Origin of the sequence: Mesorhizobium sp. LSJC285A00 (assembly GCF_000503155.1) — a bacterium.
In the GTDB taxonomy this organism is placed as follows: Bacteria; Pseudomonadota; Alphaproteobacteria; order Rhizobiales; family Rhizobiaceae; genus Mesorhizobium.
On sequence record NZ_AYVK01000043.1, the window covers coordinates 1 to 51,394 of the forward strand.

The following is a 51,394-nucleotide window of genomic DNA, read 5'->3' on the forward strand; positions in this document are numbered from 1 at the left end:
CATCTGCAAAATCTGGACAAAAGAGCCCGAACGATTCAGGCTCGATCCAACCCATCAAACCTTGGGACTAAACAATTAGGTTCCGCTACTTGACCCCTGAGACGGCCGCACCAAACTCCAGTGCATGGCTAGTGGTCTCAAGATCGGCGATGAGGTGGCGATCGACGCCACCATTATTCGACGCGTCACTGACGACAGGATCAGCGTGTCAATACCGACTTACGGATTTCCGCATTCCGTTCGGGATAGCACCACGAAGGTGGTCAAAGGTCAGACCATCGAACTGATCGGCAGCGTCACACGGGTCGAGAAGGACGCCGTAACGGTCAGCCTGGGTGGCCCGGTGGTGACGGTCGCGCTTGATGTTGTGCGGCTGGTAAAGCTCTAGCTTTCCCGACCTTACCGCCCTAACGGCTGCTTCGAAAGCGAGAGAAGTTCGGCCTCATCTTTTATCCCGGCCATGTAGTTGGCAATGATCCGAGAGGCCAACCGGCCCTGCGCATCGGGTGATTGGTCGTCGACGAGTTTAAGCTGCTCGAAAACGCGCCCTAGCAAGGCCAATTCGGCAGGCTTAAGGATCCCGGCATCCACGGCTTTTCGTCTGATGGGCATGACTAGTGTTCTTCCCTCACCGTCTCAAGCCGCGAGCCCGAAATCGGTTCCGGAACATTTTAGCTCAAACGCATGTTTCAATGGTTATGAAGATCGAAGCCGACGAATGCCGGGCAGCGTTGACGCTCATCCGGCGCACAATCGAGGACCACTGCCCGCCCGGCGTGCTGCCTAGCGAGGAAGCGGTGAACGGTCTCTATGGGCCGGGGCTCATGGATGAGGCGGAAGCGCTGGCGGCTGCCATCGTCGCAACGATCGACCAGATGCAATTGCGCGTGATGACGAAACCGCCTGACCGCGCTGTCCCATTATAGGACGGCGCGGTCAAACCCCAACCTTGGCTGCGCAGGCGGCTTCGGCATTGAGTTCTACCCCGAACTCCGGCCGGCGCTGATCAGGCAATCTCCCACTGCGGCCCCGGCCATTTTTGTTGCACCCCGCGCGGGAGCCGCCTTGGCTGACGTCCACTAGCTCCCGCTCATCTTGACCCCGGGCGCAATGTATTGTCCGTATATGAACTCGACGAGTGAGGGCACTGCATCGCCATGTAGGCGGTCGGCCCCCGCGGCTGTCGAGCGATGTTTGAGGGAGCAGCGCATTGTTCGTCGATTACTACGAACTCTTGGAGATCAGCCCAAACGCCAACTCGGAGACACTTGAGCGAATATTCCGCTACTTTGCGATGCGCTATCATCCCGACAATCAGCAAACTGGAAACGAAGCCCGCTTCAGCGAAATAGTAGAAGCACACAACGTCTTGAGGGATCCCGTTAAGCGCGCCCAGTACGATATCTCCTATCGAGAGCATGCCGGTGAGCGGCTTAAATTGGTCGAGGAGGCAAGCGACCCCAAAGGGGTCGAGAAAGATGCTTTGGTCCAGGCCAAACTGCTTTCGCTGCTCTATGTGAAGCGCCGCCAGGATGTCGGCAATCCGGGCATTGGCGACGTCGAGATCGAACGGTTGTTAGGCTGTCCACCAGAGCATCTGGAGTTTCATCTCTGGTACATGAAGGCAAAGGGATGGATTGCAAGAATTGAGAACGGGACAATCGCGATCACGGTTGAAGGCGTCGATCGCGCCGATTCCGAACTGCGTCGCGATACCAGCATTCGGCTCCTGAGTAGAGACTAGAGAGGGTATCTGCCCAAGTTCCGCAAGGCTCCAGGGGAGCTTCGCGCGTCATTTTGCCGAGACCAGATAGGCTGAGGAATAGGGTCTTCGGTGGCCGCTTGCGGACGGGGGCAATGAGGATCATGCTGACGCTGGTCCTATCGCTTCCCTCGAGTAGGCCAGCGAGCCCTATTGTGAGGCAGTCCGGCATGTAGGATTGTAGTCCTCGTTGCGGCGACCCCCTCAAGCGGAGATCGCCAATGGCCAGAACCAAACCTTCCGAACAGCTTTCCCGGGCTGAAATCGAGCGCTTCATCGCGGCAGCCGAAGCGCTGCATAAGAGCATCGTCGGGCCGCTCCTGGCGTATCACAGCGAGCACTACCAAGCTCTACGTGAGGTCCATCGACCGCTGTTGAAGTCGATTGAGACCATTACCGGCAAGAGGGCGCCATTCATCCAGCCGAACATGACAGGACCGGCACAGCCGCGGGAGAAGCCTCCGGGCTAGTTCTCCTCGCGGAAGTCCTGCAGTGAGGCGTGGCGGAGGTCCTCCTCGCCGCGCAGGTGCTTCACAGCTCAAACTCATACGGGCACTCGGGACGGGACCGAGTTTAAATCGGGTTATGGTTGCAGCGCGGATTAGACCATCAGGCTTAATTGCTGCGCTGTCATTCTGCGGGTAGGATCGGGGTGTGGTTAATGCCACTCTCCAGTGTGGTCGGCACCGTCACGTCACCCAACTGTAACGTTGCCCCCCGACAGCGCCGACCACGCTCAATGTTGGCTGATTAGGCCGGGGCCTCCCCTGTACGAAACCGTACCTGTGAACCTCCTTCGCTAAAAAGAGAGTAAATAACTCCCTTCGCCGGAAGGGAGGCCGCGATGGATCTAATAAAGCATTTAGAAACCGCACGTGCGGTGATGGAAACCAGCTTTCAGTTGCAGAGCCGGTCGATGACCGGAACAGCTGCGTTCCGCAGCCACATGGACCACACCCGGCAAGCCATCCAAGAGTCGCGCGAACTGCTCAAGCGCCTTCGCCAACGCTACCGCGAAGATATGGCCCAGGTGCTCGAAGACGAGGACGATCTCGCGCCGATGCGCATATCGGGGTTCGATGCCGACGTTCACCGCTCCGCATTTCAAAACCTAGTCAGGGATGCAGACGTGCCCGAGTGTCAGTGGCGCGTTGTTGCTGAATGTTTGGTATGCGAATATGTCGGGTGTGAGCAGATCGAAGCCGGCTTGCTGGATTGGATCACGAAGAAGTAGCGCCCGTTTTTGTTGCGAGAAACCCGCCGCACATATTCGCGATTTGGATCTAGAATCTGGTCATGGAAGCGATCTTCGATGATATCGCCAGCGCCCTCAGAGAGCTTAGCCAGGACGTGTGGCGGCCTGCTCGCGCCTTCGCCATCGATGCGGCAGGTAAGCTGTTCCTCGGCCTCGGTATCGGCCTAGGCGTGGCAATTTGCAAATCCGGCTCCCCTGTCTTGGCAAGCGCGACGTGAGCCGCCTGCAAGGCAAGGCAGCACTCGTCACGGTCGCGCTTGATCAATTCCGGCAGGATAACGGTCCTTCCGGCCAGCCGCCCAGCAGCAACCAGCCGTTTTACTCAGCGCTAGCACCCTTTGGCTCCGGCGTGATCTCCTCGACCTGCACGTTTTCGCCGATCTCTCTCGCCCAGGCCAAGGCTTTAGCCTTGTCGTTGGTCGTAAGCACCGTGCGCCAGTTCGGCGCTTCAAACACGCTCACAACGTAGGTTGTCACCGACTCGTTGACCATGCTCCACCTTTGCCTACTTCATAAAGGTGTGGTGCCCTCATATTAGCATGAGCGTATATAACTTGGTAGTCAGCCTACGCAGGCCTGGCCGGCTGGGAAATAGGCAGATTCGGCCGTGGCGCCCGTCAGTCCGCCAAGGGCTGCGCCGTATATTAGCTACATCTCGACTAAAAAGCTGTCCGCTCCAGAATCCTGTCATGGCTCGGGGAATAGGCATCGGCGACGAGGTGGCGATAACGGCCACAGCGCGCAGGCGGGTCGACGAGGACCACGTCAGCGTCAGCATACCCAGCTACAACTTCCCCCATTCGATCCTCGATCGCACGACGAAGGTGAAGCGCGGGCAGCAGATCGAACTCGTCGGCAACGTCACCTATGTCGACGAGGAAGGCGGCAAGGTGACAATTATACTGGACCGCCGGTCACGGTCGACATCGACAAGGTCAGGCTGGTGCAGGCCTATGTGCCGCCGAAGCGCAAGAAGCCTCTGCGCGATATGGCCCACTAGGTGCCCTTAGCTTGGCCTTGGAATGGCGAATCGCCGGCTGATCCTTACTGGAACGAGATGCCCACGGCCTAGATGATAGAGCCGGACAGGGTGACTGTGAAATCTCTGGTCGCATTGTTCTCTGTTGTGGGTATCGACCATGCGTCGGTCGCAACAGGCCGATCGTTGGTCAAAGCAATCTCGTCATGAANGTTCTCTGTTGTGGGTATCGACCATGCGTCGGTCGCAACAGGCCGATCGTTGGTCAAAGCAATCTCGTCATGAATTGGGCTGTCGCCCCCGCTCCATGAGCCGACTGCGCCACTACCGGCGATCGACCCCGACAAGAAGAAGGCCGCCCCGGACGTTTTGACTTCAACGTCGGCCAGGGTTTGTGGTGTGCCTCCACTGATGCTTATTCGCATTGGAGCGGATAGTATCGTCGGCAAAAGAGGGTCCGAAAAGGCCTTTCGGCGGCTCCCTCGTAGGAACGAAAAAAGAAGAGAAGCGGAACTTGCGTGTGCAGTATTTGCACACGAACCCTCATAAATATTTGATTTTATTGATCTATCTATGCCATCCATCATAGGGGCCACGGCCAATCTATGCTCTTGATTTTACAGCATCTGTTTAACATCAGAACCTTAGAACCTACCGCACACGCTGCGTCAGCGAGACCTTCCTGCAACGCGAGGATGCGCGGCGCCGGGGCACTGACACCAAGTCGATCGCAGTGAGACGCCGACAAAGCCCTGTTAGCGCGCCTGAAGCCTTCGGCGAACTCATCGACCTCCATATCGACGACATGTGCGATGTAGGCAAGTCCCCTCGCCGCTCCAAGGCCGCAGCCCTCGCTATGCTCCGAACATCTGGGGAAGTGCAGCATCGCCACCCCCGATCGCGAACGGCTCGTTCGCTTCGGTCGTGATCGAGCCGCCCAGGGTGCCGGACGATGAGTCTCGGTATCGACATCACCTAGGGAAAGTCGTTGAGCGTCGTTCCTGGATGATCTGCCTGGTCGTGATCGCGACAGCCGCTGGCGAGAGCCGCCAAACTCGCATGAGATTGTCTGAAGCGGAGGACCATCCATGGAAGGACCCATTTCGACCTATTTTGCATCGATTGAACTCGTGGCCCCCCAACGTTTTCTGGACCGCTTGCTGCATCCGGCGCGGCATTTCAAACATCCCCACGACGTTTTGGCCGATGTTGCCCTGGACGCTCAGGAGAAGCGCGCCATTCTTTCGTCATGGGCATCGGATGCCTGCGCCGTAGAATCCGTGCCAGCGCTTCGCATGCTGCCGGGAGCGGGTGAACCGGTCAGCTTCGACACGATCATGGATGCGTTGCAACAGTTGGATCAATCGGATGAGCGTGCCGGTCCTGACTGCAGTGACAGCGCGGCAGTGGCCGCGTTCGTACCATTCGTCGATCGGATTTAAGGGCGACGTAGTTGTTCTTGCACCATGGACCCGTCGGCGAGTGACCCCGCCGGCGGAAGGGGTGGCATTGGTGCGTTCGCCCAGATTGCCGATGAATATTTTCCTATTCTTGCTCTTGAAGGTGCAAGTCGCGATTCTAAATTGATGGTCGCCGGCCGCCCAATGGGGCCGGCAACACCAGGAGGCGGCAAGGCTCTTGGGCGCCTTCTGTTGTCCATGTTGCTCAAAGGAGGATGTGGCTATGAAGACAAACCTCGATTTTACCCCTCTATACCGGTCCAGCATCGGCTTCGACCGCATGGTCGACATGCTTGAAAGTGCGAGCCGTGTGGCCTCGTTCGACAACTGGCCGCCCTACGATATCGCCAAGGTTGATGATGATCAGTATCGCATAACGATGGCGGTCGCCGGTTTCCCGCAGGACCAGTTGACCGTCACCCACCAGCCCAACATGCTGGTTCTGAGCGGGTCGCAATCCGGCGATGAGAACGGCCAGTATCTCTACCGCGGCATCAACGGGCGCGCTTTCGAGCGTCGGTTCGAACTGGCCGATCATGTCAAAGTCGAGGGCGCCAGCCTTGAGAACGGGCTGCTGAGCATCGATCTCAAGCGCGAGGTTCCCGAGGAGATGAAACCGCGCAAGATCGAAATCTCCAGCGGGGCTCCCATGCCGAAGATCGAGGCTCCCAAGATCGAGACCGACAAGCTGGCCGCCTGAGCAATCCACTATGAAGGCTTTCGCTTGAGCCGGGCGTCCCGTCCGGCTCAGAGACCTACGAAAGGAGAAAGACAATGAGCGTACGTGACTTGATCCCCTGGGGCCGGGGCAACGGAAACTCGGCGCCCAGTCTCTTCCCCGACGGAGATCGAGACCCCTTCGTCTCCCTCCACCGGGAGGTAAACCGGCTGTTCGATGACGCCTTCCGCAGCTTTGGCGCCAGACTGCCGGCCTTCGGTCCCTCTTTCGCCGCCAGTTGGCCGAGTGTCGAAATCTCCGACACGGACAAGGAAGTCCGCGTCACGGCGGAAATACCTGGCCTGGACGAGAGCGACATAGAAGTCCTGCTGGAAAATGGGGCGCTCAAGCTTAAAGGCGAGAAGCGTTCCGAGACCGAGGACAAGGACCGGCAGTTCTCCGAGCGCTTCTACGGTCGCTTCGAGCGCCTCATTCCGCTCGGCTACGAGGTTGAAGAAGACAAGGTCAACGCCGCCTTCAACAACGGGGTGCTGACCGTGACGTTGCCCAAGACCGAGCGGGCGCAGGCGAAGGCCAAGCGGATCGCAATCAACGGGAAGAACTGACGGATGCAGTATGGGTGGCGGCCCTTACGGCCGCTGCCCGTGCGACCCTTCATAACGGGAGGGACAGGCAATGGAGACAGTTCAAAGCAGCGACAACAGAAACCTAACCAAGACGTCCGTCCGGCCGGACAATGACAATCGGCCTCGTCTAGACGGGCCGGCTTTGTCAATGGGACGGTCAGTGTTTCCGGACGGCGCAACGGCGCGGATCTACCAGCCCTGCCGCTCGGCCATGACCTCGGCAAAGCCCCGCAAGGACTGGCGATTGGTCTTCGAACGCCGCACAGCCCCGTTCATCGAGCCGCTGATGGGCTATACCGGTGGCCGAGACACCCTGACCCAGGTTGAACTGAACTTTCCGACGCTGGAAGCGGCGATCCGTTATGCCGAGCGTCAAGGCCTCAACTATGTCGTGCAGGCTGCACCTCCTGCTTCCCAGGCCAAGGTCACGCGCCAGCATGCATCGGAGGAGAAACAGGCCTTTTCCGACCTGGTTTGGCAGCGGCTGCAGTTGGCTTGGCTCCAGGCAAGCCACGGCTATGGCGCCGGCGCACAGGCAGCGCACATACAGACGGCGCTTTCCGAGCCGGAGACATTCTACGCCTCTCCGATGGAGGTTGTGGATGACCCGGTGCTCGCACCCGACGAGAAACGCGCTGTGCTCAAGAACTGGGCCTGGAACGAGTACCTGATCGACCTGGCCACCGCCGAAGGCATGCCGGAAAATGCACGCCCGTCGCGATTGGACGAGGTCGAACTCGCCTTGCTGGCCTTGGAAGTCCGAAACCGGGGCTTCCAGACCAGGACCAGCCCGGTGCACTCCCGGATAGCCGCATGATAAGGCAAGAAGGAACCCACGGATCGTCTTCGACGCCCAACGGACCATCCCGAAACCCTTCCCGCTTGCGGTCGCGGCAGCGGGCGGGCGCGCGCCGACAACTTTCCCAATGCGTGGGCGCCCGATTGCGCCTCGGCAGAACTCGGCCCAGTTGTTAGGATCGCGCTGATATGGACTCCAATGAATTGGCGACAGAGGTTCCTATGTATCAATCCTTCAACGGCTCCGCCCATCCCCTGGCACCGAAAGAGATCGCGATCGCTGCCGTCCCCGAAGACGAGCGTGTCTGGGTCCCACAGGCGGAGGGCGTGTGGTTCCGACCACTTATGCTCAACACAATGCAAGGGCAGTGGTGCAATCTGCTCCGCGTACGCCGGGCCGGGATATTAAGCCGTCATCTGCATCCGGCCCCCGTGCATGGCTATGTGATCAAGGGGCGTTGGCACTATCTTGAACACGACTGGGTGGCAGAGACGGGATCTTACGTTTTCGAGCCGCCCGGTGAAATCCACACGCTCACGGTTCCAAGCGACGTGCCCGAGATGATCACCTTCTTCAACATTTCCGGCTGCATGGTTTACCTGGACAAGGATAACAAGCAGATTGGTTTCGAGGACGTTTTCACCAAGATCGACATGTGCAGAAGCCACTATGCGAGCGTGGGTCTCGGTGACGATTTCGTCGATCAATTCGTGCGGTAGGCATCCGCCCGTTTGTCTTCCGCTGCGATGAGTTCGCGCTCCGCCACAGAGGCGAAACGAGGAGATTTTGGTGACCGATTCCATATGGGCCATGCCCTTCTTCGCGAGCAAGATCGTCGTCATTACCGGAGGCACGACAGGCATCGGAAACGGCATCGCCATGGCGTTCGCCCGGGCCGGGGCAATCGTCCACGCGACGGGGGCCACGGCCGCCGAGGTGGCGGCCGCTCGTGCATACGGCACCGCCGTCTCGTATTCAGTACTCGACGTCCGGGACATGACTGCGGTCGAAGGATATTCCAGTCAGTTCACATCCGTTGCAGCGCTCGTAAATTGCGCAGGGGTAAACCTGCGCGCCGCCGAATTCACTGTCCAGGGTTTCGAAACGGTGGTCGATATCAATCTCACCGGCTCCATGCGGAGTGCGAGCGCGTTCCGAGGGGCACTCTCGAACGGGGGCGCCATCGTCAACATCGCCTCGATGTTCGCGTTTTTCGGCGCAGCTCATGCGCCGGCTTACGCCGCATCCAAGGGCGCCATCGTGCAACTTACCAAGTCGCTCGCCATCGCCTATGCCGGGGATGGCATTCGCGTAAACGCATTGGCGCCTGGCTGGATCGAGACCGCCATGACCGCCGCGCCACGGGCCGATCCAGCTCGCAACGCGGAATTGATGAAACGCACTCCGATGGGTCGCTGGGGTACGCCGGGCGACCTGACCGGCCCCGCCTTGTTCTTGTGTTCGCCGCTCGCGGGCTTCATCACTGGGGCAATTCTGCCGGTTGACGGTGGCTATCTCATTGCGTGAGGCGTTGGCTATGCTGCGCGACCGATCTCCAACCCTGTGTCGTCGAGATCAAGATCGAAGGCGACCAACCGACCATGCCTGACCGCAATTGCCGCCACCAACTCCGCAAGCTCGCCATCCGTATGCTCGCAAAAAGCTGCCTGTTTCCTGACAATCGTGACCGCATCCCGGGTCGATACGACAGAGAACGGCCTCCGGGATCTCACGAATGATTCCGCAACCTCCGCGACGGATGAAGCTCGGTCAAAATTATCTTGCATACTTGCACCTCTGTACCACGCTAGCCCAAGCTCGGCCCGCGCAAATTGTTCCCATTGGCCTAATGCAGCCTGGTTAGCATCCGGCTTGGGCTCCTTTGTGAGCGAAGGCCGGGAGCAACGCGACATGGCCGTCGCCCTGCCTTGGACAGTCGGCTGGACGCATTCGTCTCCGAATGCGAACACGGGGCCGGACGCCTAAAAGCGAGGAGGATCAGATGTGTCCAAGCCGCTCGCCAAAGTTTCCGATCCTCGGACCACCGCAGTTCCGCGCAACAAGTCGCCGGGAGACCTGTTTGCTCGCGTTGATTGCGGTCGACTGACTCCTGGCTCATTCGCCGCCTCGCCAGTTGGCTCCGGTCAGCCGGCCTCGTCCGTCTTCGTCATCGCTGGCCGGCGGACGATCCAATCCACCAAACCGGCTTCGGTCTGCTCGCAGGCCACGAATTCGCGCACCAGACTTCGCGCCAGCTCGCGCCATTGACACTCGGGCACGTTCATCTCCGCGATCAGATCTCGGCATGCAGCGCGTATGATGTCGGCATCGAAGGCTGACACGGCGACAGGACCACGGTCTGTATTCTTTGCTCGAGGAGTGTCGTCGCCCTGACGTTCGCGAAAGCGCCTCAGCACCTCGCGCGATGTGGCGATCGCTTGTCGGGTTTGACTCATAGCCTCGTAAAATCCAACTTCGCGGACCAGTGAGCGGTGCCGCGATAGAATGAAGTCCTCCATAACCGCATGCGCAGTGTCCGTACGCGTTGCAACCATCGCCGCCTCCCTGCAGGCGCACCCAATGCTTGCAGCTTCTGCCGGTGTTCGGGCGGCCGCCTGCATTTGTCGTGTCGCTGCTATGATCGCGTGAGTTAAAGCCGGTGAAGCGTCGCTGCAATTACAAATGTAAGTGTGGCATCCGATAAGCGGTATGCCCGCTGGCTGCGGCGGCGGCGAATTCGTTCTTCAGACGGTCGAAGTCTTCCTGTCGAAGGGCTCTCCGCGTTGCCGGAACGAGGAATCAGGATCCGGACAAAATGCATGCGGCCGTGCCGCCGTTCAGGGGGCGCTATTGGCGAAAATCCGCCAATTTGCGCCAGTCGAAGACAACGCCCACTCCAGGCTCGTCGGGTGCTATCGCCAAACCATCCTGAAGCCTAAGCGGCTCGGTGGTGTAAAGGTCAATATCGAAACTATGCGCCTCCACCCAGCCGGCATTTGTCTGACCTGCAACGAGACTGACATGAAGTTCCTGCATCCCGTGACTGCAGACCGGAATGCCAGCCTTGCGTGAGAGCGCCGCCACGCGCAGCCAGCCTGTGACCCCGCCGCAGTTGGAGGCGTCGGGTTGGATGTAGCTGAGATTCGACCAAGCGAAGGCATGCTCGAACTCCTCGATGACATGCAGGTTTTCTCCCATTGCCAGGGGCATTCCGGTCGCCTTGGCAATGCTGGCGTAACCCTCATAGTCGTCGGGTATGATGGGCTCCTCGAACCACAGCAGATCGTAGGCGGCGAATGCTCTCGCTGCCTCGATCGCTCGCGGGACGTCGAGCGCGTAGTTAGCGTCAACCATAAAGGTGACATGAGGTCCTATGCGCTCGCGAACTGCCTTCACCCGGGCCACATCCTCGGCCAGGTCGTCCTTGCCGACCTTGATCTTCACCCCGGTGAAGCCGCCATTGAGATAGGAATCGATGCTGGCCAAAAGCTGATCGAGGGTAAAGTTTAGGTCGATGCCGCCGCGATAGGCCTTGGCGCTCTTCCCGGCCCCGCCCGCCATCTGCCAAAGCGGCAGGCCGCTACGCCGGCCCTTGAGGTCCCACAACGCGATGTCGATCGCCGAAATCGCGAAAGAAGCGATGCCGCCGCGCCCGACATAGTGGATGTGCCAGAGCATGCCGTCGTAAATCGTGTCGATCTGCGTCGTGTCGCGAGCCTTGAGGAACGGCGCGAGGTCGTGATCGATCATTGCCTTGATCGCATAGCCGCCCCTGCCGCCGGTGTAGGTGTAGCCTGTGCCCTCGGTGCCGTCGGCAAGCCTCAGCGTGACGGTGACCAGCTCGAAATGCGTGTGCGCGCCGTGCTTGGCATCGGTCATCACCTCACGCAGTGGGACCCGGAACAGCCGGGTCTCGACTTCCTTGATTTCGGTGCGGCTCATGCTGCGCTCCATTCAGGTTTTTTCATCGGACCATAATTGCACCGGCAGCGCTGACTAGCAACAATGTGGTTGATCTTTCAGCGATTCTGAAGCCAGTCTGTCATTTTTGGTCCTACAAAAGCATCAAACCGCTTGTGCTTTGGTCCGATTTACCTTCTAATAACAGGACCATCTGGGAGGAAAAGGCTTGCTGGATACGGAAGAGCGTCCTGAGATGCCCGCGGCTATTCTCGCCGCCCGCGCGGCCGACGCGATGGTGGCCGGCATAGAGGCCGACATCACGTCCGGAAGGCTTGGCGACGGCAGCTACCTGCCGGCCGAGCGCGAACTGATGATCGAGTATGGTGTCGGCCGGGGCGTTGTGCGTGAGGCGATTGCGCGCCTGGCCAGCCGCGGCCTGGTGGAAGCGCGTCCGCGGTTCCGGCCCGTGGCGCGCCGGCCTGGCCTGGATGCCGCGCTCGGCGCCCTCGACGGCATTGTAGGACATCTGCTGAGCGACCAGGCGGGCGTGAAGAACCTCTACGACATGCGCGTCTTCCTCGAGGCGTCGCTGGCGCGCAACGCCGCCATCCATGCCCGCAAGGATGACGTCACAGCCCTGAGGGCGGCGCTGGCGATGAACGAGGCGGCCATCCCGGATTCCGAGAAATTCTATGCGACGGACGTGGCGTTCCACGCAGCGCTCTATGACATCGCGCGCAACCCGGTGCTGCCTGTCGTGCACAAGGCATTTACCGCATGGCTGTCGCCGCATTGGATGCGCATGCCACGGTCGCCCGAGCGCAACCGCGTGAATTTCCTCAGCCATCGTGAAATCTGCACGGCCATCATTGAGCGAGATCCTGACGGCGCCGAGCGGGCGCTGCTCAACCACCTCTCGGCGGCCTGGGAGTATGTCCGCGGTACATTCGAAAGCCGTGAGGCGCCGGAAGCATGACGCAGTCCTACGACCATATCGTGGTGGGCGGCGGAGCAGCCGGCTGCGTCGCGGCGGCAAGGCTTGTCAAAGCGGGACGGCGAACCCTGCTGCTGGAGGCCGGCCATTCCCATCATCATCCCTTGCTCGACATGCCGCCCGGCATCTTCAAGATGATCAACGGCTCGAAATTCATGCGCTATCACCGCACCGAGCCGCAGGCCCATCTCGACGGCCGCGTCCATGAAATCTCGCAAGGCAACGTGCTGGGCGGCGGCACCTCGGTCAACGCCCAGGTCTACATGCGAGGCCGCTCGGCCGATTATGAGGAGTGGGACGAACTGCTGCGCGGCAACAATGCCGGCGTGCGCTGGAACTGGCAGGCGGTGCTGCCGCATTTCACCGGCATGGAGGGAAACAACCGCCTCGGCGGCGAACTGCATGGCAGCGAAGGTCCGCTGCTGGTCTCGGATCCAGGCCACATCGATGATGTTTCCCGTTGGTTCGTCCAGGCCGTCCAAGGCCTTGGATTGCCGTACAACCATGACTTCAACGGACCGTCGCAGCGCGGGGTCGGCTTCTACCAGTTCATGAACCGGCGGGGAAAGCGCAGCAGCGCCGCCTATGCCTTCATCGAGCCGCTGACGAATGATCCCAAGCTGACGCTGAAACTCAATTGCACAGTCAGCCGGCTGCTGATCGAAAACGGTCGGGTCACCGGCGTCGTCTATTCGGATGCGTCGGGCGCCGAGCATACCGTCCATGCAGATGCCGACGTGATCGTCTCGTCCGGTGCCCTCGTCTCGCCGAAACTGCTCATGCTGTCCGGCATCGGCCCCGCCGAGGCGCTTGCCGGGCACGGCATTTCCTGCGTCGCCGACCTGCCCGGGGTCGGCGAAAACCTGATCGACCATCCGGAGGTGCCGATCATCGCCACCGCAAACGGCCCATACGGCTATTTCAGGCAGGGCCAAGGCTGGAGGATGATCAGGAACGGCCTGCATTTCAAGCTCTTCGGCACCGGCACGATCCTGTCAGCGGGGGTGGAGGCCGGAGCCTTCGTCAATCCGGCCGATCCCGAGGGCGAACCGACGATCCAGGCCTTCTGCGTACCGCACGTCTATCTGGACCGCGATATCCTGACCTTGGTCGAGAACACCTATGGGCTTACCGTGACGACAGTGGTGGTGAAGCCAAAGTCGCGCGGTTTCGTGAGGCTGCGTTCGGCGGATCCGAAGGACATGCCGATCGTTTCGCCGAACCTCCTTAAACATCCCGACGACATGAGGGAAATGATCTCCGGCCAGCGTTATTTCCTGCAGGTTTTTCAGACCAAGCCGCTCGCCGATCGGGTCAAGGCCATTGCCGTGCCAAGCCAGGATGATCTCAGCGACGAAGCCATGACAAAGCATTGCAAGCGCTTTGTGAAGACCAACTACCATCCGGCCGGGACATGCCGGATGGGCTCGGACAGCGACCGGATGGCGGTGCTGGACGCGGCGCTGCGCGTGCGCGGAATAGACAATCTGCGGGTTGCCGACATGTCGGCCTGCCCCAACATCAATGCCGGCAATACGGCGGCGCCCGCCATGATGCTGGGCGACCGCTGCGCCGACTTTATTTTGGAGGCGGCATAGCGCCGGATCCAGCTTGCCGACGGCGTCATCGCCGAAGCCGTCTGGGCCGATATCGTGAGGAAATTACACAGTCGCTGAAAGCGACAATAAAGGAGGAAAGAGCATGATCATTACCCGTCGAAAACTACTGGTTGGCTCCGCCGCCGGCGCGGTCGCGCTGACACTCGGCTCACGCGCCTTCGCGGCGCTCCCGCCACTCGCCAAGAAGGACAAGTACAAGGTCGGTTTCGCCCAGACGGAAAGCAACAATCCGTGGCGCCTTGCCGAGACCAAGAGCATGCAGGACGAAGCCGCCAAGCTCGGCCATCAGCTGGTCTACACGGATGCCGCCGGTTCGTCGGCCAAGCAGGCCTCCGACGTGAACTCGATGATCGCGCAGGGCGTCGACGCAATCTTCCTGCCGCCCCGCGAAGACAAGCCCCTGGTGCCGGTCATTCTTGCCGCGCGCGATGCCGGCATACCGGTGTTTCTGGTCGACCGCGACGTTGATCACACCATGGCCAAGCCGGGCGAGGATTATGTCTGCTTCATCGGTTCGGATTTCATCGAGGAGGCGACCCGCGTCGGCGAATGGCTGGTCAAGAACGCCAATGGCAAGTCGAAAATCATCGAGCTGGAAGGCACGACCGGAGCCTCGGCCGCTACCGACCGCAAGAAAGGCTTCGACGATTTCATCGCCAAGCACTCGCAGTTCACCATCCTGGCATCGCAGTCCGGCGACTTCGCCCGTGACAAGGGCCGGCAGGTCGCCGAGACGCTGCTTCAGGCGCACCCTGATGCGGATATCATCTACGCGCATAATGATGAGATGGCGCTAGGCGCCATCGCCGCTTTGGAAGCAGCCGGCAAGACCCCGGGCAAGGATGTGCTGATCTTGTCGATCGACGGCGAGAAGGAAGGCGTCCAGGCGATCATTGACGGCAAGATCGGCGCTATCTGCGCTTGCAGCCCGCTGTTCGGGCCGAAGGCCTTCGCAACGATGGCCGACTATGCGGCCGGCAAGAAGATCCCGCCGTTCATCAAGAACGAGGATGCCTTCTTCGACGCCACGAACGCGAAGAAAGACTTCGATATTGCGTTCTGATATCCACTTTCTTTCCAGTTGCCCTACCCGCTTCGGCGGGTAGGGTTTGGGAGTTTGACGATGACCGCTCAGCCGGACCAAGCCGCGCTGCTCCTGGACATGCGTGACATCCAGAAGCGTTTTGCCGGCATCCCTGCCCTGGCCGATGCCTCGCTCCAGGTGCTTCCGGGCGAGATCCACGCACTCATCGGCCAGAACGGTGCGGGCAAATCGACACTTATCAAGGTGCTCACCGGCTATTACCGCCGGGATGCGGGGCAGGTGCTGTTCGAACGGAAGCCGTTCGAAGTTGGGTCTCCGCATCAGGCGCAGGTCAGCGGCATCAGCACCATCTACCAGGAGATCAATCTCGTACCGCTGCGCTCGGTGACCGAGAACATCTGCCTTGGACGCGAGAAGCGCCGCCGCGGCCTGCTCGACTGGAGCGCGATGCATGCGGAAGCCGAGCGCCTGCTCAGCCGCTTCTCGATCGGCATCGACGTGCGCCGCCCGCTCAGCGATTTCAACACCGCCACGCAGCAGATGGTGGCGATCGCCCGCGCCATCGGCTTTTCCGCCCGCCTCGTGATCATGGATGAGCCGACCTCCTCGCTGGACGAGCGTGAAGTCTCGGTCTTGTTCAGCGTTATCCGTCAGCTCAAGGCCGACGGCGTCTCCGTTCTGTTCGTCAGCCACAAGCTCGACGAGTTGTATGAGGTCTGCGACCGGGTCACGATCATGCGTGACGGCCGCACGGTGCGAAGCGCGGCGATGAGCGACATCGGCAAGCTGGAGCTGGTCGCGGCCATGCTCGGCCGCGACGTCGCAGCCGTCGAAGGCCATGCGACCGCGTTCGGTGAACGCGATCGGTCGAGGATCGGTGATGTGCTGTTTACCGCGCAAGGGCTGGCGGCCGGCCAGTTAGTGCGTGACGTGAGCTTCGACCTGCGCCGCGGCGAGATCGCCGGCTTTGCCGGCTTGCTCGGCGCCGGCCGCACCGAAACAGCCCGCCTCGTATTCGGCGCCGACCGCCGGAGCGCAGGCGAGATGACGATGGAGGGCGCGTCCTACCATCCCGCACGTGCCGCTGACGCCATCGCCACAGGGATGGGCTTCTGCACTGAGGACCGCAAGGCCGAGGGCATCGTGCCGGAAATGACCGTCGCGGAGAACATAACACTGGCACTGCTGCCGAAAATCAGCCGCAATGGCATCCTGAACGAGGCCCGGCAGAAGGAGATCGTCGAGCGCTTCATTCGTGAACTCGACATCAAATGCTCGGGGCCTAACCAGAAGGTCCGCGAGTTGTCGGGCGGCAACCAGCAAAAGGTGCTGCTTGCCCGCTGGCTGGCAATGAACCCGAAGCTGCTCATTCTCGATGAGCCGACGCGCGGCATCGATGTCGGGGCCAAGGCCGAGATCCAGCGCCTCATCCGCAAGCTTGCCGATGACGGGCTCGGCGTGCTGATGATCTCCTCGGAACTCGAGGAAGTGATGGAAGGAGCCGACCGCATATTCGTGCTGCGCGAAGGAGTGAGGGTGGCCGAACTGGAAGGCCAGGCAGCCAACGAGGAGGACGTGCTCGCGGCGATGGCGCATGGCGGCGCGGCGAAGGAGGCAGCGTGAGCGATCTGGCCACACCATCCGCAGCCAACGACGCTGGAAACCGCCGCTTTGATGTGTTCGGTTTCCTGGCGCGCTACGGCACGGTGATCGCGCTTGTGCTGCTGGTGGTCTTCAACCTTGCCTATACGCGCAATTTCGCGACGCTGCAGACACTCAACGTCAACCTAACCCAGGTCTGCACGATTGTGATCGTCGCGGTGGGGATGACCCTGGTGATCGCCACCGGCGGCATCGACCTGTCGGTTGGTTCGCTGATGGCGATCTCCGGCGCATTGGCGCCGATGATCTTCATGGGCACGATCTTCCCGGTCGGAAACATCTGTCTGGCGGTAGCCGTCGCGATGGTTGCCTCGATCTTCGTCGCCGGCCTGTTCGGGTTGTTCAACGGCTGGTTGGTCTCGCGCTTCCGCATCCAACCGATCGTCGCAACGCTCGTGCTGTTCATCGCCGGGCGCGGGATCGCGCAGGTCATGACCAACGGCAATCTGCAGACCTTCCGCGTGCCGCAATTCCAGTGGATCGGACTTGCCCGCCCGCTCGGCATTCCCGCGCAGGTCATCATCATGGCCGTGCTGGTTGCGGCGGCCGCTTGGGCCCTTCACCGCACAGTGTTCGGGCGAAGCATCCTGGCGGTCGGCGGCAATGAAAAGGCCTCTGAACTCGCCGGCATCGCCGTATCGAGGATCAAGCTCGCCGTCTATGCGATCAGCGGCCTGTGCGCGGGGCTAGCCGGTCTCGTCGTCATTGCGATCAACTCCTCCAGCGACGCCAATCTCGTCGGGCTGGGCATGGAACTCGACGCCATCGCGGCGGTCGCGGTGGGCGGCACGCTGTTGAGTGGTGGAAAGGCCACAATCATCGGCACCCTGCTGGGCGCTCTGACCATCCAGTTGGTGCGCTACACGCTGCTTGCAAATGGCGTGCCCGACGCCGCTGCGCTCGTCGTCAAGGCCGGCATCATCGCATTCGCCGTCTGGCTGCAGCAGCAACACCGGGGGTAATTCATGAACAGCGCCAGACTGGTTCGCATCATCGGCACCTATGGTGTCGTCATCGCGCTTGCAGCCCTCGTCCTGTTCGGATTCCTGCGTTACGACCGCTTCCTCGGCCTCTTCAACGTGATGAGTGTTCTGCGCTACAACTCGATGTTCGCGCTCGTCGCGCTCGGCATGTGCTTCGTGATCATGACCGGCGGCATAGACCTGTCCGTCGGCTCCGTCGCCGCCTTGGGCAGCGTCGCGTCGGCCCTGGCGAGCCCGCACGGCATCGTGGCAGGCCTTGCAGCGGGCGTTGGCGCCGGCCTAGCAGCCGGGCTGATCAACGCGCTCCTGGTTACGCGCGGCAACCTGATGCCTTTCATCGCCACGCTTGCCACCATGCTGGCCGCAAGCGGCTCGGCGCTGCTTCTGGCCGGCAACCAGACCGTTTCGGTGTCTTACGATTCGGGTTTCACCGCCATCGGCCAAGGGAATTTCTGGATTTTCCCGATTCCGGCAGTCATCGCCCTGGTTGCCTATGCCGTCGGCTCAGTGGTCCTGAACTACACCAGCACGGGACGGACGGTGCTGGCCATCGGCGGCGGCGAGGATGCCTCGCGGCTGATGGGGCTGCGCACGGACCGCGTCAAATTTCTCGTCTATGTCGCAAGCGGGTGCCTGGCCGGGCTCGCCGGCGTCGTCCTCGCTTCTCAGTTCGGCGCAGGCCAGCCGATCGAGGGCGTCGGCTGGGAACTGTTTGCCATCGCAGCGGTCGTCGTGGGCGGGACGCTGCTGACCGGCGGCTCTGGCTCGGTGTTGACCACGCTGGCCGGCGTGCTGTTGCTCGGGATCCTTTTCAACGTCCTGAACTTCGAAAACGGCATGGGCTGGATTTCGCTGTCAGCCTACTGGCAGTCGGTGATCCGCGGGCTGTTTTTGCTCGTCGTCGTCCTTCTCCAGGCACGGCTTACGGCAAGGCGCGAAACTGCCTGAGGATGGCGAGCGCCTTCGAGCACGATGGCGCTGCAGAATCAGTGCGCGTGCGCACCCGGCCGATGAGCGCATCCCGCAGACTTTCTGCGGCGATGCTTCCCCGGTGCACCTGGGGTCCGACACCCTTGAAGCGGGATCCGCAAGCGGATCCTGGTGCAGTCACATGGCCGTCCTGGAGACGGTCATTTCCCGGCGACCGCCACGAACACGGACTGCCCCTGCCTTTCCAGCCGAAACAGGATGGGCTTGCTCTGCCGGCGAGAGTTCGCCCACTCCTCGACGATATCCGAAGGCTCCGTCACGCGGCGATTGTTGGCCGATATGATGACATCGCCGGGCTGCAATCCGCTCCGGGCGGCAAGGCCATCGGGAACCACTTCCACGACGAAGACGCCGGTTGTTCCTGATTTGATGCCTAGCTGCTGACGCGCCTGATCCGGAATCGGGCTGAGGGATAGGCCGAGGCCTTCGGCCGCCGACTTCTTGTCGGGAACAGCGCCGGTCTTCACCTCCGCATCCTTGCGCTCACCGATGACAAGCGCGATCTCCTGGTCCTTGCCGCCGTTACTCCGTGTCAGAGTGGCCTTGCTGCCAGGCTTCTGGCTAGCCGTCGCAAGCGTGAGGTCATGGACACCCTCAATGCCCTTGCCGTTGAACCGGGTGATCACGTCACCCGGCTTCAAGCCGGCTTTCTCCGCCGGGCTGCCGGGCTCGACCGAAGCAACCAGCGCGCCCTTGTCATCCTTCATCTCGAGGGCCTCAGCCAGCGACGGCGTGATGTCCTGCAGGCGGACCCCGATGAAGCCACGCTCGATCCGGCCGGTTCTGATCAACTGGTCGGCGATGCTTTGGGCGGTGCGCGATGGCACCGCAAACCCGATCCCGATGCTGCCGCCGGACGGCGAGACGATGGCGGTGTTGACGCCGATCACCTCGCCACGTGCGTTGAACAGCGGACCGCCCGAGTTGCCTCGGTTGATCGACGCGTCCGTCTGGAGAAAATCGTCGTACGGCCCGGCTTGAATGTCTCGCGAGCGGGCCGAAAGAACGCCGACAGTGACAGTCCCTCCGAGCCCGAAGGGACTGCCGATCGCGATTGTCCATGCGCCCGGCTGCATTGCATCCGAGTCACCCCATTTGGTCGTGGTCATGTTGGGCCGCGGGTCGACCTTCAGCACCGCTATATCGGTGGCGGGGTCACGGCCGACCAATTGCGCCGGCGCCGTTTCCTTGTCGGAAAATACGACATGGATCTCTGTCGCATCGGCAACGACATGGTTGTTGGTGACGATGTAGCCGTCGGCACTGATCACAAATCCGGAGCCAAGCGCCTCCCTCACCTGCGGCTGAACGGGTCCGAGGCCCTGGCCGTCGAACGGACTTGTAAAGTCGCCCGCCGTCGTCTGGTCCTGGACAACCTCCCGGGTCGTGATCGCGACCACGGCCGGCAATTTCTGCTGGATGATCGCTGTGAAGTCGGTCGGGGTATCCTGGGCCAGGACAGGCGCCACGCCACTGGCCGAGAGCATCAGCGCAACCGCGATCAAGCGCGTTGCAAATCGTCTTTGCATATCGTGAGACATTGCTGGACCTCCTGCCGGACAGCCCCGGCCGCTCGGCCGCGCCGCGCGGAGCCGGTGCTCCGGACGCTAGAACTGCCAACAAAGCTGTTTGTTTCAGCCCCCCGGAAAAATGGCACGGCCAGGAAAAATAGCCCGACCGCGGGGGGTCCGGAAGGCAGCAGCCGGGAACCATTGAGGCCGTCGAGTTCAACCGTCCACAGGACTGGTCCCGGACGTAGCAGAAATCAGCAAAGCGACTGCGTCAGCTCCGGCAAATGCCCGATATGCCCATGGAGCCAACCTAGCGGCTGAGGTGCCTCTACCGGGCCTGGTGCGAAAAGGATCTGCAATGAAAGAGGGAGCTCCACAGCCGCTGAGAGACGCGGCTGTGATCACCACCGCTCGAACTCCCTCAAGGGAACAAAAGGGTACCAACTAAGTTCGGCCCCATAATGAGGATGCCTATATGGACCTGTTGCCCCAGTCAGCCGAACACACCGTCTCCCCGCCGCCCGCTCCAGACCTTCACCGGCTTTTGTTCGATCCAAACTTGCGTATACACGGCTTGATTGATGACACTGTCGTCACCAAAGCCTTGGACGATTTGAAAGCCGTGCGTTCCGGGGAAGACGATCTCTACGTTGAAATCGACACGCCCGGAGGCGACGCCGACGGCGCGCGACGTCTAGCTCTAGAGTTCAAACTTTTTCTGAAACACTCGGGCCGCAACGGCTACATCATTGGCAAGAATACGGTTTACTCTGCCGGGGTAACGGTCCTTGCCGCTTTCCCGAAAGCCTGCAGGTTCCTTTGCCCGCAAGCAGTCCTGCTGATTCATGAAAGAAGGCTTGAGAAAGACTTGGTTCTGAATGGACCAATTCGAAGCTGTCTTCAGATCGTTCGCGAACAACTTGCGCTGTTGGAAACGGCAGAGCGACTCGAGAATGAAGGGTTCGCCGATCTCGTCCAAGGTTCTCGAACATCGCTGGAAGAGCTGCGCGACCATGCCCTGAACAGCTGCTACCTGATGGCAGCAAGAGCTTTGGAGCTAGGCCTTGTTGAAGACATTGCCCATTAACTTGATGCCTCGATGGAAACGGCAGAGCGGAGTCCAACACGTTTCCCCTCACTCATGTCGGCGGCGACCATGAACGACGAGGTTGACAAGATAGAGCGGACCGGCGGCTGTCTTTGCGGGTCTGTGAGGTATGTTGTTGCCGGCGCGCCGTTGCGCGTTGGCTTGTGTCATTGCCAGGATTGCAAGCGAACCAGCGGCAGCACCTACAGTGCCTTTGCCGTGTGGCCACGGTCGGCTTACCAGTGCAAGGGCGAGCTTGCGGCGTTCAACGGCAGAGGTTTTTGTCCGGCATGCGGGTCGCGCGTGGTGAATCTCCGCGACGACGAAGCCGAGATCATGATCGGCACTCTCGACGATGCGCCAAACGACCTTCTCCCGACATACGAGCTTTGGACCCCCCGGCGCGAAGCCTGGCTCCACAACCTGCCTTGGGCTGACCAATTCGCGGGCGATCGCACCGAAGAAGGCCAAAATTGGCGCGAAGCCCGACGAGTATGACCATGCTCGAATGGCCCTCCACCCCTTGAACCGTGAAAGTCAGCTTGATGCGCGATGAATCACTCAAGTTCTTGAAGGAAATTGTGGCGACCCCGTCGCCGAGCGGCTTTGAGCAACCCGTAGCGGAGCTTTTCCGCGAGTATGTTCGTCCGTATGCCCACAGGTTGACGACGGACGTCATGGGCAATGTCACGGCGATCATCAATCCTGAGGCGTCTATGCGCTTCATGTATGCCGGGCACATGGATGAGGTCGGCTTCATCGTCCATTACATCGACGATGACGGCTTTCTTTTCTTCAGCACCATAGGTGGAACGGACGTTGCCACTGAAATCGGCCAGCGTGTCTGGGTGCACGGCAAGGAGCCGATCCTGGGCGTCGTAGGTCGCAAAGCAATCCAGACCTTCAAAGCCTCTGACACGTCTCAAACTCCCTCGCTGATGGAACTATGGATCGATATCGGCGCGAGTTCGCGAGAGGAAGCGTTGAAGGTCGTAGAGGTCGGCAGCGCGGTCACTATCCACGGCGAGTTTGCGGCGCTACAGGGCAACCTTGCTGTCGGACGAGCGTTCGACAACAAGGTTGGCCTCCTCATCGGCGCCGAGGTCCTGCGCTGCCTCTCCGAGGAGGGAGGCGTTCACCCCGGCGTGGGCCTCTATATCCTGGGTACGGTTCAAGAGGAAATTGGGTCCCGAGGCGCGATGACCTCAGCGTTCAACATCGCACCTCGAACCGGCCTCGCAATCGATATGGGCGTGGCGATGGACTATCCGCGCGCTCGCGCCGAGGATCAGGGCAAACTGGACCTTGGGAAAGGGCCGGCAATCACTCAAGGCGCGAACACCAACCCGGTGGTGTTCAATCTGCTGAAGTCGGTGGCCGAGAAAGAGGGCCTACCTTATCAGCTTCAGGCGGTGGGCAGCTCAAGCCCTACCGACGCGCGTGTCATGCAGCAGAACCGAGGCGGCGTCGCAAGTGGGGTGCTCTCCGTGCCTTTGCGTTACATGCATACCCCGTCGGAAGTTGTTTGCCTGGATGATGTGCAAACGACGATTGACCTGGTTTGTGCATATTGCCGGCAATTGACGCCGGAGATCGACTTCACGCCAAGATGAGGCGGCGGGATTGATTGTGGAAGTCGTGGCTCCAACAGTCGCCGATCTGGCGCCTGTCGGCCACCGCCTGGTGCGTCGGTCACCGCGCACCTGAGAAACCCGACTGCAGTCCACTAGGGAGCGCGCCTCAGGTCACCGCCACCGCTTCCACCAAACGCCTGAGGAAGTCCGTCAGACCGGCTTCAGGATCATCACCTGCGCCAACGAGCACCGAAATACCCCAGCGCCCAAGCACGGCCTCCTCCACAGGGTTGCGGCTGGGCATGAAGATGAACGAAGGGGGACGATCTTTCTCATATCCAGACCGGTGCCAGGTTTGCCAAAGCCGGTGCAACAGCAGCCGAATGTTTGGATCGGAGAGGCTATAGCCAATGAACAGGATCGTGCTGCCGAGAGCATCCGAGCGAAAGCGGACATCAAGGGGAGAATTGAAGGACAGGCGGTCAAGATAGTCAGTTTCGGTGAGGACAAGGGAAGAGTCCTCGTCAAAGTCGCCGTGAAATTTCACGATGTGGGTTACGCCTCGACGGGCCTGCGCAACGTGCCGTGCGTTGGCCACTTTCACGTACTCTCGACCGTGGATTTCAAAAGCGAGTTCCAGGTTCCGGTCATAGTTCGTCGTATAGATGACGGGAAAATCGAGCGTCACGATGAGACGGTGCAATTCCGATTTCTCGATCCGTTCCTTGGCGACAGACCAGTTTCTGTCCATCCAACTGCGAAGTGGTCCGATGCTGCCATGCTTGATCCGATAGTATTCGGCCAAGGTCTGAAAACGATCGCGTCGCGTGGAAAATTCATCGTCGACGCCGAGCTCCTTTGCCATTCGCTCGATGAGTTTCTCCCAAGACGGAAGTCCGACGCTGATCGATACCCCCGCCCCCACAAACAAAATTGCGCTGCGATGACGAATTGCATTGGCGAGCGAATCTATAGGATCATCATCGTTCATGGATAGGTCCTCCGAAGCCACTCGCGTGGGCCGGACCTAAGGTGCGTGCCCCGGTGCGGGGATCGTGGACGCGGCTCCCCAATTCGAGCCAGCGTGCTCCGCCCTCATCGACGAAATCGGATCGACCACGCACCAGCCAGCCCAGAGGGGGTGGCCCTTGCAGTCCTGCCGAGCCGCTTGCCACGCGAACCGAGGTAGCGGCCGCGAGGACACTGGCTGTGAACTGGAACCGGCGCTGTTGCGGTTTACTGGCCACGTTGATTCAGTTCTGCGCCAGCCATATTGCGCAAAACTCTATCGAGTTTCGCATTCACCAAGAGGTTGCGCCGCTTCGCGCCGATAAAGATGGCGAGAGAGTAAATCATTGTAAGAACAGAGATCATCGTCATTCCGGCCTAAACATCAGCGGCCGGAGATGTTCCATGCGCCCGGAAATATTCCAGTGCAGGTGTTTTTAAATCGCCGAAGCTACGCGCTCAATGCGCGGTTGGTTTCGTGTCCAGGGCGGACGAATTAGCGCAAGGCGGTATTCATCCTCCCACATCGGCGGCGGACTGAAGCGAAATGCTGGTTGTGTCCCCCAGGATGCAAATGAAACGCCGATGCTTTGCATGCGGCCCGGAACAAATGCTCGCTTGCACAGTTCGAGCCATGCAGCGGTCGACCCCCGCGCTGCAAGATCGGTAGCCCGATCGCCCGCGCCGGCCCCTCCCACGGCGCGGGCTTTCGTTTGAATTCACGCTGTCGGGGTTGGAGTCGCTCCACCGTTGTCGCGAGCCGGCTGATATACGCGCTGTCCGGGGGGCTCGCGCGGTGTCGGCGACATCGGCATTCGCGCAGTCCGGCAGGTCAGCCCATGCACGGGAACAACGCGGCACTGTGATGGTTTGGTGGCCTCGGAAGGTGGCAGAGAACGATGGGCAAAAAGCCCAAACAGCACGCAAAATCTACGGCGGATCGCGAAAAGGCGATCGAGGCGCTCTACTTCGCGCGCAAGTGCGGCCTTACGAAGGAAGAGGCACTCAAGATGCTCAGGGAAGCCCCGATCGGGATCGATGATGAAGCCGAAGAGCGCTCCGGCAGTTAGAGGTGACCGCCAAACGCGCATCGCAGCCGGCCGCGGCGCATGATCTTCTTCACTTCCGATACGCATTTCAACGATCCGCGCATTCTGCGCATCGACCGGCGTCCCTTCGCCTCGTTGGTCGAGCATGACCAGGCGCTGGTTGCGTTTTGGAACGAAACGGTTGGCCCGAACGACGAGGTCTGGCACCTCGGCGATTTCGCCAAGGGTCCAGCCGAGACCGTGTCTTCACTGCTGTCGTCTCTTAACGGGTCCAAGCACCTGATAATTGGCAACAATGATGGCGCCGCCACCATTGGCGACCCGGCCTGGGCGAGCGTGCACCACTACATGGAGCTTCTTGTCGAGGGCAGCTTGCTGGTTCTGTGCCACTATCCTTTTCGCACCTGGAACCAGATCGGCAAGAGATCGGTAAACCTGCACGGTCATTCGCACGGTCGTCTGAAGCCGATGACGCGCCAGCATGATGTCGGCGTCGACGCATGGGGGTTTCGTCCGGTAACCTTTGCTGCCATTCAGGCCAGTCGCCGCCGGGGCTAGCTCGGCAGAACGCCGGGTGAGCGAAGGTCTTCAGCTTTGCGGGATTCGAGCCGACGAGAGGCCGTCTGTAATCCTGCCGTGTTCGCAACAATGCGACCATCCTGGTGGCGGCTTCAAATGGGAGAACAGCCTCACGGATAGCGGTTTTCGCGCGTGGATCGGCACTGCTCGAGGGCCCGGTACGCGGACCGCGCCACACCATCAACTTGAGTGCGGCGAAGTCTTAGGGAGTCCCCACCGGCCGTCGCAGCGCCAGATCGAACGCATCGCCTGAGCTCAGCACGTGAACCCTCAGATCATGGATGGAAAGGGCGGCATCAGGCTCACCTTCCGCGATGTTGGAATGCGTCACGCCGGCTGCATCGACCAGATAGACAGCGCCGCTGCCGATGACCTTGAACATCTCGCCCTTCACCACGATCGCCGTGTCTTCATCGATACCGATGCCGAGGACGCGCGGGTTCTGCGACACCGCCCCGATGAGCCGCCCAATGCGGCCCCGTTCCGCAAAGTGCTGGTCGATGATGACGTTCGGCAGCAGGCCCAGTCCCGGCGCCATGCGAATGTGGCCGATCCGAAAGGACGCTGCGTTCGGCCCCTTCACCATCATTGTGTCGCTCATGACCGACGCGCCCGCGGAGGTGCCGGCAATGACGCCTCCGGCTTCATAGATTTCGTGCACCCGCTCGTCGATGGGCGTGTCGCCGATCTGGCTGGTGATGCGGAGCTGGTCGCCGCCGGAGAAGAACACCGCGCTCACGTCTGCAAGCGCACTTATTTTCTTTTCATGAGCTGCCTCGAGGCGGTCGTTGACGTAGAGCTCGATGACATCCTTGATGCCCAGCTCACCGAAGGACCTCTGATACTTCTCGAGATAGCCATCCGGCTCATGAGACGCGATGGTGGCAAGCACCAGGCGGCCGTTCGGAACCAGGCTCGCTACCTCCTTCAAGATGACACGATCGCCATCATGGTCCTCGTGGCCGCCGATGATGACGAGCGTTCCGGCTTTACCGTTCGAGGATCGTTTTTTCTTCTTGTCGGTCATTTGCCCACGTCTTTCTTGCGCAGGAAAACGTGCGGGTGGTTGTCCTCGCTGGTCATGAAAGCGACTGCGAACTCCCTGCTGTTATGCGCCCATCCAGACACGCCGGTCGCGGTAAGCACGATGGCTCCGGCTTCGCCGCCGATCGCCTCGACTTCCTTGAGCGCGGGATTCAGCACCTGCTCCAGGCCGCCTTCAGCCTGTCCCGAAGACAATGCCTGCCGCGCCGAGAGTGCCTGCATGACACGGGCCGCGAGAGCCTTTCGCGCGATATGCTCACCGTCTCCCGAGAAGGCGACGGCTCCCAACCGGTTGTCGGCATAATAGCCGCAGCCGGGTTGCGGAGAATCCCCCACACGACCGGGAGCACTGCCGTCCAGTCCGCCGGTCGAAGTGCCGACGGCGATGTCCCCGTATTGATCCAGGGCAACCACACCGATCGTATCCTTCGCCTCAGACTTGCTGGAGGCGTCGCGCTGCTGCGACGTGATCAAATCCGCCGGATCGCAAAGCTCCAGCTGCTTGGCGGCGGCGAAACGCCGGGCCCCCTCCGACGCCAGCAGGATCGGCTCCTCATGCAGCATGGCCTTGGCGACACTGATTGGATGGCGCACGCCCTTGATCACTGCGACGGCACCTACATTGAAGTCCCTGCCCTCCATCAGGCCAGCGCACATCTCGACCTCGCCGTCCGAATTGAGGGCACTTCCATATCCCGCATTGAATGTCGGGTCGGCCTCGAGGACGCGACCGGCAGCTTCAACGGCATCGACCGCCGTTCCGCCGCCGGCCAGGATGGCCCGACCTGCCTCGAGCGCCTCGATGCATCCGTTGCGATACGCCTCCTCCTCTTGCGGATCGATCTCCTTGGCGCCGCCGTGCAGGATCAGCGACCACATCAGCCAGCCCTCAGATGGCGAATATGGGTCTGATCGGGCCCTCCCCTCGAAGGCGTCGCGCCTCCGAAGCCGGTTACCTGCCGCCACACGGCTTCAACGTCGTCGACGGTCAGCACGACAAGGTCGTTTTCCCGTGCAAGCCTGAGACACACGTCGACGGCCTCCTTCTCGGGACAGACGGCGTGTATGCGGCCTGGGGCGCAGCCGGCGTTCAAGGCACCTTCCCGCAGCAAGCCGGCGATCGCTCCGGGGGCTCGGCCGCGCAGCTCCTGCTCATCCTCCTTGAAGACGATGACGTCGAATATCCGCGAAGCGATCGCGCCCATCTCGCGGATGTCGCAATCGCGGCGGTCGCCCGGTATGGCGACCAAGCCGATCGTGCGCTGATAGCCGCGCCTCATGTGGGAAACGAGCTTTCCGAGCGCCTTCAGCCCCTCCGGATTGTGCGCATAGTCGACGATGGTGCGGAAACCATGCCCGTCGAAGACGTTGAGGCGACCGGGAGATTGCTCGAACGAGGTGCCAAACTCGGCCAGCGCCGCCCGGATCGTTGCCGCCGGAACGTCGTGGCAATGCGCCATGGCGACGGCTGCCAGGCTGTTGGCAACGTTGAATTCGGCAGAACCCTCGAAGGTCGCGGGAATTTCGTCGACGCTCATCAGGAACATCGATTCCCCATCCTCGTGGATGAAAATGTCCCAGCCGTCGCTGCTGGGCTCCCGCGTCACGGCGCGGCCGCCTTCCGCCAGGTGGCTGCGCAAGAAATCGGGCCACTCGCTCCTGCTCGCCAGCGAGAAGTAGCAGATCCTGCCGCCGGCATCTCGCGACATTGCGGACGTATGGACGTCGTCGGCATTGAGAATGCTCCATCCCCCGCGGCGGACGGACTCGACCACGACCGATTTCACCTCCGCCAGGTCCTCGATCGTGTCGATGCCCCTCAGCCCGAGATGATCGCCGTGGACGTTCAGAACCGCGCCAACATCGCATGCATCGAAGGCAAGCCCTTCGCGCAGGATGCCGCCGCGCGCACATTCCAGCACCGCGACATCGACACCCGGCTCGCGCAGCACGATCCTGGCGCTCTGCGGGCCTGAGCAATCGCCTGTGATGATTCGTTCACCGTTCAAGTAGACGCCGGTGGTCGAGGTGAGCCCGACGGTTGCGCCATTCGCCTGCAGGATGTGCGCCAGCATTCTGGCAGTGGTCGACTTGCCGTTGGTCCCGGTGATCGCGAAGATCGGAATCCGGCCGTCTTTGCCGCCTTTGAAGAGAAGATCGAGCACGGGCCGTGCGACGTTGCGGGCGCGCCCCGACGAGGGTTCGAGATGCATGCGGAAGCCAGGACCGGCATTCACCTCTATGATGCCGCCGCCGGTCTCGCTGACCGGCCGTGAGATGTCGGGACAGACGAAGTCGATCCCGGCAATGTCGAGACCGACGATCTGTGCCGCCCGCCTGGCGATCAGCGCGTTTTCGGGATGGATTTCTTCCGTCCGGTCGATCGCGGTCCCACCGGTGGAGAGATTGGCGGTGGGCCGCAAGAGCACCATTTGGCCCGGCGCTGGAACGCTCGCCAGGGCGAGCTGCGATTTTGACAGGAAATGCTCGACGCATTCGTCGATTTCGATGCGGGTCAATACCGAGGAATGGCCCTCTCCCCTCCGCGGGTCGCGGTTCGTCTCCTCGACGAGCTCGGCGACAGAACTCCGGCCATCGCCGACCACATGGGCCGGAACCCTCTCGGCGAGCGCCACCACCTTTCCGCCGATCACCAGGATCCTGTGGTCCGAGCCGACGAAATGCTGCTCGACGATAACGCTGCGGCTGTGTTCTCGCGCCTGTTCGAAGCCCCAGCGGACCTCGTCTTCTGTTGCCAGACCGATGTTGACGCCGCTTCCATGATTGCCATCGAGTGGTTTGGTGACCACGGGGTAGCCCAGCCGTGCTGCCGCCGCGACTGCGTCCTGCGCCGATCGCACCAGCTCCCCGCGTGGCACCGGCAGGCCGGCCTGTTGCAGCAGGAATTTGGTCAGGTCCTTATCCGAGGCGATCTCGGTCGCAATCTCGGAAGTGAGGTCGCTGCAACTGGCGCGGATGCGCTTCTGATGCTTTCCGTGACCAAACAGCACGAGGCTGCTGTCGTCGATCCGCGCCGCCGGAATGCCTCGCCTCTCGGCCTCGCGCACCAAGGAAGCAGTCGTAGGCCCCAAGGCACGCTCGGCGGCCAGAAGCTTGAGCTGCTGCAGCCTGGCTGCGAACTCGAATGGCCCCTGCGTTTCCGCAATGTCGCCGAGCCCCTCGACACCATGCAGATTGGCCGGTAGCAGGCTGTCCACCAGTTCGAGCGCGACGCGCCCGGCGAGCAGCCCGACAAGCTCATCCTTGTAGGCGAACATGACGTTATAAGTGCCGGGACTGCCTTTGACCGACCGTGTCTTTCCTCGTGTCACCCGGTGACCGAGCATGCTCTGCAGTTCCAGGGCGACATGCTCGACGACGTGGCCGAGCCAGGTTCCTTCCTGCATGCGGCGGACGAAGCCGCCGGCGGCGCCATAGCTGCAGCCATGGCCCGCAAGGCCGGGCAACAGTCGGACGATTTGTTCGGAAAACCCGGGCAGTTTGTCTGTCGGGAACGCCTCAAGGGCTCCGAGGTCGATCCGAATCTGGACCATTGGCGTCATGCTATAGAGGTGCGGCCCGCGAAACACGCGGGCGTCCACGACGCGGATAGGGCGAAAACGCGAGGCGCCCCGATGAATTTCTTTGTCCGACATAGTCCGTTTCTCCTGATTAACTCCGCAACATCCGGAGGATCGGTTAGTTCCCGGCCTTTCAGCCCAAATATTTTTGCAGGAGAGAGAAACAAAAGTGGCCGTTAACATATGTTGGCCCAAGAACACCCTCTGGTCATCTCGGCCACGTGCGGTCGCTGTTCTGAGGGCTACTTATCTCTCGGGACGAGGCGGGCCAGGCATTCGCTCGTTTTCACAAGCATTCGCCGGGCACATCGCGGCCGTTGAGCTAGTGCCCGGCTTTAGCTCATGGCGACCCATTGTGCGGGTCCAGCACTGAGGCATTAATCTTCAGCACGCTTTCGGCACCCGGGAACATTTCCAGACGCGTCAGGTTTGGAACCATCCTTGCACCGGAACTACAGCCATGCAGAGTCGAAAATCGGTGAAGGCCGCGCTCGTCAAGGAGATCGACGCGGTCCGCCTTCGTATCTCGCTGCTTGAAAGCGAGCTATGCAGAGATGGCAGACCCAGGCAAATTGGATGGCGTTCAGGATACGAACTGAACGCCCACAAAGCCCGCTTTGCTCGACTGGAGACCGTGCTTGCCCACTATCCGTCGGCACCGACGGCCCGGGCATCGAAACAGCAACAGCTTGAGTTGCGCGCAAGTCAACCAAGTAATTTTGGGGAAACGCCATGGCTGACAGACCCTCAATCAGAACTCCGCTAGCTCGAGTGCGGGGCCTTGGATCGGCGAAACACGGAACCGAAACGTTCATGCTGGAGCGGCTGACATCTGCTGCCCTGTTGATCCTTGTCATTTACATCGTCGCGGTCGTTATAATGCTGGTCGGTGAGCCTCGAGACGCCGTCCTCAGCGTCGTAGGATCGATCTATGTCGCGCCAGCCCTTATTGGCTTCATTCTCGTAAGCTGCGTTCACATGCGGCTTGGAATGCAATCGATCATCGAAGATTACTGCCATGCCACCGTGCTCAAATCGCTTCTTCTGATCGCCAATTGGTTATTCTGCTGGGCAGTCGCGCTCGCAAGCTTGTTCGCTGTGCTGTTAATCAGCTTCAGATAGCGATCCGGTTCTCAGCTGCAGCCAGCGTCTGCCACCGGCAGGCTGAAGTTCGCCTCAGCGGAGAACCGGGCTGGCTTGCGCAAAGGAGTTCGACAACCCGGCCTCATCTGATTTGCGGCAGCCTGTCCCATTGATGGAAAGGGGGTGGAGAGGTCAGCTCCCACTCCAATGTGGTAGCTCCTGGCCCCCATGGGTTCATGCCGGCGGCTCTTTGCCGGTAGAAAGCTTCCAAGATGCCGAAGAGGAAAATCACGACACTGGCGGCCGACAGGTACGATCCATACGAGGACACCATGTTCCAGCCGGCGAATGCGTCGGGATAGTCGACATAGCGACGCGGCATGCCAGCCAATCCAAGGAAGTGATGGGGGAAGAAGACGAGGTTCACGCCGACGAAGGTCGTCCAGAAATGGATCCCAGCCAGAAGCGGATTGTAGAGATATCCCGTCATTTTCGGAAACCAGTAATACCAACCCGCGAAGATGCCGAAGATCGCTCCCAGCGAAAGTATGTAGTGGAAATGCGCGACGACGAAGTATGTGTCGTGCAATTCACGGTCGAGGCCGGCATTTGCGAGTTGAACGCCCGTCACCCCGCCTACGGTGAACAGGAATATGAAGCCGAGGGCCCAGAGCATCGGCGTCCTCAGGCTGACCGAACCGCCCCACATGGTTGCAATCCACGAGAACACTTTAATCCCGGTCGGCACTGCGATCACCATCGTGGCGAAGGTGAAGTAGCGCTGCGTGTCGAGGCCTATCCCGCTGGTGTACATATGGTGGGCCCAGACGACGAAGCCGATCACCCCGATCGCCACGATTGCGTACACCATCCCCAGATACCCGAAGATCGGCTTTCGCGAGAAGGTCGAGATCACCTGGCTGACGATGCCGAACGCCGGCAGGATCATGATGTAGACTTCCGGGTGGCCGAAGAACCAGAAGAGATGCTGGTACAGCAGCGGGTCGCCTCCGCCGTCCGGCGCGAAGAACGTGGTTCCGAAATTGCGATCGGTCAGGAGCATGGTGATGGCGCCGGCCAGCACCGGCAGAGCCAGCAGCAGCAGGAAGGCGGTGATGAGGATCGACCACACAAACAGGGGCATCTTGTGCAGGGTCATCCCCGGCGCGCGCATGTTGAAGATGGTGGTGATGAAGTTGATGGCTCCCAGGATCGAGGAGGCGCCCGCAATGTGCAGAGACAGGATGACCAGATCCACGGCGGGACCGGGATGGCCGGAGGTCGACAGCGGCGGGTACAGGAACCAGCCGGTCCCAGGGCCATAGCCGCCGGGGACGCTGGGCATGAAGATCGACAACAAAAGCAACATCAATGCCGGCGGCAGCAGCCAGAACGATATGTTGTTCATGCGCGGGAAGGCCATGTCGGGGGCGCCGATCATGATCGGAACCATCCAGTTGGCGAAGCCGCCGATCAGGGCGGGCATCACAGTGTAGAAGATCATGATCAGCGCGTGGGCCGTGGTGAAGACGTTGTAAAGCTGCTTGCCGGCGTCGATCGCCGCGTCGCCCTGGTAACCGTAGATCATCGACGCCAGTCCGGGGAAAAACTGGATCCCGGGTTGCTGCAGCTCGATTCGCATGCTCACCGACAAGAGCATGCCGATCACCCCCGCGATGAAAGCGAAGACAAGATAGAGTGAGCCGATGTCCTTGTGGTTGGTCGAAAACAGCCATCGGGTGATGCCGGTCGGCTGGTGGCTGTCGAGACCGTCCGGATCTGCCGCCGTATATTCGTTCATGACCTTCTCCGCTTGAGCCGTCCGTCGCCAGCATCGAACCGTGCTGGAACTTGATTGTTCCCTCCACCGAACCGGCAGCCAGGAACATTCCACGGAAGCCGCGGTTAGGTTCCGCGCGGCCGACCCTGCGCGGCTGAGGATCGACGTCCATGCTGGCGATAGTTGCTGCGACACTGGTTCTGACGACGGTGGTTGGTGGGCTGATATCTGCCTTCTGGCTCGAGGCGCGTCATGGTCTCCATGACCCCACGCCGCCGGACATGTCGGTGCCCAGGCAACTGAACGCCCCGGCCTGGAGCCGGTGGTCCTGACATGGACGCGATCACCGCAACACTCGACCCGAGGACGCGAGCCGGCTGGCTGCTGCTCGGCTTCGCGCTCGGCGGTTTCTTCGACGGCATCGTCCTGCATCAGATCCTGCAATGGCATCATCTTCTCTCGGGCGTCGCCGATCCGGTGGGTTCCGACCTGCGCTTCCAGATCATGGCCGACGGCCTCTTCCATCTTTTCATGTATGTGCTCGCCGTCGCCGGCACGGTGTTGCTGGTGGCCGCGAGGGCGGCCGGCGCGCGGCCCGGGACCACCACGGAGATCCTGCGGCTCGCCTTCGCCGGGTTCGGCGTCTGGCATGTCGTCGATGCTGTCGTGTTTCACTGGCTGCTGGGTCTGCACCGGATCAAGATGAACAGCGATTTGCCGCTCGCCTGGGATATTGCGTGGCTGGTCATCTTCGGAATCGTGCCGCTTGTGTTGGTGCTGGTGCTGCCCAACCGCGGCGGACCGGCACGCGGTGCTTCGGCAGCGCTGACCAGCATCGTCCTGCTTGCGGGACTGGCAGCCGGCGCCGGCCCGTTCTTCAACGGTGCCGCCAATTCCATCATCGTCTTTCGTGCCGGGATGGAACCGGCGGCGATGATGCGGGCCGTTGAAGTCGCCGACGCCCATCTCAAATGGGTCGACGCCAGCGGCACCATCTGGGCGGTCGACCGCGTCTCATGGCGCGGGTTGGTAGCCCTTCACGCACGCGGCGCCTTGGTGGTCAGCACGACGCCTGTCATTGCCGGATGCCTTGCCTGGACCGATGCCGCCGGAATGAGCAGTAGGTCCAGCCAGCAGCGAGGCACTCCTGCCAGGCTATGACTTCCGGACAGGGATAGGGGAGTATCAAGCATGCAATTCGCCACCGAGAGCAGCCACGGCCGGAGCCTGACACCGCGCATCGTCGTGGTCGGCGGAGGCTTTGCCGGTCTGGAGGTTGCCAAGGCGCTCGGCAAGGCGGAAATCGGGGTGACGATCATCGACCGCCACAATCACCACCTGTTCCAGCCCTTGCTCTATCAGGTTGCAACCGCCGCCTTGTCGGCGCCTGACATCGCCGAGCCCATCCGCAAGATCCTGGGCCGCTATCCCTCGGTTCAGGTTCTCTTCGGCGATGTCACCGAGATCGTCACCGAAGCCAGGATACTGGTGCTGGCCGATGGGACCACGGTCCCCTACGACATCCTGGTCTTGGCCACCGGTTCGCAGCCATTCTATTTCGGCCAGGAGAGCTGGGCTCGGGTTTGTCCCGGCTTGAAGACCATCGAGGACGCGCGCACGATCCGGTCACGGCTGCTGCTATCGTTCGAGCACGCGGAACGGACCACCGATCCAGTCGAGCAATCCCGGCTGATGACGATCGCCATTATCGGCGGCGGCCCGACCGGTGTCGAACTGGCGGGCTCGATCGCCGAACTCAGCCGGCACACACTGGCGCGCGACTTCCGCAACATCCGGCCCGAGAAGACAAGGATCATACTGGTAGAAGCCGGCGAGCGTCTGCTCGCCGGATTCGCCCCGGAGCTTTCCAGATATGCACGTCTGCGCCTTGAAAGCCTGGGCGTCGAGGTCGCGCTCGGCAACCGGGTCGAGGCGATCGAAGCGCATCAGATCACCGTCGGCGGCCAGGTGATCCCGGTGGCCTTGACGCTCTGGGCCGCCGGGGTGGCGGCTTCTCCGCTGGTCGCCCAGCTTGGTGTCGGGCTCGACCGCGGCGGTCGGGTGAAGGTCGAATCCGACCTGCAGGTCGTCGGCCATCCCGATGTCTTCGCGCTTGGCGACGTCGCACTGGTCCTCGATGGGAACGGCCAGCCATTGCCGGGTCTTGCCCAGGTCGCCAAGCAGCAGGGCGAGCACCTCGGCAAGGCACTGGCACGCCGGATAGATGCTGGCGATACGCTGCCCGCTTTTGTCTTCAGCAATCGAGGCAACACGGCCATTGTCGGCCGCCACGCTGCCGTGTTCGAATCGGGGAGGCTGAAACTGAAAGGCTGGTTCGCCTGGTCTGCCTGGGCGCTCATCCATGTCTACCTGCTCGTCGGTTTTCAGCACCGCGTTCAGGTCTCGATCCAGTGGCTCTGGCGCTACCTGACCTATGAGCGTGGCGCCCGGCTCATCGCCGAGGAGCGAGTCGAACCGGGTTCGAAATCATCGCCGGGAGCGGCCCCGAGAGAGCCGCTGCCAACCAAGGCAGACGCCGCCCCGGCATTGCACGCCCGCACTGACTAGATTGCCGGGTGCTCAGTTCGGAGACAGTGGCGATGCGGGGGTCAGCTCTGGATTCCGCCACGGCCCGTCGTCCCACGGCAGCCCGAACCTCGATAGTTGAGGCGGGTGGTTCCCAGCTTGTATCCGGTGCCGGCCTGATGGATCCGGATGGCACCAACGACGTTGCGTCCCTATATGAACAAATGAACACAGGCTCCTCGAAACGGGATCTGTTGAACCCCTCCTCTTCAGAGACAGCTCGTCATGACGTCACCTGCGACTGCTGAACAACCCCCGGTCATTCAGACGGGGCTTCCCGCCCTGAGCAACAGCTATGCGCAATTGCCGGAGCGCTTCTTCGCGCAAACAGATCCGAAGCCGGTGTCCGAACCGCGGCTGATCCGGTTCAACCGGCACCTCGCGGAGGAACTCGGGCTCGATGCCGACCAGCTTACCAGCCCGGATGGAGTGGCGATGCTTGCCGGCAACAGATTTCCGGAAGGGTTGCAAGCAATCGCCCTGGCCTATGCGGGCCACCAGTTCGGAAACTTCGTGCCTCAACTCGGCGACGGGCGCGCTCTGCTGCTTGGCGAAGTAGTGGACGTCAACGGCATTCGCCGTGACATCCAGCTGAAGGGATCGGGACCCACGCGGTTCTCGCGCAACGGTGACGGCCGCGCCGCCCTCGGCCCTGTCCTGCGCGAATATGTCGTCAGCGAAGCGATGGCGGCGCTCGGCATTCCGACGACGCGGAGCCTTGCGGCGGTGCTCACCGGCGACCCGGTCTATCGCGAGGTCCGGCTGCCCGGCGCCGTCCTGACACGGGTGGCGGCAAGCCATATCAGGATCGGCACGTTCCAATATTTCGCCGCGCGCCACGACACCGAGGCGCTCAAGATCCTGGCCGACTATGCCATTCAGCGTCACTTCCCACAGCTGGCGGGGGAAGCACGGCCGTACCGGGCTTTGCTGGAGGCCGTTGTCGCCGCACAGGCGGATCTGGTGGCGCGCTGGATGCTGGTCGGCTTCATCCATGGCGTCATGAACACCGACAACATGTCGATCTCGGGCGAGACGATCGACTATGGCCCATGCGCCTTCATGGACGCCTATGACCCCAGCGCGGTGTTCAGTTCGATAGACCGCGCCGGCCGCTATGCCTATGCCAACCAGCCTCGTGTCGCCACATGGAACCTTGCGCGCTTTGCCGAGACCCTGCTGCCGCTCATGAGCACGGACGAGAATGAAGCAGTGTCTGAAGCGGAAGAGGTGCTGAGGTCGTTCCAGGCCTCTTATGAGGCTGTGTTGCAGCGCGGCTTCCGCAGAAAACTCGGACTGCTGACCGAAGCGGAAGGCGACTTGCAGCTCGCTGCCGACTGTCTGGATGTGCTGGCTCGCGGCGAAGCGGACTTTACGCTCGGCTTCCGGCGCCTGGGCGATGACCTCGACGCTGCGGACGGCCAAGGCACGGCGCGGCAGTTGTTTAAGGATCCAGGCTCATTCGATGCCTGGTCGGCGCGGTGGCGCCAGCGCATTGCAAGCGAAGCAGCCGACACGGCCACGCGCCGGGCGGCCATGCAATCCGTCAATCCCAAGTTCATCCCCCGCAATCATCGCATCGAGGCGATGATCCAGGCGGCGTTGGGCGGCGACTTCACACCGTTCGAGGAGATCCTGGCAGTCGTCAGCCGTCCCTTCGATGAGCAGCCGGGAATGGAACGCTATGCTGAGCCGCCACGCCCGGATGAGCGCGTCCTGCAGACATTCTGCGGTACCTGAGACATTCGTGATGGTCGCTTAACATGTGCAAATGCGGAAGACCCATTTGCAAGCTATCGTCACGGGTACTCTCGTAAGGGCTGAGCTATGACGATCATAGAATTGGCATTCGAATTGCTGGCACGGAAGCTCGTAGACCGTACCGGAATATCAGACGAAGATGCTCGAGACCTTGTCGCAGCCATGGGAGCTGACTGGTCATCGCTCGTGCGAGCAGCGAGGGCGATCAAAGAGACTTAGGTCTTTTGACGTCGTTTTAGCTGCCACCAGCTGCGGGCAGATCGGACCAGAGGCTGCTGCCGCGATCCAGGCGCGACACCGCGCTCGTCACCGATCATGTCAGCAACGTGGTCAAGCACTGTATTTCGGTCGCTCCAAATCGACCGGATACAACACGCTGGTCTCCTGAAAGCCACTGTGGCCGCTACGCAAGTCGCCGGAAGCTCGCAATAAACTGCGATAGCAGCCCAGGCTTAGGATTTATATTGCAGGCCCGCACCACTGGCGGGGCGACGCGGGCGGGCCGCTGCCGTTCGTTGAAATCCGCGTTGGGAGTCAGATTCCGTCGGCACCGAAATCACAGGTGCTGACGAAGCAGACGGAACTTCCCCCCACGATCACGGTTTGGAGTCACGAGACCAACCCAAGGAGATGCAGATGTCGAGCAAAATGCCGCCCGTGCCGCCTGAGAACCAGAGCCAGAAGGGTCGAGGAGAAGGGCGACAGGTTAGCCACGATGATGCCCAGCACGGCACTCACGGAGCGCCGGATCCGGAGCGCCAAGGGCAGCAAGCCAACACCAAGGTCAACACCACTCATCAGGGCCGTCAGCAGGATCGGTGATCATGTCCACATCGAAGAAACACCCGAACACGATCCGGCAGGGCGGGCCAGGCGCATCGCACGAGAACGCCAGAAAACCCCTGCAGGTCAACAAACCCCCGGCGGATGAAGACCGTCGATCCAAAAGCCGAGTTTCAGGGGGTGGCGGTGAAAAGGACAGTCATCATTCGCACAATCCAGCCAAGAAGGGTAGCAACAGTTGAACCCACGGCTTTGTGAATGATTGTGCTAAAGCGCGCCGCGTGTGCATGTCATTGTCTCACAACCGAGCCTTTTTTTGAGTGACATGCATAGCCGGACCAGGGTGAGGATCAGCGAGTCCAGACGCCCGGAAAAAACCGGAGGCCGTGGGCCCGCACCACTGGCGGAGCGATGCGGGCCCGGCCAAGGGTTACGGCCCTCGACCAGCAGCGAGGGGCTCGCTGCCGCATGCAGAACAAGCTCCGTAATTTCAGGTTCCGCTAATATACAAAAAAGCCGGCCACCTTTCGGCAGCCGGCCAGTTCCAACAGAACAAGGGAACGTGCACTGATGGGGCAGTGCAACGCCCGAAGTGTTTCGAGGCGACGATGTTCCACCGGAAATCCACAGATTCGCCGTTTCGATCTACATTGGCCGGATTGAAAGATCTTTGACGATCTCTCCCAAGTTCTCGCGGAGCCCGGTCCGACGTGTGGCGCCCTGTCTGCGCCTTGGCTCTCTATGCGGCCAGCAAGCTCATCTTTGAAGAATGCCCGCCGCGACTGCCGCGCGCGTCAAACACCGGCGTGCAATTGGTCGAGCGCGCGGCAGACCGGGGACGCGTCAAGTCGAGCGTCGGTCGACGTAGGTGTAGACGCCGGCCCCAATGGCGACCGCGCCGACCGTGATCACGATCGATGGCGCGCCCATCAAACTGGCAAAGACCGCCCAGATGAGGGCGATGACGATAGCGCCGAGTGTTCCCAGGATCAGTCTCGGCATTGTCTACCCCTCCACGTTCGGGCCGCCTGTGGATGGTCGTCACCCACCGGTCATGCGAAACGCCGCATGAAAGCACAGTGTGGCCCATGAGGTGAAGGGCCGCGCCGGAATACTCCGGTGCGGAAAAGATGATGCCCGCGCCGCCAAAGCCCGGGTGTTCAATAGCCAAATGGCTGGACCGGCGCCTAGCGCCTCAGCGCGTGGACTTCCGCCATGCTTTCGCCGCCCATCGGCAGGGCCATGTCATCATCGAGCAGCCGGGTGATGCGGGCAAAGCCCGTAAACGCCTTCCTGGCTGCTTCGGCCGACATTCTGCCCGACAGGGCCGCGGAGCAGCAATTCACGGCGCACTGATACACAGGCCCACGCCGTCCCAATGGCCATTTCTGCAAAAAGACCATCGCTTCGGCAACGCTATCGACTTCCTCGACGGGGTGTCCCTGCCCGCGCGCAATGCGCACGGGCGTAAAGAAATGCAAGCGGTCCATTTTGTTCTCTCCCTGGTCGGCCGCAGCGCGAACCAACCCTACTAAATTCGCGGATGGCGCGTTTGTTCCGCTTATTGCAAAAAAATCTGCGCTGGTGGGCTTGGGTTGCCGACGCCCGCTTTTGTCCGGAACGTTAGGCCGGCTGATGCATTTCGCTCTCGTGATTGCCTTGAGGGACACGTTCAAACCATGCGCATAGCCCATGTCGCCCCTTTGCACGAATCGGTGCCACCCCTTCTCTATGGCGGCACCGAGCGCATCGTTTCCTATCTGACCGAAGGGCTGGTCGAACTCGGCCATGAGGTGACGCTGTTCGCCAGCGGCGACAGCCGGACGTCGGCCAGACTGATACCAGGTCGCGAACGCGCGCTACGCCTCGATCCGCGTCCACTGAAATCGGACACGGCGGCGCATCTTGCGATGCTTGCCGATGTGAGGAACCGAGCCCACGACTTTGATATCATTCATTTTCATCTCAGCCATTTCCTGCATTTCTCGTTCTTCGAGACCATGCCGGACAAGACGGTGACAACGCCTCATGGCCGGCTCGATTATGTCGATCTGGCGCCAGCCTATGAGCGTTTTCCGCGATTTCCGCTGATCTCGATCTCGCATAGCCAGAAGACCGGGCTTGCGAATGCCAATTGGCTGGCCACCATCCATCACGGGCTGCCGACGGGTCTCTATCAGCCGACCTTCGAGACGGCGGCAGGCGAACCATACCTCGCCTTTCTCGGCCGGCTTTCGCGCGACAAGCGGCCGGACCGGGCCATCGACATCGCCTTGCGCTCGGGCATGAAACTCAAGCTGGCGGCCAAGATCGGCGACGATGATCGCGCCTATTTCCATGAGACGATCGAGCCGTTGATCGATGGCGACCGCATCGACTATGTCGGCGAGATCGCCGAGAGTGAGAAGACTGAATTCCTTGGCAATGCCGCTGGTCTGCTGTTTCCGATAGACTGGCCCGAGCCGTTCGGCCTTGCCGCGATCGAGGCGATGGCGTGCGGTACGCCAACCATCGGCTGGAACTGCGGTGCGTTGCCGGAAGTCATCGACCATGGCGTTACCGGATTTGTCGTCGATTCTCTCGACGCCGCGGTCGCCGCGGTGCCGGCCTTGCTGCAACTCGACCGGCGAAAGGTGCGCGCCGTCTTCGAAAGTCGGTTCTCCGCCAACAGGATGGCGCGCGACTATCTCACTGCCTATGCGCGTCTCATCGGCGCCCCGGCTGAATCGAAAGCGTCGTGAACGACGGCGGACGTTCCGAGCCCGAAACAGAGATTTGTGACTGATGACCGAACTTGACGAGCGCAAGCTCGACCCTGCCGTGGCCCTTGCCTCCCTGGACGAAACCGCGCCGCGCGAGCCGCACCGGCTGTTTGCCCTAAAGCAAGGCGACTGTTTTGCCGTGGCCGATGCCTACGGCGATATCAGGGGTGCGGGCGACGGTTTCTTCCGTGACGACACCCGGGTGCTGTCGGAGTTCAGGCTCACCGTCGGCGGCCGGCAGACATCGCTGCTCGGCGCCTCGCTCAGCCAGGACAATGTGCTGTTCACCAGCAATATGACCAATTTGCCGATGCAAAGCGTCGGTGGCCGCGACATCCCGCAGGGCGCCATCCATATCGAGCGCGTCAGGCTGTTGTGGCAGGACCGGCTGTTCGAGCGCATCACCCTTTCCAACTACAGCCAGGAGCATTCGGCAATCCGCGTCTCGCTGCATTTTGCCGCCGATTTCCGCGACATGTTCGAGGTGCGCGGTTCGACCCGGCCGAAGCGCGGAATGGCGCATGCAGCGGAGATCGCGCCTGCCTCGGTGCTGCTGCGCTATGACGGACTGGACGGGCTGGCGCGGGTGTCGGCGATCTCGTTCTCGCAGCCGCCAGACCAGTTGAGCGCCGAGCGCGCGGATTTCCTCATCGCAGTGACCAAGCGCAGCAGCAAGATGCTTTACGTCGAGGTCGGCGCGGAACTGACCGAAACGCCCGACCGCGACCGCTTCCGGGCGGCCGCGGCGCGCGCCCGTTTCGGCATGCGGGCCAAGCGCCGCCATGGCGCGACGGTGCACAGTTCGGGTCGCGTCTTCAACGATTGGGTCGAACGCGCCCGCGCGGATGTCGCCTTGCTGACCACCGAGTTGTCGACCGGCCCCTACCCCTACGCCGGCATCCCCTGGTTTTCGACGGCCTTCGGCCGTGACGGCGTCATCTCGGCGCTGCAGATGCTATGGCTCAACCCCGGCCTGGCGCGCGGCGTGCTTGCCTTCCTCGCCCAGCACCAGGCGACCGAGACATCGCCTTTCAGCGACTCGCAGCCCGGCAAGATCATGCACGAGACGCGCAAGGGCGAGATGGTGGCGCTGCAGGAACTGCCTTTCGGCCGCTACTATGGCGGCGTCGATACCACGCCGCTCTACATCCACCTCGCCTGCGCCTATGCCGAACGCACCGGCGACATGGACTTCATCGCCAGCCTGTGGCCGTCTCTCTGCGCCGCCGCCAAGTGGACGGAAGAGGCGAGCCGCGCAACCGGCTTCGTCACCTATCAGCGCGCTGCCGAATCCGGCCTTGCGAACCAGGGCTGGAAGGACAGCTTCGACTCCGTCTTCCACGCCGACGGGCGCATTCCCAAGGGGCCGATCGCGCTGGTCGAAGTGCAGGGTTATGTCTTCGCCGCCTTCAGGGGCCTTGCCGCTCTCGCCCGCCGCCGGGGCGAGTTCGCGCAGGCCGAGCACTGGGAAAATCGCGCCGAAGAGATGCGGATCGCCGTCGAGCGTGATTTCTGGCTGGACGATCTCGGCTTCTATGCGCTGGCGATCGACGGCGCCGGAGAGCCGTGCAAGGTGCGCACGTCGAATGCCGGACACCTGCTCTATGTCGGCCTGCCCGAACCGGCGCGGGCGAAGATGGTCGCGGACCAGTTGCTTTCGGCTTCCTTCCACTCCGGCTGGGGGGTGCGAACGCTTTCCGACGATGCTGTGCTGTTCAACCCGATGTCGTACCACAATGGTTCCATCTGGCCACACGACACCGCGATGTGCGGCGCCGGCCTGGCGCGGTTCGGCGAGCGTGACAGCGTGGTGCGGCTGATGAGCGGCACGTTCGAATCCGCCGTGCACTTCAACATGCGGCTGCCGGAACTGTTCTGCGGCTTTACCCGCTCGCCGGGTGAAGCACCGATCGCCTACCCCGTCGCCTGCCTGCCGCAAGCCTGGTCCGCAGGCTCGGCCTTCATGCTGATGCAGGCGTGCCTCGGTCTGGAAATCGACGGCTGGAACGGCGAAATCCATGTGACCCGACCCCGTTTGCCGATCGGCATCGATACGCTGACGCTCAGGCATCTGGGTGTCGGCGAAAAGAGGGTCGATCTTACCTTTCAGCGCGTCGGCGACCGCGTCGTCGCCTTTCTCGCCGACCGCCATGAGGGGCTGGTTCCGCTGATCGTGCGGACATGATCGGAACGGCTTTCAACGGGAACCGATCCCAGGGTTTGTGCGTTGCAAAAAACACAGGTTCTCACGGGCGATCGTCGGCTGCGAACACTCAAATCGAACCATGAAGAAAAAGGCCCTGACGGCCAAAATTGAGTTGGAATTGGAATGACTGATTATGGCATGGCCCTGCTCTGGGTCTTGATCCTTGCAAGCCTTGGCCTTTCGATTCTAGCCGTTCTGTTATCGATCTCCAGGCAACGTCGTAGCCATAGCTTGACGGTTGCACCGACTGCCGGCGAGGACGTCGCATCGGAAGCGACGCGCAAGGTTTTGCGGGAGTTCGAGAAGAATGGACAATCTCCCGACGCGGCGCTGGTGAACTGGTCGCCCGACACCTTGCGCAAGATACTTGCCGACGACCTGCCGGACGCGCAGGTCATCGTCGTCTCGAACCGAGAACCCTATATCCACAACATCAAGGACGACGGCGTCGAGCTTCTGGTGCCGGCCAGCGGCCTGGTGTCGGCGCTTGAGCCTATCACCCGCGCCTGCAGCGGCACCTGGATCGCCTATGGCGGCGGAACGGCGGATCGTCTGACGGTCGATAGCAACGATCGGGTTCAGGTGCCGCCGGACAATCCGTCCTATACGCTGCGCCGCGTGTGGCTGAGCGACGACGAATATCAGGGCTACTATCTCGGCTTTGCCAATGAAGGGCTTTGGCCGCTCTGCCATATCGCCTTCACCCGGCCGGTCTTCCGTGCCTCGGACTGGGAGGCCTATGAGGCCGTCAACCGCAAATTCGCCGATATGGTGGTTGCCGAGGCGCGCAATGAGCGGCCGATCGTGCTGGTTCAGGATTACCATTTCGCGCTCCTGCCGCGCATGATCCGCGAGCGCCTGCCGGAGGCGATCATCATCACCTTCTGGCACATCCCGTGGCCGAACTCCGAAGTGTTCAGCATCTGCCCATGGCGCGAACGCGTTCTTGATGGACTGCTCGGGAGCTCGATCATCGGCTTTCACACCCAGTTTCATGCCAATAATTTCACTGAAAGCGTAGACAGGTTCCTGGAAAGCCGCATCGAGCGCGCCGACGCCGCGATCTCGTATGGCGGGCGGACGACCCTGGTGCACGCCTATCCCATCTCCATCGAATGGCCGGCCGAACTCCTGGCCAAACTGCCACCGGTCGAGGAAAGCCGCGCCCGCCTGCGTGAGCGGTTCGGCCTGTCGGCGGACGTCAAGCTGTGCGTCGGCGTCGAGCGCCTGGACTACACCAAGGGCATCCTCGACCGCTTCCATGCGCTGGACGAATTGTTTACGCGCCACCCCGAGTGGATCGGCAAGGTAGTGTTCCTGCAGATTGCTGCCCCAAGCCGCGGCACGCTGCCGGCCTACCAGCAATTGCACGATGAATGCCTGCGTTATGCCAACGAGCTCAACCAGCGCTACGGTCATGACGGCTACAAGCCCGTGGTCATGGTGGCTGAGCACCATTCGCAGCAACAGGTCTATGAGATCTATCGCGCCGCCGACATCTGCATGGTCACCAGCCTGCATGACGGCATGAACCTCGTAGCCAAGGAATTCGTCGCCGCGCGTGACGACGAACAGGGCGTGCTGTTGCTCAGCACGTTTGCCGGCGCGTCGCGCGAACTGCTGGAAGCACTGATCGTCAATCCTTACGACGCGGCGATGATGAGCCAGGTGCTGCTGCAGGCGCTGACCATGTCACCGGACGAACAACGCGAGCGCATGCGCCCGATGCGCGAAATAGTGCGCGACAACAATGTCTTTCGCTGGGCCGGCAGCATGCTGCTCGATGCGGCGCGCCTGCGCAAACGCGGCGACCTCGAAAGAGCGACAAGTGTCGCCGAGCGGCCCGCAAACACCGGCAGCAACATCGTCTCACTGTTCGACCGCATGCGGAAGGTGGCGTCATGAATAGCCTGTCGAAAGCACCGGGCCTGCCAACCGCACCCGACCTGCCGGAAGGACAATGGGCGCTTTTCCTCGATATCGACGGCACGTTGCTGGAGCACGCGGCGCACCCCGACGCCGTGTCCGTAAGCGACGAACTGCGCAACCTCCTCGGCGTCGTCGATGAACGGCTGGACGGCGCTGTCGCCTTTATCACCGGCCGCTCGGTCGAAGGCGCCGACCGCCTGTTTCATCCGTTGAAGCTGCGTGTTGCCGGTCTCTATGGGCTGGAACACCGGCTGACGCCGGACGGCCCGGTCGTTACCGCCGATGCTCCCGCCGATATCGCTGCCCTTGCCGACGCCATCGAGGCCGAACTGGATGACGGCCTTGTTCATATCGAGCGCAAGGGTCCGATCCTCGCCATCCATACGCGTGCGGCGCCGCATCTGCTGGCCAGGGCAACGCATCTTGCCGAACAGGCATTGACCGAGCTTCCCAAGGGCTATCGGGTTATCCCGGGCAACGCCGGCGTCGAACTCATGCCGCTCGAAGCGGCCAAGGGCGCTGCCGTGCGGCGTTTCATGGCAATCCCGCCCTTTGCCGGACGGCGGCCGGTCTTTCTCGGCGACGACACCGCCGACGAAAACGGTTTCGAGGCGATCAACGAGGCCGGCGGCATCTCGATCCGGGTCAAGCCGCGTGGGCCGACCGTGGCCCAATACAGGCTCGATGATGTCACCTGCGCGATAGCTTGGCTTGCCGCCAATTTCGACGCATCACCGGCCCTCAACCGCAAAGCGTCCTGATCGCTGCCCCTGCGGATCGAATCAAGATCGCCGCGTTTGCGCCGACCTTCGCCAAAAGCCGATCGATAAGCGCTGTTCTCATTGAATATCTTTAAGGCCAAAGCCGGCAAATGGATTGCTTGCCGGTTCCCCTGCGTCAGGCATAACCTGCGCAGTCGACGCGTGAGGGCGCGTGCGGCATCAAGGGGAGGACATCGCAGTGACCATACAAGGCGCATCACCTGATCTATACAATGAGGATCTGGCTCCGGCCAAAGTCCGAAACTGGGGGCCGTTCTCGATCTTCAACGTCTGGACGTCGGACGTCCACAGCCTCTGGGGCTATTATCTCGCCGCAAGCCTGTTCCTGTTTTGCGGCGGCTTCGTCAATTTCATCATCGCCATCGGCATCGGATCGCTGATCATCTACGCGCTGATGAACATGGTCGGCTATGCCGGCGTGAAGACCGGCGTGCCCTACCCCGTGCTGGCGCGCGCCTCCTTCGGCATCTGGGGCGCCAACATTCCGGCCCTGGTGCGCGCCCTCGTAGCCTGCTTCTGGTACGGCGCGCAGACGGCGGCGGCATCGGGCGCGATCGTGGCGTTGCTGATCCGCTCGCAATGGTTCGCCGATTTCAACGCCAACACGCATTTCCTCGGCCACACGGGTCTGGAAGTGATCTGTTTTGTGGTCATCTGGGCACTGCAATTGCTGATCATCCAGAACGGCATGGAAACGGTGCGTCGCTTCCAGGATTGGGCCGGACCGGCGGTGTGGGTGATGATGTTGATCCTGGCGATCTATCTCTGTGTAAAATCCGGGAGATTTGCCTTTACCAGCGACATCCCGATGGATGTGCTGCTCGACAAGACAAAGGATGCCGGCGTACCCGGAACCCCTGGCTCCTGGACGTCGCTGTTTGCGGTGGCCGCGATCTGGGTCACCTATTTCTCGGCGCTCTATCTCAATTTCTGCGATTTCGCCCGCTATGCCCCAGACAAGGCATCGCTGCGCAAGGGCAACATCTGGGGCCTGCCGATCAATCTCATCCTGTTCTCGCTGGTCGCCGGCGTGACCACCATCGCTGCCTTCGACGTCTATGGCGAAGTGCTTCTGCATCCCGACCAGATCTCGGCGAAATTCGACAGCTGGTTCCTGGCAGCGCTTGCAGCCCTGACTTTTGCCGTGGCGACGCTCGGCATCAATGTGGTGGCAAACTTCGTCTCGCCGGCCTTCGACTTCTCCAATGTCTTTCCCCGGCAGATCGACTTCAAGAAGGGCGGCTATATCGCGGCCGTGATCGCGCTGGTGCTTTATCCCTTCGCGCCGTGGGAAGGCAGTGCCGCGTCTTTCGTCAACGTCATCGGCGCGACGATGGGGCCGATCTTCGGGGTGATGATGGTCGACTACTATCTGATCCGGAAGGGCGAGGTCGACGTCGAGGCACTGTACCGCGAACATGGCGAGTTCCGCTTCCAGGGCGGCTGGCACGTCAACGCCTTCATAGCCGCCGGCATCGGCGCCATCTTCTCCTCGGTCCTGCCGAACTTCACCAACCTGCTGCCGGCATGGTGGGGCGTTTATGGCTGGTTCTTCGGCGTCGGCATTGCAGGGGTCATCTACTACGTCCTTCGCACCGCCGCCCTTGGCGCAGGGGCCAGGACGGCGAAGGCGTGAAATGAGAGATAGGGAGTAGTCAGTAGCCAGTAGGGAATAGTATAACCCCTACTCCCTACTCCCTACTCCCTACTCCCTACTCCCTACTCCACCATCTCAGCCAACCTCCGCACCGTGTTCCAGTTGCGTGCGGTGCCGATGCCCATGCGCTTGTGGTTCATGGCAGCGAGCAGCCGCGAGCTTGGCCGCTCGCGCGAAAAGACGACCCAGATGTCACCGTTGACCGAAGCCACCTTCTCGTCCTCCGCGGCATAGGCCTGGAGCGCGGCCACACCATCCGCTGGTGCTGGCTTGCGCATCACCCGCACAGCCACCTGATCGCCTGCCTCGGCAGAGTCGCCCGGGAATGGGTTGCCGGCGGCAAGTTTCAGCCAATCCTCGGCAGTGCGCACGATGATGACGACATTGCGGCCGAAGGTTTTTTCGAAGGCCGTTTCCAGCCGCTGTTCCAGCTTGGCGATACCAGTCGCCCGTGTCTGGAAGACCAGATTGCCGGTCGCCACCAGGGTGCGCGGGTTCTTCAGCCCAAGCTGTTCTGCCATCGCCTTGAGGTCGGCCATGACGACCCGGCGGCCTTCGCCGAGGATAATGCTGTAGAGCAGCGCAACATAGGTTTGCATGGCAACGCGGCCTGCTTATACCAGCCGCGACTGGTCCACCGCGGCCGAGATGAAGCTGGCGAACAGGGGATGCGGCTCGAGCGGCCGGCTCTTCAGCTCCGGGTGATACTGGACGCCGATAAACCAGGGATGGTCGGGATATTCGACCGTTTCCGGCAGCACACCGTCGGGCGACATGCCGGCAAACACCAGGCCGCAATCCTCAAGCCGCTCCTTGTAGTCGATGTTGACCTCGTAGCGGTGGCGATGGCGCTCGGAAATCTGGGTGTCGCCATAGATGTCGGCGATCTTCGAACCCTTGGCGAGTTCAGCCTGATAGGCGCCGAGCCGCATGGTGCCGCCGAGATCGCCGGTTTCGCGGCGCTTCTCCAGCATGTTGCCTTTCAGCCATTCGGTCATCAGGCCGACGACCGGCTCGTCGGTCGGACCGAATTCGGTCGACGAGGCGTGTTCGACGCCGGCCAGCGAGCGCGCCGCCTCGATGCAGGCCATCTGCATGCCGAAGCAGATTCCGAAATACGGCACCTTGCGCTCGCGGGCGAATTTCGCCGCCAGGATCTTGCCTTCCGAGCCGCGCTCGCCGAAGCCGCCGGGCACCAGGATGCCGTGCACCTTTTCCAGCCACGGCGTGGGGTCTTCCTTCTCGAAAATCTCGCTCTCGATCCAGTCGAGCTTGACCTTGACGCGGTTGGCCATGCCGCCATGCGACAAAGCCTCGATCAGCGATTTGTAGGCATCCTTGAGGCCGGTGTATTTGCCGACAATGGCAATCGTCACCTCGCCTTCCGGATTGTGGATGCGGTTGGACACGGCCTGCCAGGGCTCCATGCGCGGCTTCGGCGCCGGATCGATACCGAAGGCGGCCAGCACTTCCGAATCGAGCCCTTCCTTGTGGTAAGCCATCGGCACGTCATAGATGTGGGGCACGTCGAGCGCCTGGATGACGGCACTTTCGCGCACATTGCAGAACAGCGACAGTTTTCTGCGCTCTTCCTTGGGGATGGCGCGGTCGGCGCGGACCAGCAGGATATCGGGCGCGATGCCGATGCCGCGCAGTTCCTTGACCGAATGCTGGGTCGGCTTGGTCTTCAGCTCGCCGGCCGTGGGGATGTAAGGCATCAAGGTCAGGTGGACATAGACGGCGTTGTTGCGCGGCAGATCGTTGCCGAGCTGGCGGATCGCCTCGAGAAACGGCATCGCCTCGATATCGCCAACCGTGCCGCCGATTTCGCACAGCACGAAATCATAGTCGTCATTGCCGTCGAGCACGAAATTCTTGATCTCATCGGTGACATGCGGAATGACCTGCACGGTGGCACCGAGATAGTCGCCGCGCCGTTCGCGCTCGATGATGTTCTTGTAGATGCGGCCGGTGGTGATGTTGTCCTGCTGGTTGGCCGAGCGGCCGGTGAAGCGCTCGTAATGGCCAAGATCGAGATCGGTCTCGGCGCCGTCATCGGTGACGAAAACCTCGCCATGCTGGTAAGGCGACATCGTTCCGGGATCGACATTGAGATAGGGATCGAGCTTTTTGATGCGTGCGCGATAGCCTCGCGCCTGCAAGAGAGCCCCAAGGGCCGCTGCAGCGATGCCTTTTCCAAGTGAGGAAACCACGCCGCCTGTGATGAATACATATCGCGCCATGGGAGTCATCGCTTAACGCGGCCGAATTGATTCCGCCAGAGAAAAAACCGCCGCTGAGGCTTTTTCCAGAGAAGGCGCGATAGTCCCGAGGTTCGAGACTGGTGTTTTGGTCAAAACAAAAGGGCCGGCAAAAGCCGGCCCTTTCGGCAGGTTTGTGAAAGCGTCAGATGATGACGACCTTGGTGCCGACCCTGACGCGGCTGTAGAGGTCCATGACGTGCTCGTTGATCATGCGGAAGCAGCCATTGGAAGCGCTGGTTCCGATCGACTGCGGCGCGATGGTGCCGTGGATGCGCAGATGCGTGTCCTTCTTGCCGTCGTAGAGATAGATGGCGCGGGCGCCGAGCGGGTTCTGGCCGCCGCCGGGCATGCCGTCCTTGTACTGGCCGTAATGCTTGGGTTCGCGCTTCTGCATGTCGAGCGTCGGGATCCAGCGCGGCCATTCCTGCTTGTCGCCAACGGCAACCTTGCCCTTGAACTGCAGGCCTTCGCGGCCGACCGCGATCGCATAGCGGCGGGCGGTGAAAGCCGATTCGACGAGGTAGAGGCGGCGCGCGCTGGTATCGATGACGATCGTACCCGGCTCATAGCCGCTGAATTCGACGTCCTGCGGCACGAATTCCGGCTTCACCTTGAACTGCTTCTTGGCTTGCCGCTTGGCGAGAGCCTGGTCGAGCGCGCGCGTTTCGGGGAGATAGGCAATCGACGAGGCAGAGGACGTGCCGCCGAACAGGCCGGCGAACAGTCCGCCACTCGTCGGCTTCTGGCCCGGGGCCTCGCTGCGCAATTCGCCATTGTTGCCGGTCAGCGCGATATTCATCGCTTCGGCCGGAAGCGGTTCAGCCGATTCGATCGGCTCGATCGGCGCGATCGGGTCAACCGGAGCGATGATCTTGGTGGTCTTCTTGCCTGGCTTGGCGTCGGCAACCACGACCGGCTTGCCCTTGCTTGCCAGGAACGCCTGGCGCTGGGCATCGGCCCTGGCTTTCGCCGCATCGCGCATCGCCAGCTTGCGGGCCTCGAGCGCCTTGACGCGGGCGAGATCCCTGTCGGCGGCGATCTTGTCTTCGAGCTTGCTGATCTGAGCCAGATCATCCGGGCTCGGGTTTTTCTTCTTCTTGAGAAGCTTCAGCTGCGTCGCATCGCTCTTGGCGGCGACGTTGATGACAGCGGTTTTGCCAACCGCCTGCGGTGAGGTCATTGCCGGAGTGCCGGCGAAGACCGCGGAGCTCATGCCGAATACGGCACAAAACCCCATGAAAATGAAGCTGCGAAGCTGCATGGCGAAGATCCGATCGTTCAATGCTTGTTGCCCACGGCGTCGCCCGGCGCCCCCCAAGGGCGCAGAAAGTGCCGCCGGCAATCTATAATCGAAGTGGCGTACGGGCCTCAAGCACGGGGTGCGGTCGAATCTTCGTGATCGTGTGCCATTTGCCGCGACTGTGTTGAAACAACAACAGATCGCGGCACCGGACGCTACCGACTACTGGTTCGGAACCTGCGGTGTGACCGGCAAGGTAACGCCATTGGTAGCCGGCGGCGCAGCCGAATCGGTTGCAGGTGGCGTCGCCGGAGATGGAGCCGTCGCCGTGGTGGCGGGAGCCGTCGCGGGCGGCGTCGTGGCGGCGCCGTT

The 51,394-nt window shown here is 61.6% G+C and carries 50 protein-coding genes; 35 read left to right on the plus strand and 15 right to left on the minus strand.

Features of this window, described 5'->3' with window-relative positions; genetic code table 11:
- The first annotated feature begins 124 nt into the window (after positions 1–124).
- Positions 125–388 (plus strand): hypothetical protein, encoded by a 264-nt coding sequence (locus tag X726_RS142855; RefSeq protein WP_023672643.1) that lies wholly within the window; start codon positions 125–127, stop codon positions 386–388.
- A gap of 11 nt (positions 389–399) precedes the next feature.
- Here the strand turns inward: X726_RS142855 and X726_RS142850 are convergent, their stop codons facing one another.
- Entirely contained in the window at positions 400–612 is a 213-nt protein-coding gene (locus X726_RS142850) for a hypothetical protein (RefSeq protein WP_023672644.1), read from the minus strand.
- A gap of 80 nt (positions 613–692) precedes the next feature.
- Here X726_RS142850 and X726_RS142845 point away from each other — a divergent pair, with 80 nt between their 5' ends.
- From X726_RS142845 to X726_RS1000000170775, 5 genes are all read left to right on the plus strand, one after another.
- Complete coding sequence (locus X726_RS142845; RefSeq protein WP_032894393.1) at positions 693–926, plus strand: hypothetical protein; 234 nt, start codon at positions 693–695, stop codon at positions 924–926.
- A 284-nt stretch (positions 927–1,210) separates the two neighbouring features.
- The gene (locus tag X726_RS142840) at positions 1,211–1,744 is read left to right on the plus strand and encodes a J domain-containing protein (RefSeq protein WP_023672646.1); all 534 of its coding nucleotides are present in this window, start codon (positions 1,211–1,213) and stop codon (positions 1,742–1,744) included.
- Positions 1,745–1,983: 239 nt separating this feature from the next.
- The gene (locus X726_RS142835; protein WP_023672647.1) at positions 1,984–2,232 is read left to right on the plus strand and encodes a hypothetical protein; all 249 of its coding nucleotides are present in this window, start codon (positions 1,984–1,986) and stop codon (positions 2,230–2,232) included.
- 374 nt (positions 2,233–2,606) lie between these two features.
- Positions 2,607–2,996 (plus strand): hypothetical protein, encoded by a 390-nt coding sequence (locus X726_RS142830; RefSeq protein ID WP_031215423.1) that lies wholly within the window; start codon positions 2,607–2,609, stop codon positions 2,994–2,996.
- 62 nt (positions 2,997–3,058) lie between these two features.
- A complete protein-coding gene (locus X726_RS1000000170775) occupies positions 3,059–3,235 on the plus strand; it encodes a hypothetical protein (protein ID WP_023672649.1) in 177 nt (58 codons plus the stop codon).
- Between the two features lie 100 nt (positions 3,236–3,335).
- On the opposite strand, the gene X726_RS1000000171285 is transcribed toward X726_RS1000000170775, so the two are convergent.
- Positions 3,336–3,509: a hypothetical protein gene (locus X726_RS1000000171285; protein WP_023672650.1), complete on the minus strand. Its 174-nt coding sequence runs from the start codon at positions 3,507–3,509 to the stop codon at positions 3,336–3,338.
- Between the two features lie 1,575 nt (positions 3,510–5,084).
- On the opposite strand from X726_RS1000000171285, the gene X726_RS142820 reads away from it, so the two are divergent.
- The 6 genes from X726_RS142820 to X726_RS142795 all read left to right on the plus strand — a co-directional run bounded on the left by X726_RS142820 (position 5,085) and on the right by X726_RS142795 (position 9,087).
- A complete protein-coding gene (locus tag X726_RS142820) occupies positions 5,085–5,438 on the plus strand; it encodes a hypothetical protein (RefSeq protein ID WP_023672653.1) in 354 nt (117 codons plus the stop codon).
- Positions 5,439–5,679: 241 nt separating this feature from the next.
- Positions 5,680–6,156 (plus strand): Hsp20 family protein, encoded by a 477-nt coding sequence (locus X726_RS142815; protein WP_023672654.1) that lies wholly within the window; start codon positions 5,680–5,682, stop codon positions 6,154–6,156.
- 74 nt (positions 6,157–6,230) lie between these two features.
- A complete protein-coding gene (locus X726_RS142810) occupies positions 6,231–6,740 on the plus strand; it encodes an Hsp20/alpha crystallin family protein (RefSeq protein WP_023738753.1) in 510 nt (169 codons plus the stop codon).
- Between the two features lie 181 nt (positions 6,741–6,921).
- Positions 6,922–7,578, plus strand: coding sequence for an NADH dehydrogenase ubiquinone Fe-S protein 4 (locus X726_RS142805; protein WP_023672656.1), 657 nt, complete (start codon positions 6,922–6,924; stop codon positions 7,576–7,578).
- Positions 7,579–7,781: 203 nt separating this feature from the next.
- Positions 7,782–8,279, plus strand: coding sequence for a 2,4'-dihydroxyacetophenone dioxygenase family protein (locus tag X726_RS142800; protein WP_031215426.1), 498 nt, complete (start codon positions 7,782–7,784; stop codon positions 8,277–8,279).
- A gap of 70 nt (positions 8,280–8,349) precedes the next feature.
- Positions 8,350–9,087: an SDR family oxidoreductase gene (locus tag X726_RS142795; RefSeq protein WP_245272165.1), complete on the plus strand. Its 738-nt coding sequence runs from the start codon at positions 8,350–8,352 to the stop codon at positions 9,085–9,087.
- 617 nt (positions 9,088–9,704) lie between these two features.
- Here the strand turns inward: X726_RS142795 and X726_RS142785 are convergent.
- Positions 9,705–10,115, minus strand: a complete 411-nt coding sequence (locus tag X726_RS142785) for a hypothetical protein (RefSeq protein ID WP_031215428.1) — start codon at positions 10,113–10,115, stop codon at positions 9,705–9,707.
- A gap of 292 nt (positions 10,116–10,407) precedes the next feature.
- Complete coding sequence (locus X726_RS142780; RefSeq protein WP_023745094.1) at positions 10,408–11,502, minus strand: mandelate racemase/muconate lactonizing enzyme family protein; 1,095 nt, start codon at positions 11,500–11,502, stop codon at positions 10,408–10,410.
- A gap of 187 nt (positions 11,503–11,689) precedes the next feature.
- Between X726_RS142780 and X726_RS142775 the strand changes: the two genes are divergently transcribed.
- From X726_RS142775 to X726_RS142750, 6 genes are all read left to right on the plus strand, one after another.
- The gene (locus tag X726_RS142775; RefSeq protein ID WP_023682469.1) at positions 11,690–12,439 is read left to right on the plus strand and encodes an FCD domain-containing protein; all 750 of its coding nucleotides are present in this window, start codon (positions 11,690–11,692) and stop codon (positions 12,437–12,439) included.
- The gene (locus tag X726_RS142770) at positions 12,436–14,055 is read left to right on the plus strand and encodes a GMC family oxidoreductase (protein ID WP_023672663.1); all 1,620 of its coding nucleotides are present in this window, start codon (positions 12,436–12,438) and stop codon (positions 14,053–14,055) included. The genes X726_RS142775 and X726_RS142770 overlap by 4 nt, the downstream gene beginning before the upstream one ends.
- A gap of 103 nt (positions 14,056–14,158) precedes the next feature.
- On the plus strand, positions 14,159–15,139 hold the full coding sequence (locus X726_RS142765; RefSeq protein ID WP_023672664.1) for an ABC transporter substrate-binding protein: 981 nt from the start codon (positions 14,159–14,161) through the stop codon (positions 15,137–15,139).
- Between the two features lie 60 nt (positions 15,140–15,199).
- Positions 15,200–16,744 (plus strand): sugar ABC transporter ATP-binding protein, encoded by a 1,545-nt coding sequence (locus X726_RS142760; protein ID WP_023672665.1) that lies wholly within the window; start codon positions 15,200–15,202, stop codon positions 16,742–16,744.
- A gap of 53 nt (positions 16,745–16,797) precedes the next feature.
- The gene (locus tag X726_RS142755; protein ID WP_245261913.1) at positions 16,798–17,745 is read left to right on the plus strand and encodes an ABC transporter permease; all 948 of its coding nucleotides are present in this window, start codon (positions 16,798–16,800) and stop codon (positions 17,743–17,745) included.
- 3 nt (positions 17,746–17,748) lie between these two features.
- Positions 17,749–18,714: an ABC transporter permease gene (locus X726_RS142750; RefSeq protein ID WP_023672667.1), complete on the plus strand. Its 966-nt coding sequence runs from the start codon at positions 17,749–17,751 to the stop codon at positions 18,712–18,714.
- Positions 18,715–18,896: 182 nt separating this feature from the next.
- Here the strand turns inward: X726_RS142750 and X726_RS142745 are convergent, their stop codons facing one another.
- A complete protein-coding gene (locus X726_RS142745; protein WP_023815752.1) occupies positions 18,897–20,297 on the minus strand; it encodes a Do family serine endopeptidase in 1,401 nt (466 codons plus the stop codon).
- Between the two features lie 445 nt (positions 20,298–20,742).
- Here X726_RS142745 and X726_RS142740 point away from each other — a divergent pair, with 445 nt between their 5' ends.
- The 3 genes from X726_RS142740 to X726_RS142730 all read left to right on the plus strand — a co-directional run bounded on the left by X726_RS142740 (position 20,743) and on the right by X726_RS142730 (position 22,967).
- Complete coding sequence (locus X726_RS142740; RefSeq protein WP_023672669.1) at positions 20,743–21,354, plus strand: ATP-dependent Clp protease proteolytic subunit; 612 nt, start codon at positions 20,743–20,745, stop codon at positions 21,352–21,354.
- A gap of 69 nt (positions 21,355–21,423) precedes the next feature.
- Entirely contained in the window at positions 21,424–21,852 is a 429-nt protein-coding gene (locus tag X726_RS142735; protein ID WP_050588073.1) for a GFA family protein, read from the plus strand.
- A gap of 47 nt (positions 21,853–21,899) precedes the next feature.
- Entirely contained in the window at positions 21,900–22,967 is a 1,068-nt protein-coding gene (locus tag X726_RS142730) for a M20/M25/M40 family metallo-hydrolase (RefSeq protein ID WP_023672671.1), read from the plus strand.
- Positions 22,968–23,094: 127 nt separating this feature from the next.
- Here the strand turns inward: X726_RS142730 and X726_RS142725 are convergent, their stop codons facing one another.
- Complete coding sequence (locus tag X726_RS142725) at positions 23,095–23,919, minus strand: SIR2 family protein (RefSeq protein WP_023672672.1); 825 nt, start codon at positions 23,917–23,919, stop codon at positions 23,095–23,097.
- A 916-nt stretch (positions 23,920–24,835) separates the two neighbouring features.
- On the opposite strand from X726_RS142725, the gene X726_RS1000000169740 reads away from it, so the two are divergent.
- Both X726_RS1000000169740 and X726_RS142720 read left to right on the plus strand, forming a co-directional pair.
- On the plus strand, positions 24,836–25,006 hold the full coding sequence (locus tag X726_RS1000000169740) for a hypothetical protein (protein ID WP_023672674.1): 171 nt from the start codon (positions 24,836–24,838) through the stop codon (positions 25,004–25,006).
- A 39-nt stretch (positions 25,007–25,045) separates the two neighbouring features.
- Positions 25,046–25,543 (plus strand): hydrolase, encoded by a 498-nt coding sequence (locus X726_RS142720; RefSeq protein WP_023672675.1) that lies wholly within the window; start codon positions 25,046–25,048, stop codon positions 25,541–25,543.
- Positions 25,544–25,766: 223 nt separating this feature from the next.
- On the opposite strand, the gene X726_RS142715 is transcribed toward X726_RS142720, so the two are convergent.
- From X726_RS142715 to cphA, 3 genes are read right to left on the minus strand one after another with little or no spacing between them, the layout of a single operon-like run.
- Complete coding sequence (locus tag X726_RS142715) at positions 25,767–26,591, minus strand: cyanophycinase (protein WP_023672676.1); 825 nt, start codon at positions 26,589–26,591, stop codon at positions 25,767–25,769.
- Positions 26,588–27,487: an isoaspartyl peptidase/L-asparaginase family protein gene (locus tag X726_RS142710; protein ID WP_023672677.1), complete on the minus strand. Its 900-nt coding sequence runs from the start codon at positions 27,485–27,487 to the stop codon at positions 26,588–26,590. Before X726_RS142710 ends, X726_RS142715 begins: the two co-directional genes overlap by 4 nt.
- Positions 27,487–30,264 carry a cyanophycin synthetase gene (cphA, locus tag X726_RS142705; RefSeq protein ID WP_050588579.1) on the minus strand — a complete coding sequence of 926 codons (2,778 nt, stop codon included), beginning with the start codon at positions 30,262–30,264 and terminating at the stop codon, positions 27,487–27,489. Before cphA ends, X726_RS142710 begins: the two co-directional genes overlap by 1 nt.
- Before the next feature lie 657 nt (positions 30,265–30,921).
- On the opposite strand from cphA, the gene sdhD reads away from it, so the two are divergent.
- Entirely contained in the window at positions 30,922–31,311 is a 390-nt protein-coding gene (gene sdhD, locus X726_RS0136370) for a succinate dehydrogenase, hydrophobic membrane anchor protein (protein ID WP_027050929.1), read from the plus strand.
- A 103-nt stretch (positions 31,312–31,414) separates the two neighbouring features.
- Here sdhD and ctaD read toward each other — a convergent pair whose 3' ends face one another.
- Entirely contained in the window at positions 31,415–33,073 is a 1,659-nt protein-coding gene (gene ctaD, locus X726_RS142700; protein ID WP_023672680.1) for a cytochrome c oxidase subunit I, read from the minus strand.
- A gap of 312 nt (positions 33,074–33,385) precedes the next feature.
- Here ctaD and X726_RS142695 point away from each other — a divergent pair, with 312 nt between their 5' ends.
- From X726_RS142695 to X726_RS1000000172000, 5 genes are all read left to right on the plus strand, one after another.
- Positions 33,386–34,213 (plus strand): DUF2243 domain-containing protein, encoded by an 828-nt coding sequence (locus tag X726_RS142695; protein WP_023672681.1) that lies wholly within the window; start codon positions 33,386–33,388, stop codon positions 34,211–34,213.
- Between the two features lie 30 nt (positions 34,214–34,243).
- A complete protein-coding gene (locus tag X726_RS142690; RefSeq protein ID WP_023672682.1) occupies positions 34,244–35,620 on the plus strand; it encodes an NAD(P)/FAD-dependent oxidoreductase in 1,377 nt (458 codons plus the stop codon).
- Between the two features lie 243 nt (positions 35,621–35,863).
- Positions 35,864–37,378, plus strand: coding sequence for a protein adenylyltransferase SelO (locus tag X726_RS142685; protein ID WP_084630903.1), 1,515 nt, complete (start codon positions 35,864–35,866; stop codon positions 37,376–37,378).
- A 657-nt stretch (positions 37,379–38,035) separates the two neighbouring features.
- The gene (locus tag X726_RS142680; protein ID WP_023688550.1) at positions 38,036–38,221 is read left to right on the plus strand and encodes a hypothetical protein; all 186 of its coding nucleotides are present in this window, start codon (positions 38,036–38,038) and stop codon (positions 38,219–38,221) included.
- A gap of 2 nt (positions 38,222–38,223) precedes the next feature.
- On the plus strand, positions 38,224–38,424 hold the full coding sequence (locus tag X726_RS1000000172000) for a hypothetical protein (protein ID WP_081725396.1): 201 nt from the start codon (positions 38,224–38,226) through the stop codon (positions 38,422–38,424).
- Between the two features lie 601 nt (positions 38,425–39,025).
- Here X726_RS1000000172000 and X726_RS1000000170785 read toward each other — a convergent pair.
- Both X726_RS1000000170785 and X726_RS142675 read right to left on the minus strand, forming a co-directional pair.
- A complete protein-coding gene (locus X726_RS1000000170785; RefSeq protein WP_023672685.1) occupies positions 39,026–39,184 on the minus strand; it encodes a hypothetical protein in 159 nt (52 codons plus the stop codon).
- A gap of 185 nt (positions 39,185–39,369) precedes the next feature.
- The gene (locus X726_RS142675; protein WP_023688551.1) at positions 39,370–39,672 is read right to left on the minus strand and encodes a DUF982 domain-containing protein; all 303 of its coding nucleotides are present in this window, start codon (positions 39,670–39,672) and stop codon (positions 39,370–39,372) included.
- A 189-nt stretch (positions 39,673–39,861) separates the two neighbouring features.
- Between X726_RS142675 and X726_RS142670 the strand changes: the two genes are divergently transcribed.
- The 5 genes from X726_RS142670 to X726_RS142650 all read left to right on the plus strand — a co-directional run bounded on the left by X726_RS142670 (position 39,862) and on the right by X726_RS142650 (position 47,497).
- Complete coding sequence (locus X726_RS142670) at positions 39,862–40,923, plus strand: glycosyltransferase family 4 protein (RefSeq protein ID WP_023672687.1); 1,062 nt, start codon at positions 39,862–39,864, stop codon at positions 40,921–40,923.
- A gap of 43 nt (positions 40,924–40,966) precedes the next feature.
- A complete protein-coding gene (locus X726_RS142665) occupies positions 40,967–43,129 on the plus strand; it encodes an amylo-alpha-1,6-glucosidase (RefSeq protein ID WP_023672688.1) in 2,163 nt (720 codons plus the stop codon).
- A gap of 144 nt (positions 43,130–43,273) precedes the next feature.
- Positions 43,274–45,055: a trehalose-6-phosphate synthase gene (locus X726_RS142660; RefSeq protein ID WP_023693459.1), complete on the plus strand. Its 1,782-nt coding sequence runs from the start codon at positions 43,274–43,276 to the stop codon at positions 45,053–45,055.
- A complete protein-coding gene (gene otsB, locus X726_RS142655; protein ID WP_023672690.1) occupies positions 45,052–45,840 on the plus strand; it encodes a trehalose-phosphatase in 789 nt (262 codons plus the stop codon). Before X726_RS142660 ends, otsB begins: the two co-directional genes overlap by 4 nt.
- A gap of 199 nt (positions 45,841–46,039) precedes the next feature.
- The gene (locus X726_RS142650) at positions 46,040–47,497 is read left to right on the plus strand and encodes an NCS1 family nucleobase:cation symporter-1 (protein WP_023672691.1); all 1,458 of its coding nucleotides are present in this window, start codon (positions 46,040–46,042) and stop codon (positions 47,495–47,497) included.
- Positions 47,498–47,580: 83 nt separating this feature from the next.
- Here X726_RS142650 and X726_RS142645 read toward each other — a convergent pair whose 3' ends face one another.
- The 3 genes from X726_RS142645 to X726_RS142635 all read right to left on the minus strand — a co-directional run bounded on the left by X726_RS142645 (position 47,581) and on the right by X726_RS142635 (position 51,043).
- Positions 47,581–48,117 (minus strand): DUF1697 domain-containing protein, encoded by a 537-nt coding sequence (locus X726_RS142645; RefSeq protein WP_023672692.1) that lies wholly within the window; start codon positions 48,115–48,117, stop codon positions 47,581–47,583.
- Between the two features lie 15 nt (positions 48,118–48,132).
- A complete protein-coding gene (locus X726_RS142640; RefSeq protein ID WP_081725397.1) occupies positions 48,133–49,770 on the minus strand; it encodes a CTP synthase in 1,638 nt (545 codons plus the stop codon).
- Between the two features lie 154 nt (positions 49,771–49,924).
- The gene (locus X726_RS142635; protein ID WP_023693456.1) at positions 49,925–51,043 is read right to left on the minus strand and encodes a L,D-transpeptidase; all 1,119 of its coding nucleotides are present in this window, start codon (positions 51,041–51,043) and stop codon (positions 49,925–49,927) included.
- A gap of 163 nt (positions 51,044–51,206) precedes the next feature.
- On the opposite strand from X726_RS142635, the gene X726_RS1000000170790 reads away from it, so the two are divergent.
- A partial coding sequence (locus X726_RS1000000170790) for a hypothetical protein (RefSeq protein ID WP_156940714.1) occupies positions 51,207–51,394 on the plus strand: 188 nt, incomplete at its 3' end.

Bases quoted from the DNA above. Each gene is read 5' to 3' on its own strand.
- X726_RS142830 (WP_031215423.1), top strand. From the start codon at position 2,607: ATGGATCTAATAAAGCATTTAGAAACCGCACGTGCGGTGATGGAAACC.
- X726_RS142745 (WP_023815752.1), bottom strand. From the start codon at position 20,297: ATGTCTCACGATATGCAAAGACGATTTGCAACGCGCTTGATCGCGGTT.
- X726_RS1000000172000 (WP_081725396.1), top strand. From the start codon at position 38,224: ATGTCCACATCGAAGAAACACCCGAACACGATCCGGCAGGGCGGGCCA.
- X726_RS142850 (WP_023672644.1), bottom strand. From the start codon at position 612: ATGCCCATCAGACGAAAAGCCGTGGATGCCGGGATCCTTAAGCCTGCC.
- X726_RS1000000170785 (WP_023672685.1), bottom strand. From the start codon at position 39,184: ATGCCGAGACTGATCCTGGGAACACTCGGCGCTATCGTCATCGCCCTC.
- X726_RS142835 (WP_023672647.1), top strand. From the start codon at position 1,984: ATGGCCAGAACCAAACCTTCCGAACAGCTTTCCCGGGCTGAAATCGAG.
- otsB (WP_023672690.1), top strand. From the start codon at position 45,052: ATGAATAGCCTGTCGAAAGCACCGGGCCTGCCAACCGCACCCGACCTG.
- X726_RS142855 (WP_023672643.1), top strand. From the start codon at position 125: ATGGCTAGTGGTCTCAAGATCGGCGATGAGGTGGCGATCGACGCCACC.
- X726_RS142740 (WP_023672669.1), top strand. From the start codon at position 20,743: ATGGACCTGTTGCCCCAGTCAGCCGAACACACCGTCTCCCCGCCGCCC.
- X726_RS142645 (WP_023672692.1), bottom strand. From the start codon at position 48,117: ATGCAAACCTATGTTGCGCTGCTCTACAGCATTATCCTCGGCGAAGGC.
- X726_RS142815 (WP_023672654.1), top strand. From the start codon at position 5,680: ATGAAGACAAACCTCGATTTTACCCCTCTATACCGGTCCAGCATCGGC.
- X726_RS142780 (WP_023745094.1), bottom strand. From the start codon at position 11,502: ATGAGCCGCACCGAAATCAAGGAAGTCGAGACCCGGCTGTTCCGGGTC.
- X726_RS1000000170775 (WP_023672649.1), top strand. From the start codon at position 3,059: ATGGAAGCGATCTTCGATGATATCGCCAGCGCCCTCAGAGAGCTTAGC.
- X726_RS142715 (WP_023672676.1), bottom strand. From the start codon at position 26,591: ATGACCGACAAGAAGAAAAAACGATCCTCGAACGGTAAAGCCGGAACG.
- X726_RS142785 (WP_031215428.1), bottom strand. From the start codon at position 10,115: ATGGTTGCAACGCGTACGGACACTGCGCATGCGGTTATGGAGGACTTC.
- X726_RS142695 (WP_023672681.1), top strand. From the start codon at position 33,386: ATGGACGCGATCACCGCAACACTCGACCCGAGGACGCGAGCCGGCTGG.
- X726_RS142710 (WP_023672677.1), bottom strand. From the start codon at position 27,487: ATGTGGTCGCTGATCCTGCACGGCGGCGCCAAGGAGATCGATCCGCAA.
- X726_RS142720 (WP_023672675.1), top strand. From the start codon at position 25,046: ATGATCTTCTTCACTTCCGATACGCATTTCAACGATCCGCGCATTCTG.
- X726_RS142660 (WP_023693459.1), top strand. From the start codon at position 43,274: ATGACTGATTATGGCATGGCCCTGCTCTGGGTCTTGATCCTTGCAAGC.
- X726_RS142735 (WP_050588073.1), top strand. From the start codon at position 21,424: ATGAACGACGAGGTTGACAAGATAGAGCGGACCGGCGGCTGTCTTTGC.
- cphA (WP_050588579.1), bottom strand. From the start codon at position 30,264: ATGTCGGACAAAGAAATTCATCGGGGCGCCTCGCGTTTTCGCCCTATC.
- X726_RS142730 (WP_023672671.1), top strand. From the start codon at position 21,900: ATGCGCGATGAATCACTCAAGTTCTTGAAGGAAATTGTGGCGACCCCG.
- X726_RS142665 (WP_023672688.1), top strand. From the start codon at position 40,967: ATGACCGAACTTGACGAGCGCAAGCTCGACCCTGCCGTGGCCCTTGCC.
- X726_RS142640 (WP_081725397.1), bottom strand. From the start codon at position 49,770: ATGACTCCCATGGCGCGATATGTATTCATCACAGGCGGCGTGGTTTCC.
- X726_RS142635 (WP_023693456.1), bottom strand. From the start codon at position 51,043: ATGCAGCTTCGCAGCTTCATTTTCATGGGGTTTTGTGCCGTATTCGGC.
- X726_RS142685 (WP_084630903.1), top strand. From the start codon at position 35,864: ATGACGTCACCTGCGACTGCTGAACAACCCCCGGTCATTCAGACGGGG.
- X726_RS1000000171285 (WP_023672650.1), bottom strand. From the start codon at position 3,509: ATGGTCAACGAGTCGGTGACAACCTACGTTGTGAGCGTGTTTGAAGCG.
- X726_RS142810 (WP_023738753.1), top strand. From the start codon at position 6,231: ATGAGCGTACGTGACTTGATCCCCTGGGGCCGGGGCAACGGAAACTCG.
- sdhD (WP_027050929.1), top strand. From the start codon at position 30,922: ATGGCTGACAGACCCTCAATCAGAACTCCGCTAGCTCGAGTGCGGGGC.
- X726_RS142760 (WP_023672665.1), top strand. From the start codon at position 15,200: ATGACCGCTCAGCCGGACCAAGCCGCGCTGCTCCTGGACATGCGTGAC.
- X726_RS142675 (WP_023688551.1), bottom strand. From the start codon at position 39,672: ATGGACCGCTTGCATTTCTTTACGCCCGTGCGCATTGCGCGCGGGCAG.
- X726_RS142800 (WP_031215426.1), top strand. From the start codon at position 7,782: ATGTATCAATCCTTCAACGGCTCCGCCCATCCCCTGGCACCGAAAGAG.
- X726_RS142765 (WP_023672664.1), top strand. From the start codon at position 14,159: ATGATCATTACCCGTCGAAAACTACTGGTTGGCTCCGCCGCCGGCGCG.
- X726_RS142770 (WP_023672663.1), top strand. From the start codon at position 12,436: ATGACGCAGTCCTACGACCATATCGTGGTGGGCGGCGGAGCAGCCGGC.
- X726_RS142845 (WP_032894393.1), top strand. From the start codon at position 693: ATGGTTATGAAGATCGAAGCCGACGAATGCCGGGCAGCGTTGACGCTC.
- X726_RS142750 (WP_023672667.1), top strand. From the start codon at position 17,749: ATGAACAGCGCCAGACTGGTTCGCATCATCGGCACCTATGGTGTCGTC.
- X726_RS142690 (WP_023672682.1), top strand. From the start codon at position 34,244: ATGCAATTCGCCACCGAGAGCAGCCACGGCCGGAGCCTGACACCGCGC.
- X726_RS1000000169740 (WP_023672674.1), top strand. From the start codon at position 24,836: ATGGGCAAAAAGCCCAAACAGCACGCAAAATCTACGGCGGATCGCGAA.
- ctaD (WP_023672680.1), bottom strand. From the start codon at position 33,073: ATGAACGAATATACGGCGGCAGATCCGGACGGTCTCGACAGCCACCAG.
- X726_RS142670 (WP_023672687.1), top strand. From the start codon at position 39,862: ATGCGCATAGCCCATGTCGCCCCTTTGCACGAATCGGTGCCACCCCTT.
- X726_RS142725 (WP_023672672.1), bottom strand. From the start codon at position 23,919: ATGAACGATGATGATCCTATAGATTCGCTCGCCAATGCAATTCGTCAT.
- X726_RS142680 (WP_023688550.1), top strand. From the start codon at position 38,036: ATGTCGAGCAAAATGCCGCCCGTGCCGCCTGAGAACCAGAGCCAGAAG.
- X726_RS142820 (WP_023672653.1), top strand. From the start codon at position 5,085: ATGGAAGGACCCATTTCGACCTATTTTGCATCGATTGAACTCGTGGCC.